53 protein-coding genes (2 of these 53 only partly in view) are annotated in these 57,465 nt (G+C 44.8%); 37 read left to right on the forward strand and 16 right to left on the reverse strand.

From position 1 onward, the window contains the following. The 4 genes in view from R7Q41_RS01570 to fliJ are tightly spaced (at most 24 nt apart) and all read left to right on the forward strand, a layout consistent with a single transcriptional unit that may run on beyond the window. Window positions 1–564: the 3' portion of a flagellar motor switch protein FliG gene (locus R7Q41_RS01570; protein ID WP_005375048.1), read on the forward strand. Its footprint begins 450 nt before the window's first position; only the last 564 of its 1,014 coding nucleotides appear in the window; the start codon falls outside the window, past its left edge; it ends in the stop codon at window positions 562–564. Window positions 565–568: 4 nt separating this feature from the next. Next, entirely contained in the window at window positions 569–1,324 is a 756-nt protein-coding gene (fliH, locus tag R7Q41_RS01575) for a flagellar assembly protein FliH (protein ID WP_017820534.1), read from the forward strand. Then, entirely contained in the window at window positions 1,317–2,663 is a 1,347-nt protein-coding gene (gene fliI, locus R7Q41_RS01580; protein WP_005375057.1) for a flagellar protein export ATPase FliI, read from the forward strand. The genes fliH and fliI overlap by 8 nt, the downstream gene beginning before the upstream one ends. A gap of 24 nt (window positions 2,664–2,687) precedes the next feature. After that, window positions 2,688–3,128, forward strand: coding sequence for a flagellar export protein FliJ (gene fliJ / locus R7Q41_RS01585; RefSeq protein ID WP_017820533.1), 441 nt, complete (start codon window positions 2,688–2,690; stop codon window positions 3,126–3,128). 16 nt (window positions 3,129–3,144) lie between these two features. Here fliJ and R7Q41_RS01590 read toward each other — a convergent pair whose 3' ends face one another. Further along, the gene (locus R7Q41_RS01590) at window positions 3,145–4,203 is read right to left on the reverse strand and encodes a S1 family peptidase (protein ID WP_222716823.1); all 1,059 of its coding nucleotides are present in this window, start codon (window positions 4,201–4,203) and stop codon (window positions 3,145–3,147) included. Window positions 4,204–4,276: 73 nt separating this feature from the next. Next, window positions 4,277–5,170, reverse strand: a complete 894-nt coding sequence (locus tag R7Q41_RS01595) for a LysR substrate-binding domain-containing protein (RefSeq protein WP_033906699.1) — start codon at window positions 5,168–5,170, stop codon at window positions 4,277–4,279. Window positions 5,171–5,298: 128 nt separating this feature from the next. Between R7Q41_RS01595 and R7Q41_RS01600 the strand changes: the two genes are divergently transcribed. The 6 genes from R7Q41_RS01600 to R7Q41_RS01625 all read left to right on the forward strand — a co-directional run bounded on the left by R7Q41_RS01600 (window position 5,299) and on the right by R7Q41_RS01625 (window position 10,583). Beyond that, on the forward strand, window positions 5,299–6,222 hold the full coding sequence (locus tag R7Q41_RS01600) for a DMT family transporter (RefSeq protein WP_053307934.1): 924 nt from the start codon (window positions 5,299–5,301) through the stop codon (window positions 6,220–6,222). A gap of 99 nt (window positions 6,223–6,321) precedes the next feature. After that, a complete protein-coding gene (locus tag R7Q41_RS01605) occupies window positions 6,322–6,768 on the forward strand; it encodes an SRPBCC domain-containing protein (protein ID WP_318144319.1) in 447 nt (148 codons plus the stop codon). An 83-nt stretch (window positions 6,769–6,851) separates the two neighbouring features. Further along, window positions 6,852–7,604 (forward strand): phosphatase, encoded by a 753-nt coding sequence (locus tag R7Q41_RS01610; RefSeq protein WP_005375066.1) that lies wholly within the window; start codon window positions 6,852–6,854, stop codon window positions 7,602–7,604. Window positions 7,605–7,760: 156 nt separating this feature from the next. After that, complete coding sequence (locus R7Q41_RS01615) at window positions 7,761–8,150, forward strand: cytochrome b562 (protein ID WP_318144320.1); 390 nt, start codon at window positions 7,761–7,763, stop codon at window positions 8,148–8,150. Between the two features lie 218 nt (window positions 8,151–8,368). Next, the gene (locus R7Q41_RS01620) at window positions 8,369–8,728 is read left to right on the forward strand and encodes a hypothetical protein (RefSeq protein ID WP_080276971.1); all 360 of its coding nucleotides are present in this window, start codon (window positions 8,369–8,371) and stop codon (window positions 8,726–8,728) included. Between the two features lie 415 nt (window positions 8,729–9,143). Next, window positions 9,144–10,583: a PepSY-associated TM helix domain-containing protein gene (locus R7Q41_RS01625; protein WP_169629142.1), complete on the forward strand. Its 1,440-nt coding sequence runs from the start codon at window positions 9,144–9,146 to the stop codon at window positions 10,581–10,583. Between the two features lie 50 nt (window positions 10,584–10,633). On the opposite strand, the gene R7Q41_RS01630 is transcribed toward R7Q41_RS01625, so the two are convergent. The 3 genes from R7Q41_RS01630 to R7Q41_RS01640 all read right to left on the reverse strand — a co-directional run bounded on the left by R7Q41_RS01630 (window position 10,634) and on the right by R7Q41_RS01640 (window position 12,509). Next, window positions 10,634–11,017, reverse strand: coding sequence for a VOC family protein (locus tag R7Q41_RS01630; protein WP_053303870.1), 384 nt, complete (start codon window positions 11,015–11,017; stop codon window positions 10,634–10,636). Window positions 11,018–11,028: 11 nt separating this feature from the next. Then, on the reverse strand, window positions 11,029–11,958 hold the full coding sequence (locus tag R7Q41_RS01635) for a LysR family transcriptional regulator (protein WP_042601221.1): 930 nt from the start codon (window positions 11,956–11,958) through the stop codon (window positions 11,029–11,031). A gap of 77 nt (window positions 11,959–12,035) precedes the next feature. After that, complete coding sequence (locus R7Q41_RS01640; RefSeq protein WP_033906704.1) at window positions 12,036–12,509, reverse strand: hypothetical protein; 474 nt, start codon at window positions 12,507–12,509, stop codon at window positions 12,036–12,038. Between the two features lie 288 nt (window positions 12,510–12,797). Between R7Q41_RS01640 and R7Q41_RS01645 the strand changes: the two genes are divergently transcribed. From R7Q41_RS01645 to R7Q41_RS01660, 4 genes are all read left to right on the forward strand, one after another. Next, on the forward strand, window positions 12,798–13,481 hold the full coding sequence (locus R7Q41_RS01645) for a spondin domain-containing protein (RefSeq protein ID WP_033906705.1): 684 nt from the start codon (window positions 12,798–12,800) through the stop codon (window positions 13,479–13,481). Between the two features lie 9 nt (window positions 13,482–13,490). Continuing rightward, entirely contained in the window at window positions 13,491–14,186 is a 696-nt protein-coding gene (locus tag R7Q41_RS01650) for a spondin domain-containing protein (protein ID WP_318108669.1), read from the forward strand. Between the two features lie 146 nt (window positions 14,187–14,332). Next, a complete protein-coding gene (locus R7Q41_RS01655; RefSeq protein ID WP_017635499.1) occupies window positions 14,333–15,064 on the forward strand; it encodes a response regulator transcription factor in 732 nt (243 codons plus the stop codon). Between the two features lie 116 nt (window positions 15,065–15,180). Next, window positions 15,181–16,554 (forward strand): HAMP domain-containing sensor histidine kinase, encoded by a 1,374-nt coding sequence (locus R7Q41_RS01660; RefSeq protein WP_318108670.1) that lies wholly within the window; start codon window positions 15,181–15,183, stop codon window positions 16,552–16,554. Between the two features lie 27 nt (window positions 16,555–16,581). Here R7Q41_RS01660 and R7Q41_RS01665 read toward each other — a convergent pair whose 3' ends face one another. Then, window positions 16,582–17,097, reverse strand: a complete 516-nt coding sequence (locus R7Q41_RS01665; RefSeq protein ID WP_005375091.1) for a superoxide dismutase family protein — start codon at window positions 17,095–17,097, stop codon at window positions 16,582–16,584. A 541-nt stretch (window positions 17,098–17,638) separates the two neighbouring features. On the opposite strand from R7Q41_RS01665, the gene R7Q41_RS01670 reads away from it, so the two are divergent. The 11 genes from R7Q41_RS01670 (at window position 17,639) to R7Q41_RS01720 (ending at window position 31,351) form a co-directional block, all read left to right on the forward strand. Then, window positions 17,639–19,048, forward strand: coding sequence for an aminotransferase class V-fold PLP-dependent enzyme (locus tag R7Q41_RS01670; RefSeq protein WP_025768582.1), 1,410 nt, complete (start codon window positions 17,639–17,641; stop codon window positions 19,046–19,048). Window positions 19,049–19,110: 62 nt separating this feature from the next. Next, window positions 19,111–20,043: a transporter substrate-binding domain-containing protein gene (locus R7Q41_RS01675; RefSeq protein ID WP_005375093.1), complete on the forward strand. Its 933-nt coding sequence runs from the start codon at window positions 19,111–19,113 to the stop codon at window positions 20,041–20,043. Continuing rightward, window positions 20,040–22,370 (forward strand): putative bifunctional diguanylate cyclase/phosphodiesterase, encoded by a 2,331-nt coding sequence (locus tag R7Q41_RS01680; RefSeq protein WP_318144321.1) that lies wholly within the window; start codon window positions 20,040–20,042, stop codon window positions 22,368–22,370. The genes R7Q41_RS01675 and R7Q41_RS01680 overlap by 4 nt, the downstream gene beginning before the upstream one ends. Before the next feature lie 212 nt (window positions 22,371–22,582). Further along, complete coding sequence (locus R7Q41_RS01685; protein ID WP_005375095.1) at window positions 22,583–23,776, forward strand: glycine C-acetyltransferase; 1,194 nt, start codon at window positions 22,583–22,585, stop codon at window positions 23,774–23,776. A 44-nt stretch (window positions 23,777–23,820) separates the two neighbouring features. Beyond that, complete coding sequence (gene tdh / locus R7Q41_RS01690) at window positions 23,821–24,852, forward strand: L-threonine 3-dehydrogenase (protein ID WP_005383983.1); 1,032 nt, start codon at window positions 23,821–23,823, stop codon at window positions 24,850–24,852. 388 nt (window positions 24,853–25,240) lie between these two features. Beyond that, entirely contained in the window at window positions 25,241–25,786 is a 546-nt protein-coding gene (locus R7Q41_RS01695) for a spore coat U domain-containing protein (RefSeq protein WP_005375099.1), read from the forward strand. Between the two features lie 39 nt (window positions 25,787–25,825). Beyond that, window positions 25,826–26,323: a spore coat U domain-containing protein gene (locus tag R7Q41_RS01700; RefSeq protein WP_017820521.1), complete on the forward strand. Its 498-nt coding sequence runs from the start codon at window positions 25,826–25,828 to the stop codon at window positions 26,321–26,323. Window positions 26,324–26,343: 20 nt separating this feature from the next. Continuing rightward, complete coding sequence (locus tag R7Q41_RS01705) at window positions 26,344–27,099, forward strand: molecular chaperone (protein WP_213966377.1); 756 nt, start codon at window positions 26,344–26,346, stop codon at window positions 27,097–27,099. Further along, window positions 27,099–29,525 (forward strand): fimbria/pilus outer membrane usher protein, encoded by a 2,427-nt coding sequence (locus tag R7Q41_RS01710; RefSeq protein ID WP_411978721.1) that lies wholly within the window; start codon window positions 27,099–27,101, stop codon window positions 29,523–29,525. The genes R7Q41_RS01705 and R7Q41_RS01710 overlap by 1 nt, the downstream gene beginning before the upstream one ends. After that, entirely contained in the window at window positions 29,522–30,490 is a 969-nt protein-coding gene (locus tag R7Q41_RS01715) for a spore coat protein U domain-containing protein (RefSeq protein ID WP_318108675.1), read from the forward strand. The genes R7Q41_RS01710 and R7Q41_RS01715 overlap by 4 nt, the downstream gene beginning before the upstream one ends. A gap of 141 nt (window positions 30,491–30,631) precedes the next feature. Beyond that, window positions 30,632–31,351 (forward strand): carbonic anhydrase, encoded by a 720-nt coding sequence (locus R7Q41_RS01720; protein ID WP_213968457.1) that lies wholly within the window; start codon window positions 30,632–30,634, stop codon window positions 31,349–31,351. Between the two features lie 72 nt (window positions 31,352–31,423). Here the strand turns inward: R7Q41_RS01720 and R7Q41_RS01725 are convergent, their stop codons facing one another. Then, the gene (locus R7Q41_RS01725) at window positions 31,424–32,527 is read right to left on the reverse strand and encodes a mechanosensitive ion channel family protein (RefSeq protein WP_005375107.1); all 1,104 of its coding nucleotides are present in this window, start codon (window positions 32,525–32,527) and stop codon (window positions 31,424–31,426) included. A 301-nt stretch (window positions 32,528–32,828) separates the two neighbouring features. Between R7Q41_RS01725 and R7Q41_RS01730 the strand changes: the two genes are divergently transcribed. Continuing rightward, window positions 32,829–33,176, forward strand: coding sequence for a helix-turn-helix domain-containing protein (locus R7Q41_RS01730; protein WP_005375109.1), 348 nt, complete (start codon window positions 32,829–32,831; stop codon window positions 33,174–33,176). A 90-nt stretch (window positions 33,177–33,266) separates the two neighbouring features. Here the strand turns inward: R7Q41_RS01730 and lldD are convergent, their stop codons facing one another. Together lldD and R7Q41_RS01740 are read right to left on the reverse strand one after the other, a co-directional pair. Further along, window positions 33,267–34,406 (reverse strand): FMN-dependent L-lactate dehydrogenase LldD, encoded by a 1,140-nt coding sequence (gene lldD, locus R7Q41_RS01735; protein ID WP_005383962.1) that lies wholly within the window; start codon window positions 34,404–34,406, stop codon window positions 33,267–33,269. A 315-nt stretch (window positions 34,407–34,721) separates the two neighbouring features. Continuing rightward, a complete protein-coding gene (locus R7Q41_RS01740; protein WP_005375111.1) occupies window positions 34,722–36,413 on the reverse strand; it encodes an L-lactate permease in 1,692 nt (563 codons plus the stop codon). Between the two features lie 162 nt (window positions 36,414–36,575). Between R7Q41_RS01740 and R7Q41_RS01745 the strand changes: the two genes are divergently transcribed. Further along, window positions 36,576–37,475, forward strand: coding sequence for a LysR family transcriptional regulator (locus tag R7Q41_RS01745; protein ID WP_005375112.1), 900 nt, complete (start codon window positions 36,576–36,578; stop codon window positions 37,473–37,475). 120 nt (window positions 37,476–37,595) lie between these two features. After that, the gene (locus tag R7Q41_RS01750; protein ID WP_064354920.1) at window positions 37,596–39,629 is read left to right on the forward strand and encodes a prolyl oligopeptidase family serine peptidase; all 2,034 of its coding nucleotides are present in this window, start codon (window positions 37,596–37,598) and stop codon (window positions 39,627–39,629) included. Window positions 39,630–39,871: 242 nt separating this feature from the next. Here R7Q41_RS01750 and R7Q41_RS01755 read toward each other — a convergent pair whose 3' ends face one another. Further along, window positions 39,872–41,503 (reverse strand): ABC transporter ATP-binding protein, encoded by a 1,632-nt coding sequence (locus tag R7Q41_RS01755; RefSeq protein WP_318144322.1) that lies wholly within the window; start codon window positions 41,501–41,503, stop codon window positions 39,872–39,874. Window positions 41,504–41,588: 85 nt separating this feature from the next. Then, on the reverse strand, window positions 41,589–42,086 hold the full coding sequence (locus R7Q41_RS01760; RefSeq protein WP_005375116.1) for a hypothetical protein: 498 nt from the start codon (window positions 42,084–42,086) through the stop codon (window positions 41,589–41,591). 187 nt (window positions 42,087–42,273) lie between these two features. Between R7Q41_RS01760 and R7Q41_RS01765 the strand changes: the two genes are divergently transcribed. From R7Q41_RS01765 to R7Q41_RS01775, 3 genes are all read left to right on the forward strand, one after another. After that, on the forward strand, window positions 42,274–44,634 hold the full coding sequence (locus R7Q41_RS01765; RefSeq protein WP_054574916.1) for a Lon protease family protein: 2,361 nt from the start codon (window positions 42,274–42,276) through the stop codon (window positions 44,632–44,634). 293 nt (window positions 44,635–44,927) lie between these two features. Further along, window positions 44,928–46,556, forward strand: coding sequence for a methyl-accepting chemotaxis protein (locus R7Q41_RS01770; protein WP_005375120.1), 1,629 nt, complete (start codon window positions 44,928–44,930; stop codon window positions 46,554–46,556). A gap of 398 nt (window positions 46,557–46,954) precedes the next feature. Continuing rightward, complete coding sequence (locus R7Q41_RS01775) at window positions 46,955–47,914, forward strand: porin (RefSeq protein WP_064354918.1); 960 nt, start codon at window positions 46,955–46,957, stop codon at window positions 47,912–47,914. A 123-nt stretch (window positions 47,915–48,037) separates the two neighbouring features. Here R7Q41_RS01775 and R7Q41_RS01780 read toward each other — a convergent pair whose 3' ends face one another. Further along, on the reverse strand, window positions 48,038–48,784 hold the full coding sequence (locus tag R7Q41_RS01780) for a flagellar brake protein (protein WP_042521645.1): 747 nt from the start codon (window positions 48,782–48,784) through the stop codon (window positions 48,038–48,040). A gap of 127 nt (window positions 48,785–48,911) precedes the next feature. On the opposite strand from R7Q41_RS01780, the gene R7Q41_RS01785 reads away from it, so the two are divergent. Both R7Q41_RS01785 and R7Q41_RS01790 read left to right on the forward strand, forming a co-directional pair. Next, on the forward strand, window positions 48,912–49,187 hold the full coding sequence (locus R7Q41_RS01785) for a GNAT family N-acetyltransferase (RefSeq protein ID WP_318144323.1): 276 nt from the start codon (window positions 48,912–48,914) through the stop codon (window positions 49,185–49,187). Beyond that, window positions 49,184–50,161, forward strand: coding sequence for an ecdysteroid 22-kinase family protein (locus R7Q41_RS01790; RefSeq protein ID WP_238966442.1), 978 nt, complete (start codon window positions 49,184–49,186; stop codon window positions 50,159–50,161). The genes R7Q41_RS01785 and R7Q41_RS01790 overlap by 4 nt, the downstream gene beginning before the upstream one ends. A gap of 46 nt (window positions 50,162–50,207) precedes the next feature. Here R7Q41_RS01790 and R7Q41_RS01795 read toward each other — a convergent pair whose 3' ends face one another. Beyond that, complete coding sequence (locus tag R7Q41_RS01795; protein WP_005375126.1) at window positions 50,208–50,708, reverse strand: GNAT family N-acetyltransferase; 501 nt, start codon at window positions 50,706–50,708, stop codon at window positions 50,208–50,210. Window positions 50,709–51,103: 395 nt separating this feature from the next. Here R7Q41_RS01795 and napG point away from each other — a divergent pair, with 395 nt between their 5' ends. The 4 genes from napG (at window position 51,104) to R7Q41_RS01815 (ending at window position 54,597) form a co-directional block, all read left to right on the forward strand. Then, complete coding sequence (gene napG / locus R7Q41_RS01800) at window positions 51,104–51,874, forward strand: ferredoxin-type protein NapG (RefSeq protein ID WP_005383947.1); 771 nt, start codon at window positions 51,104–51,106, stop codon at window positions 51,872–51,874. Further along, complete coding sequence (gene napH, locus R7Q41_RS01805; RefSeq protein ID WP_017635480.1) at window positions 51,874–52,728, forward strand: quinol dehydrogenase ferredoxin subunit NapH; 855 nt, start codon at window positions 51,874–51,876, stop codon at window positions 52,726–52,728. Before napG ends, napH begins: the two co-directional genes overlap by 1 nt. A gap of 199 nt (window positions 52,729–52,927) precedes the next feature. Further along, window positions 52,928–54,109 (forward strand): MFS transporter, encoded by a 1,182-nt coding sequence (locus tag R7Q41_RS01810; RefSeq protein WP_005375129.1) that lies wholly within the window; start codon window positions 52,928–52,930, stop codon window positions 54,107–54,109. A gap of 206 nt (window positions 54,110–54,315) precedes the next feature. Next, entirely contained in the window at window positions 54,316–54,597 is a 282-nt protein-coding gene (locus R7Q41_RS01815) for a YrhK family protein (RefSeq protein WP_025768568.1), read from the forward strand. A 122-nt stretch (window positions 54,598–54,719) separates the two neighbouring features. On the opposite strand, the gene R7Q41_RS01820 is transcribed toward R7Q41_RS01815, so the two are convergent. The 3 genes in view from R7Q41_RS01820 to R7Q41_RS01830 are tightly spaced (at most 6 nt apart) and all read right to left on the reverse strand, a layout consistent with a single transcriptional unit that may run on beyond the window. Beyond that, window positions 54,720–55,559 carry an energy-coupling factor transporter transmembrane component T family protein gene (locus tag R7Q41_RS01820; RefSeq protein ID WP_213970651.1) on the reverse strand — a complete coding sequence of 280 codons (840 nt, stop codon included), beginning with the start codon at window positions 55,557–55,559 and terminating at the stop codon, window positions 54,720–54,722. After that, window positions 55,556–57,295, reverse strand: coding sequence for an ABC transporter ATP-binding protein (locus tag R7Q41_RS01825; protein ID WP_047104520.1), 1,740 nt, complete (start codon window positions 57,293–57,295; stop codon window positions 55,556–55,558). The genes R7Q41_RS01820 and R7Q41_RS01825 overlap by 4 nt, the downstream gene beginning before the upstream one ends. Window positions 57,296–57,301: 6 nt before the next feature. Beyond that, window positions 57,302–57,465, reverse strand: partial view of an ECF-type riboflavin transporter substrate-binding protein gene (locus tag R7Q41_RS01830; RefSeq protein WP_005375133.1) — the 3' portion only. Its footprint extends 385 nt past the window's final position; only the last 164 of its 549 coding nucleotides appear in the window; its start codon lies off the right edge, out of view; its stop codon occupies window positions 57,302–57,304.

Here is a 57,465-nt window from a genome sequence, read left to right on the forward strand (position 1 = left end):
TTGAAGCACTTGCCACAAGATTACCATGACGAAATCTTGTTCCGTATTGCTCAATTGCAAGATATCGATCATCAAGTTGCTGTTGATTTGCATGAACTCGTTGAGCGTTGCATCGAAAAAGTATCCGCAAGTCAAAGCACGCCGTTATCAGGTGTTAAGCAAGCTGCAGATATCATTAACCGCTTTGAAGGTGACCGTGGTTCATTGATGGAAATGCTGAAGTTGCATGATGAAGATGTTGTTAATGCAATCGAAGAAAACATGTTCGACTTTATGGTTCTTGGCCGACAACGCGAAGAAACCATGGACATGTTGGTGCAGCAAATCCCGCTAGAGTTGTGGGCAGTCGCGCTAAAAGGTTCCGATATTACCTTACAGCAAGCTATTAAGCGTTCAATGCCGCAACGTATGGTGAAAGCGCTAGAAGATGACATGGACGCACGCGGCGCTGTTGCGTTAAGTCGAGTTCAAAAAGCACGTCAAGACATCATGCAAATGGTACGTGAGCTGGATGAATCTGGTGAAGTTCAGCTGCTTCTCTATGAAGAGCCAACGGTGGAGTAAGGTCATGCTAGAGACAAAATCAAGTACTATGCGATTGCCTCCGAACGGGTATCGTTTACACCGTTTTCCGCCTTTAGCGCAACCTAAGACTATCGAAGACGAATTCGGGCTAGATAACCAAGGCTGGCAAGAACCTCAAATTGATATCCAACAGCAACTTGAAGAAGGTTTTCAACAAGGTTTGCAACAAGGACATGAGGAAGGCTTACGCCAAGGTATCGAACAGGGCAAGCAACAAGGTCTGTTGGAAGGCCAAAAAGAAGGTTTCCAAAAAGGCTTTGTTTCCGGTGAGCAGTCTGGAAAGCAAGGCTTTTTGGAGGCGGCGAAGCCTGTCAATGAACTTTTTCACGCCCTTTCTCGTTGGCAAGATGAAAAAGAACAGCAACAACGCCATATGATTTGTGAACTGGTACAAAAGGTAGCTCAGCAAGTGATTCGTGCCGAGCTCACTTTAATGCCTCAGCAGATCCTAGCTTTGGTGGACGAGACATTGTCTGCCATGCCTGGTAAAGCGGAAACAGTAACTGTGCATTTAAATCCGCAAGATTTAGAGCGTATTACTCACATCAATGCTGATTTGCCGCAATCTTGGAAACTGGTCCCTAATACGGAGCTTCCTATTGGTGGCTGTCAGTTAGTGACTGATGACGCAGAAGCGGATGCGAGCTGCGACTCTCGTTTGGAAGCCTGTATGGACAATGTAAAGCAACACCTTTTGGATGAAGTCAGTATTCCACAGGTAGAGTCTGAGCATGAGTAATACCCTAAGCCATGAACTATTAAGTGAGCGTTTGAGCGAAGCCTTGGCTTCGCTTGATTCAATCCCTGTTGCTCGCGTAACAGGGCGATTGATAAAAGTAAACGGCTTAATGTTACAAGCCGTAGGGTGTCGGTTTAAGCTTGAGCAGCGTTGTCTCGTAGAAACCGCGGAAGGCGATATGATCGAAGCGCAAGTTGTGGGCTTTGAACACACTATTGCTTACCTCATGCCTATCCGCCGTTTAGGCGGTCTGTTTGCAGGTGCAAAAGTCATCCCTCTTGATGGTGACAGTACCGTGCAGCTAAGCTCTCAGTGGTTAGGACGCGTACTGAATGGTTTAGGTGAGCCGTTAGATGACGGGGCACCGCTTAAGGGGGGAGATCGAGTTTCACTTGAACCAAAACCGATTAACCCACTGAAGCGACGCCCAGTTGATACACCACTCAACGTGGGCGTGCGAGCGATTAATGGACTATTGACGGTAGGCAAAGGCCAACGTATTGGTTTGATGGCTGGCAGTGGCGTCGGTAAAAGTGTGTTAATGGGGATGATCACCAAAAACACGGAGGCCGATGTAATTGTGGTCGGGCTTATCGGTGAGCGAGGCAGAGAAGTACGTGAGTTCATCGAGAGAAACTTAACCCCAGAAGCGCGCAAGAAAGCGATCATTATCGCGGCTCCTGCTGATGAATCCCCGCTAATGAGGTTAAGAGCGACATTACTTTGTCATCGCGTTTCAGAGTATTTCCGAGACCAAGGCAAAGACGTTCTACTTCTGATGGACTCTCTAACCCGATACGCCATGGCACAGCGCGAAATCGCTCTTTCGCTCGGAGAGCCTCCAGCTTCTCGTGGTTATCCGCCCTCAGTCTTCAGCGTGTTACCTCAACTCTTAGAGCGAGCGGGTAACAGTGAAAATCAACATGGTAGCTTAACGGCAATTTACACCGTATTGGCAGAAGGGGACGACCAACAAGATCCTGTCGTGGATTCCGCGCGCGCCATCTTAGATGGGCATGTCGTTTTATCGCGTCAACTGGCTGAGCAAGGGCATTATCCCGCGATAGATATCAACGCGTCTATTAGCCGTTGTATGAATACTTGTACGCAGGACGCACACAGCACGATTGCGAATAACTTCCGTCAAATGTACTCCAACTACCTTCAGGTTAAAGAGTTACTGCCATTAGGGGGTTATCAACCAGGACAAGATCCTGAGTTAGATCAATCTGTTGCTATGTATCCAAATTTGCGTGCATATCTACAACAAGCTGCCAACGAGTCTGTAGATTACCCAACCAGTTTGACCGAGCTCGCGCAGCTTTTTCAAAGTGCTTAATCAAATGGGAGTGACAAGGCTGAAATGAAATCCAAGTTAAAAGCCGTAGGCAAGTTACAGCAAATGGAAGAAAAACAGCGTGACCGTGTGGGTCAACAACTTGATGCCATGCGTCAGCGTCACTCCCATCTTTCAATGCAATTGGAACAGTTGTCGGCGTTGAAAGGCCACGCTGGACAATCAACCCGAACCGGCCCGACGCTGACGAGCGCGGCTTTGATGAACTTTAATCGTGTTGACCAAATGCTACAAAGAATGCTTCGTCACCACGAGCAAGAGCAAGCCGTTATGCAAGCGGAATGTGCATCTGTACAGAAAACGCTAGAACACAAGCACGCACGCGTTCAAGGGTTAGAAAAAGTGCTTGATCGTTGGCGTACTAAGCAGAACTATGAAAAAGCGAAAAAAGAGCAAAAGATGATTGAAGACATCATTAACTCTCGCGTTAAGCGCAAGATATTATGATGTCTTGTTGACGCTACTAGGAGCGCGAATAATTTCTGCGGTGTCTTAGCCAACCAAACCAGCCTCCAAGCATGATCAACCCTGATCCGAGAGCACCGCCGCCACTGCTGCCGTTGTTACCAAAGCCAGATGTGTTGGTATCGACAGGCTCAAAGCCAGAGTCCCCTTCGCTATGATAATCTTCCGAACCTGCTAAGAGGGCGTTATAACTGGTTTTTACACCTGAGCTGGTTTGGGTCTCAATCCATGTTGCATAGTTCAAAATCTCGGTAAACACACTTGGAATCGCAGCGGATTCGCAAACTGAAGAACCGTAGCTCACAATGCCAATTTGCTGATACATGCCATTATTGTCTTGATAGGTGAGAGGACCGCCTGAGTCACCACGACAGATACCAGTGTAGCTTCGTTCAGGAAATCCATTCGCACATAAACTTTCCTGAGCGTTAAACCCTGTTACCAACGAAGCGCATTGGGTGTCGGTAAGGGGTTTTACTTCTGCCCAGCGTAAATAGTTAGGGGGGCTTTCATCATTGGTTGAGGTCTGACCTAAACCGAATATCTGATAAACTGACTTGCTGCTGTAGTCTCCAAAGTCTTGCGGTAAAGTGATGGATTGGACGTTATCGGTGATAGGTCTAGTCAATTCAAGGACAGCGATGTCATTAATCCATAAATCGCTAGGCACATAATCAGGATGAATCGTGATAGAGCGAACATCTTTGAATTCTTCAACAAACACGTCATTCATCGTAGGGTTTTTGACTAACACTCGTAGGTCGTTGATTGTCCAGCCGTCAGTAAAAACGCTTGGTTCTACGCAGTGAGCCGCAGTTAAAATGAAGCGGTCGTTTACAATGGTTCCCCCACAAATATTGGCAAACTGATTAGCGCCAGTTTTATGTAGAATAAGACGTGCAAAAAAAGGAAGTTGGTTTTGGGTAGCCTGCTGACCCCCAATAATTGCCGTGGAGATCCCTTGTTCTGAAAGGCGGTTATCATTTTCTACTTCAGCGGTCGTACTCAAAGATACTGCAAAACAGAGTGCGCTTAGCCATATTTGATACTGCTTCATAAACCATCCTTGGATGAAAAGTGCTCTTCTAACTTTATACTAGTTTTTCAGTGAATGTGCTTAACAAAAGTTTCTAATAGTTGAATGATTGTTGTAGCCAAGATCGCAACAGATGAAACGATTCAAGCTTTAGCTTGTGTGGCGGGCATACAAAGTAAAGCTGTTGATGAGGATTAATGACGGGTTCACCCAGCTCGATTAGCTGACCATATTTGATGTCATCCTTCACAAACAAGCGATGAGTGACCAATAACCCCAAACGACGAGTTGTGGCCTGGACGGCTTGTATCGACATGTTAAAAGTGATTGGTTTTTTATTTTTAGGTCGCTGGATACCCGTCGCGTCCAGCCACACGTTCCAGTCATTTTTTCTTCGTTCGTTAGTAACTTCAATGATGGGATACTGCTTTAAGAGTTGAGTGATGTTTGAGTCCTTGGTCTTCGCTATCAATTCAGGACTGCACACCAAAACCAGTTCATCTTCACTGAGCTTTTCGCAGTAGTAATCCTGCCATTCTTCGGGATTTCCATGCACCAAGGCCGCGTCGATACCTTCTTGTTCTAAATTGAATCTGCCAGACAGGTTTGATAAACGAACGTCTAATTGAGGAGCAAACCCTTGTAAATCTGACATTCGAGGAATCCACCAGTGAAGAGCCAATGAATTCACCATATTGAGCGTAACACGTTGCAAATTCTGATCTTGGATGAGTGCTTCCGTTGCATCGACAATTTGCTCTAAAGCGGGTGCCACCTTTCTGTAATACTTTTTACCGTCCGCATTGAGTTGAACTTGTCTGCCTATGCGATCAAACAGAGGCTTGTTGACTTGACTCTCCAGCGATTTAATTGCCTGACTTACGGCTGAGTGGCTCACACTTAATATCTGTGCTGCTTCTGTCATGCTGCCAGACTCAGCTACTGCAACAAATGCGTAGATGGACTTTAAGGGGACTAGTTTCCGCATAATTTAAAAACCGTAGCTGGTGATAGATAAGTTAAACTGTAAGTTTTTCTTACATCAATGGTTAATATTACTCGCTATTTACGATAAGTGATGTCTTTTAAAATGCTCCATATATTAAGGAGTATTGAATGAATGCTGTAAATAAATCTATCCTTTTCATGTTGATGTCTACGTTAAGCTTATCTGTTACTGGACTGTTAGCAAAGCAGTTGTCAGGCGAACTTTCCGTCACACTATTTAGCTTCTTACGTTTTTTGGTGCCTGCGCTTATCTTACTTATCTTACTTCGTGTGAAAAACCTTACCTTTCCTAAAGCGGGCACGCTAAAGCCTATTTTATTGCGTGCTCTTTGTATCGGTTTGTCACAACTTTGCTTTATCGCGTCATTACAAACGTTAACGCTCGTTGAAGGGGTTGTGTTGTTTGCTACTGGCCCATTATTTATTCCCTTGGTTGAAAAGCTGTTCATGAGGGGGCGCATTCGTGTTTCAACTTTGGCGGCTTTAGCAATGGCGTTCACTGGTGTGGTTATGTTGGCGGGCGGTGGAAGTGAGATTACATGGCGAGCGGATTTATTGCTCGGCTTGGCTGGTGGACTCTTCAATTCTGGTTCTCAGCTTACGTTATATAAAGTGAGTAAAACAAATATGTCGCCGCTAGAAATCAACTTTTGGGCGTTTGGTTTTGCTGCCGTATTTCTGTTGCCGCTAACTTTGTTTAATGACTTCGACGCGTTACTTAATATGAGTGTTATGGCGCCTGAGATTTCTTCAAATACGCTGTGGATCGGTATGATGTCTCTGATGATCATTAACACCCAAGTTTTTCGCTCCAAAGCATATAAACTGGCAAGCAGTGGCTCTCAACTTGCGCCACTCATTTTTACTAACTTATTGTTCACTGCGGTTTGGCAGAGCCTGTTTTTTGAAGACCGAATGAGTCAAAGTCAAATTGTTGGGATGAGTTTAATAGTGCTCGCAATCATACTGAACACATGTTGGGTTCGTTTTACGGCGCATCGCAGTGGCGGTTTACAAGCGAGAACTTCTTAGTCTGTCGGAAAATGAAGGGGGCAGGTAGATAGTTTGGTCGTGTGGTTTGATTTTTCCTGAGTATGGGCTAGCGTCAAGAAAGGTTCAGGGAGAGAAATCATGCTTACGCTAAATTATTACGTCGAAATTTCGGCGACACCGCAACGAGTGTGGGAAGTGCTAACCGATGTTGAGTTGTATAAACGTTGGGCACAAGCCTTTTCACCGCAGTCTCAATTTGAAGGAGCTTGGGAAGAAGGAGGTGGCATCACTTTTTTTGATCCAGATATGGGCGGGACAAGGGCGATCATAGATACGGTGCTACCGCTTGAAAAACTTGAATTTCATCATGTTGCCATTTTTAATCCGGATAATCGTCAACAACTCGATGCTGACCTAGCATCTAGGTGGATCGGATCGCGAGAGATCTACCAGATCGATACCAACAACGATCGTTTACTACTCAATGTTACCATTCATACTCACAACGACTTTGTTTCCATGTTTAATCACGGATGGGAAAAAGCTTTACCCTTGATAAAAGCCATTAGTGAAGAGCAAGCTTAGGGTTCTTGCTTACCTTGGGCTGACGATGCGTTGCCTGAAGGTATACAATAGCACGCAAGATAGCGCACCTAAGAGAGTGGATGATGGAATTTAAAGTTGATACCCATACACATACGTACGCAAGTGGTCACGCGTACAGTACCTTGATTGAAAATGCAAAGTTGGCAAAAGAGAACGGGCTGGATATGTTCTGCACGACCGATCACGCAGAATCAATGCCGGGTGCGCCTCATTACTGGTTCTTCTCGAACCAGAAAATTCTGCCTCGCTTTCTTGAAGGCGTTGCGATTATTCGTGGCGTTGAATCTAACATTATGAATACCGAAGGCGACATTGATATTCCACTGAGTGTGGACCGCAACTTAGATTGGGTGATCGCGAGTTTTCATGAACCCGTTTTTCGTCCTGCAAACAAGCAAACTCACACGGAAGCACTTGTTAATGTCATTCAGAGTGGTCGTATTGATGCGCTCGGTCATCTTGGTAATCCAAATTTCGACTTTGATTTTCAGACCGTTTTAGCGTGCGCGAAAGAGCACAATGTCGCGATTGAAATTAATAACACCACGCTGAAAGGCAACAGCCGAGTAGGCAGCGTAGACCGTTGCCACGAGATTGCACAAATCGGGAAAGATCTCGGTGTTTTCTTCACCACGGGCAGTGACGCGCATTTCTGTCACGATGTTGGTAATCTGGATTTGGTTGGAGAGTTAATGGACAAAGTGGGTATTGATAGCAAGAAAGTGATTACTCACACCGCTCAGCAGTTTTTGTCTTTCTTAGCTTTGAGAGGCCGTAAACCAATTGCAGAATATGACAGCATTCTCAACGCATAAACTTGATTACATTTAAGGTATGCACCTGACGCCAGATTGCTTTACACTGCGACCCGGAAATACTCAAATAAGCTAGTTTTTCGCCTTTTATGGCGTAGGTTATTTGGGTGAATAAAGCCGACACAGAATTTGGCACTATAAATGGAGAAGTGAAAAATGTTACGTCCTTTAGTCCTAGGGTATGCGATTGCGTTTGGCTCAACATACGCAATGGCAGAAGCGGTTGATTTAAAACAAAACATGCAACAGATGAAGATGGAATTCAAACAGGCGGCAGAAGCATCTGATGTCGAAACCATGAAATCTGCGATTGATAGCTTGCAAGCGATTGTTGAACAATCTAAGCGTGGTAATTACCCACCAGAGAAGTTTGATACTTACTTAGAAGGCTTTAACAAACTGACGGTAACGCTAGATAAGATTGAAGCGGATCTTGATGCGGGCAAGCTACAAGAAGCAAAAGCTCAACTGCGTGAAATCGATAGTCTTCGTGAAGAGTACCACGACAAGCGCAATCCAAGCATTTGGAGCAAGTTGTTCGGCTAATTATCTACTGAGCGGAGCATTTGCTCGTGGCAGTGGGTTACGCGTTATTTCTAAGTAATGAATGAACACATTATCAGCCTGCCATTTCGGCGGGCTTTTTTGCGCCTGTCAATCGATGCATTCAAGAAAACCTGTGAGGTAGCAAGCACTTATTGATCCTGTTTTTGAGCTACCACTCAGAATTGGTTACGCTGTGTGAAATTTGTTAAGTCACCGTTATGCGTAGATTAATTCCTTTTTACCGCTCAATGTTATTTGCTAGTGCTCTCAGTTGGGTGCTAGTGACGCTGATGCCTGTTATCAATGCTCATGGTAACAGCATGGGCGTGTGGGCGACGCTATGTACGCTTAACGGTTTTGAATTGGTTCAAATAGAAGAGGGCGACAATTCGGTTAGCCACAAAGGTAAGCCTTGTCCGTTTAGCCACTTCTCGACTTTTCATCACGATACACTTCCAACGACACCGATACTTTCAAGACAGAGCTTGGTGACTTCTGACAGCTACGCTTATTTGGCTCTAAGTGTGCGATTTGAAACACCAGTTCCTAGAGCGCCGCCGGTTTCCCTTTTCTCATAACGAAAACAATTACACGATACCCAAGTAACCTCGAGATGCTTGGTTCAGCGAGAATGACTTGGTTTGTAGACGCGGTGGCGATTTAAAGGTCTAGTGGTTCTAAATCAAGATATCGACAACAAAGTATACAAGCCAAGACAACTCGCCCTTCGGGAGCGTGTCATTGCTCCGATTGCTGCTTCAAACAACTTGGAAAGAGTGGTCTATTACACAGCGTTGTTTTCTTTGCACTCGAATCAATGACAACGCTCTGAATCCAGCATCTTGAAGTCACTTGGGTATATAGTCAGCAACACTGCCACTTCGAGCAGTAGTACTCCCGAATCTAAGTCAAATAGCGCCGCATACGAATGCGTATGTGTAGGATGCGTTTGGCTGAATTTGGGTGTTCAACAATGAAAAAAGGAAAATACACATGTTGAGAAACTCGGCAAAGCCTCAACTCAAGGAAGCCTCACGCGCAAAATCCATCTACTTTATGACGTGGCGATGGCACTTTTACGCAGGTTTGTTCGTCATTCCATTTATGCTGATGCTTTCCCTAACGGGGTTGGTGATGTTGTTTGATGATGAAATCGAACTGGCTCGATACGAAGCGACATTACAGGTTTCACCACAAGAGCAAATGGTTCCTGTCTCTGCACAATTAGAAACCGTAAAGCAGGCGTATCCCGATTTTAATGTCACCCAATTTGTACCTGCCAAAACGGCCGATATTGCCAACCGATTCTCGATTCAAAACCAAGAAGGCAGCTCTCTGATTGTTGCAGTAAATCCTTACACAGGAGACGTACAAGGCACCATTAACCGTGGTGATAGCATCTATGAACTGATGAACAGCATTCACGGCACCTTGCTCATCGGCGACCTAGGTGACCGCTTAATTGAAATCGCCGCAAGTTTGGGGATTTTGCTGTTGGTGTCTGGTTTGTACCTTTGGTTACCTAGAGACAACGCCAGCCGCGCCGGCTTTTTGAAAATCCGCTTTAACAATGGCCCTCGAATTTTGATTCGTGACCTGCATGCGAATTTAGGTGGTGTGCTGTCGATTGTGCTGTTGTTCTTTTTGATTTCAGGATTGTCGTGGGCAGGGATCTGGGGTGCGAAAATGGTACAAGCTTGGAATACCTTCCCAACCTATTACACATGGGGTGAGAAACCGGAATCCACACTGACACACAAAGATCTTAACCATGGTGCTTCAGAAGAGATGCCATGGAACTTAGAGCTTGCTGCTGTGCCTGAATCGAAAGATAAGCCCGCTCATGATCATGCCAACATGAAGGAAGAGATGGCATACGCAGGCAGCCATGATGCGCTCTCCATTGATGATATCATCCTCAAGGCTGAAATGTTGGGCTTCACTGGTTATAAGTTGTTTTTGCCGCGCTCTGAGACGGGCGTTTACACCGTTGCAGCTAACTCTATGGGCGGCGACATTTCCGACCCAAGACAAGATCGCACCAGCCACTTTGACCAATATTCCGGTCGCTTGTTGGTGGATGTAACGTGGCAAGATTACAGCCTATTTGCCAAGTTCATGGCGGCAGGTGTGTCATTGCATCAAGGTGATGTCAGTGTGCTTAACAAAGTGCTCAACGTGGTGTTCTGTTTGGCGTTCATCTTAATCTCAATTACAGGTGTGGTGATGTGGTGGATTCGTAGACCAAGTCGCAGTGCTGCATTGGGCGCGCCACCTAAGTTTCAGCAAGACGGTATTTGGAAGCTTGGCTTAGTAACGTTGGTGATATTGTGCTTGGCGTTCCCGATGGGTGGTTTGGCAATTGTTACGGTTCTCGCACTGGATTGGCTGTTGTTTAACCGCGTCGAGAAGCTGAAAACGGCGTTGAATTAGTAAAGACAAAGAATGGAATAGTAAAAGAGCCAGCGACGTGCTGGCTCTTTTTATTTCTGGTAAATCTCCAGTGGCAAGCCATCTGGATCTTGGAAGAAGGTAAAGGCTTTGCCTGTGAATTCGTCAATACGAATTGGCTCAACTTCAACGTCATTCGATTCTAGGTAGGCTTTCACCTGTTCAACATCATCTACCAAAAACGCGAGATGTCGTAGCCCTTGTGCTTCAGGAAAGCTCGGTCTCTCTGGTGCGCCCGGAAAGCTAAACAGTTCCACTTGGCTGCCGTCAGGTAAAGCGAGGTCAAGCTTGTAGGAGTCTCTGGCTTCACGATAGTTTTCAGCAATGACTTTTAATCCCAACACTTCAGTGTAAAAGCGTTTTGACTTTGGGTAATCGCTGCAAATGATCGCGACGTGATGAATGGCATTAAACATGGTTAGCCTCTTCAAGCATGGTTAGTATCCTCGGAGACTAAATGCTCCTTAACGAAGTCGATAAACACACGCAGACGAGCGGGCATGTATTTGGTTTGCGCATACTGCATCGCGATAGCGCCATGGTAGTTACTCTTGATCATCCAATCCGGCAGAACCTCTACCACTTCTCCTTGCTCTAACGCGTCTTTGATCACGAAGTCATGGAAGATCCCAATTCCCAAGCCAGACTTAACCCCGTTCAAGCGCATTTGAGAATGGTTGACGGCGTAGCGTCCACTCACGGCAATGGAGTGGAACGCTTCTTCTTTAAAGAATGACCATATGTTGTCTTTGTCGTTCTCGGCAAGATAAATGCAGTCGTGTTGCTCAAGCTCGGTTGGGTGCTCAGGCATACCGTGTTTGGTGAGGTAATCTGGAGAAGCACACAAAACAAGATTGGTCTTGCTGATCTCTTTGAGGACCAGATTCTCATCGGGTTTGTCGGTGAGCTTAAAGGCGACATCAATACCTTGGCGGAAAAGATCGATCTCACCATCTGCTGCACGCAGCTTAAGCTGTATGTTTGGATAACGTTCTAGGAATGGCAACACAAACGGTTGAAGCACCGAATTAAGAAATGCTTCAGGGGCTGCTACTGTGAGTGCGCCTGTTGGCTCAGCATGATCTTCCGCAGATAGCTCAACGGCTTGCTGCGCGGCATTTACCATTGCGATGCTTTGGTCGTAAACCTTTTGCCCAGCTTGAGTGATGATCAACTTACGAGTCGTGCGCTCAAACAGTTTGACCGAGAGGGCTTGTTCCAACCGTGTGATCAACTTACTTAAAGCCGATGGCGTTACGCCGAGTTGTTTAGCAGCAGCGGTAAAACTGCCTTCGTTTACCACCAAGATAAACGAAGCAAGATCAGGAAGTAGGGCAATGAGTTTTGGATTAACCATAATTGTTCAGTTCTGCGCAGCGGAATAACGATATTGTCTGGTACGGTTTCACGAGGTTCAAGTGTCACCGTCTCGCTTTAACGATATTTTGCCAAAAATGCATTGAGTGCAGGCAAGCCAGATTCACCAGTATGGTATTGCTGCCAACAGTGATAAATGGCCGTTTCGTGGTCTGCAATTAACTCGATAGCTTCTCGCTCAGCGATTGAATACTGCTGTGAAGCGTTCACTTCTTCATGCCACTCTCGATACTTGACCTCATAAGGTTCTACCCATTTCAGAAGAGTTGCCACCAACTCTTGCCATGGTAAACCAATCCACTTAGTTGCATCTGCCAAGCCTTTATCCAGCATCTCTTGGTGTCGACTTTCGATATCCATGCCATTTGTTAGCAGTACAGGTTTGAGCTTTTCTGCGGTTAGCTCTTCCACTTCAATCAAGGTTTGCCACAGTGTTTGTTGTTCACTTTGGGTGTAATGGCTCAAGTAGTGGTTGAAAAAAGCGATGCCGTAGATTTCGCCATAGTAGGCAGACAGAACGTTATGAATCATGGTGAGAATCGTGATTTAAACAGGGAATATCGCATTGTAGGAGGGGAAAGCGCGACGTGTAAACACCTGATTAAGAGTAAAAAAGTGCTGCTGACAGAATTCGAACAGAACTTGTGAGAATTTTATGAGAATTCGATGAAGTTGCTGATAGATTTGCTCGTCATTCTTAGAGGCAAGAACGCAAAACGTTCGAAACGTAATGCTTAACCTACTCAAGTCACGAACAAAGAAGTAAAGCCGTACACATGGGCTTGGGTAGTTCAACCCTCATTAAAGGATGGAATCACAATGAAAAAACGTACCCAACTCGGACTCGTCATGACTTCAGTCGCTATGGCACTAGGCTCTGCATCAGTGAATGCGGCGGAATTGGAAATCACCGTGACAAACGCAACCAAAGGCATCTACTTTACGCCTCTTATTGTTGCCGCACATGGTTCTGATCTTCAAATGTTCAGAACGGGTCAAGCAGCAACGCCAGAACTAGAAGCAATGGCAGAAGGCGGTGATATCTCTGGTCTTGCTAGTGTGATTGGTAACGCTGGTGGTGCGGTGGTTGAGAATCCTGCTGGTGGCATTTTGAATCCGGGTGTTGCAACCACCTTCACCTTGGACAGTGGCGACCACGGTTATCTTTCTCTGAGCGCGATGTTGTTGCCAACCAATGATGGTTTCGTCGGTCTGGATAGTTGGAAGATTCCAACGGAAGCGGGTACATACCGAGCAACGCTAAGAAGTTACGATGCCGGTACAGAAGCGAACGATGAACTTGCGTCTAGCATGCCAAACCCACCTTTCATTACCTTTGGTACTGGCGGCACAGGCGTTGAAGCAACGGTAACTAACGACAAAGTTCACGTGCATCCGGGTAACCTTGGTGATAGCGATCCAGCCGGCGGCATCAGTGACCTAGACAGCAGCAGCCATCGTTGGTTAAACCCAGTTGCAACCATCACAATCGTTGTGAAGTAAGGGGGATGTATGAAATACAGAATCTTACTAGTTGCAGCTTCAGTCGGCTTGCTCGCCGGTTGTCCAAGCGATGATGATAACGATGTAGTGAAATCGTACCGCTACACCGTCAACGTGGCGAACTTGACTGCGAATCAACCTATGTCTCCGCTCGCGGTACTCACTCACAATGGTGACTACCAACTGTTTGAAATTGGACAAGTCGCATCTGTTGAACTTGAGCATCTTGCCGAAGGCGGGAGTAACGCTGAGCTGATTGAGTTGATGAACAGCAATGACAGTGTTTACCAAGGTATTTCGGGTAATGGATTGGTGTTGCCTGGCGCATCGGACGAAGTCACCATCACGGTTGACCCTAGTCGTTACGGTTACTTGTCTGTGGCGTCTATGTTTGTAAATACCAACGATGCCTTTGTTGGGGAAACGGGGTTATCGCTCAAATCGCTCGCAGTAGGTGAAAGCTATGAAATGAGCATGAACGTTTGGGATTCCGGCACAGAACTGAACGATGAACTTGCCGCAACCATTCCTGGCCCAGCTGGTGGCGGTGAGGGCTTCAATGCCGCCCGTAATGACAGCAATGACGTTGTTGCTTTTCATGCGGGGGTAGTTAGCCAAGATGATGGATTAGCAAACTCAGCACTTTCGGCGAACCATCGTTTCTTGAACCCAGGTGCAAAAGTCACCATCACTCGAGTAGAGTAACACAGGCTCCGATGACGTCTCCTTTCCAAAGCGCTTGTAGCCGAGCGCTTTATCCCTCATGGCGTCATCGGAACCTTTTTTGAAAGAATTTCTAATTTGTTCCGGTCATGTGCAAAGTGAGGATACTCGAAGGCAAGGAAAGGACCATGGAACAACAGGCAATCAATTTAGTCGCGAACATCTTGTTGGTGGAAGATGACGATGATTTGGCAGAACTGGTTCAGATGCATCTCAAGTTTCAAGGACACCAAGTGTCGCGAGCCACAAATGTCGCCGATGCTAAAACGCAATACCAGCAACAACCCTTTGATTTATTGATCCTTGACCGAGGTTTACCAGATGGTGATGGCCTAGACATCTGCCATTATTTGCGTCAGCAACAAGATTGGAGCCCAGTGCTCATGCTGACAGCCAGAGACGGTGAAATGGACAAGGTAGACGGCTTAGAAGCGGGCGTTGATGACTATATCACCAAGCCATTTAGCGTATTAGAATTCCAAGCACGAGTGCGAAACGTGCTACGCAGAGTCAGCCAAACCGCAGAAGTCAAAGTAGCAAATGAAGTCCTCGATGATGCGATGGATTTTGGTCCGCTGAGAATCATTCCGGAGTTGCACCAAGTATCCCTAAACGACAAAGATGTCACTCTTACCGCGACAGAGTTTACTTTGCTGCAGTTTCTCGCGACTCGTCCGGGCAGAGTCTACAGTAAAGATGAATTGCTCGATCACGTTTGGAACACCAGTCATTCTGGTTATCACCATACGGTGTGTAGCACCATTAACCGTTTACGCAGCAAGCTGTCGTTGTCTGACTCTGATCATCACTTCATTCAAACCGTGTGGGGTGTTGGATATAAGTTTCAGCCAAGACACTAATGCAAGAAAGTAAGTCAAAACATCAAGCCAAGACAGTAAGTCGGCAGTTGTTTTCACCGTCATTTTTCAATCATCACGGGTGTTGTAAAAACACCGCTGTTTAAGGAGGCGATAGGATGAGCTTCAAATCTCGCTTGGTAGTATTTACTAGCTTGTGGTTCTGCCTCGCGGCGGTGGTGATTGCACTGACTTACAATTGGCAAAAAGAAACCATCGAGTTACGCACTAAGCAAAGCCTACATAAAGAGCTAGCCAGCCACATGCGTGATGATAATCCGCTGATGATCGGGACGGATTACAACCCTAAAGCGCTCAAGTCGATTTTTCACACGCTCATGCTGATCGGTCCTGACTTTGAAATCTACTTCCTCGATAGCCAAGGCAATATCACCACTCATGCAGCACCGGAAGGGGCGGAGATCATGGGTAAGGTGGCTCTCAATCCCATTAAGCAATTCTTAAATGACCAGCCTTTTCCTATTTTGGGTGAAGACCCACGTAATCGTGGTGAACACAAAGTCTTTTCTGTCGCAGCGATAGAGGAATTAGGCTCTACGGTCGGTTATCTCTACGTGGTGATTGGCAGTACCCGACATGACGCCATTGCCAATGCTCAAGTCGATACTCCTTATATCGCGCTGGCAGGATTGGTCTTAGTCTCCATCTTAGGCTTTGCTCTTGGGGCTTATGTGCTGGTGAAACGTAGCCTATTGAACCCGATTGAGCGTGTGACCAAGCAACTTCAGCAGCAAGCCGAACATGATTTCCGCCTGCAACCTGATTTTACTCACCAAGTGCCGGAGCTCGTGCCGATTGCGCACTCTTATCAGATGATGGCGAAACACATTCAGCAACAGTTTTTACAGTTGGAGTATCAATCGTCTCATCGTCGTCAAAGCTTGTTGCAGCTTAGTCATGATTTAAAAACGCCGTTATCGAGCGTGCTGGGCTATTTGGAAACGTGGCGTTTGCAACATCCGGAATCTGATCCTTTGATTGACGTCGCTTTCCGAAATTGTGAGAAGCTCTCAACGCAATTGCATTCTTTGTTAGATGCCGCGCGCAAAGAAGCTCCAATGCCAAACTACGAGTACCGCCCCGTAGATCTTGGCGCGTTGATGGCAGAATGTGCCGAAACGATGCAGAGCCAGTTTTCTCGTAAAGAAGTGGTGTTGAAAGTGGATATCGATAACGAAATCCAAACCGTGGGTGATAAAGGACTCTTAGAGCGGTTGGTGTTGAACCTGCTTGAAAATGCATTGCGCCACAGCCCAATCGGCTCGGAAGTGCATTGCCAAGCGCATTTGAGTGAGGATAAGTCGCGCATCCACTTTACCTTCGTCAATCACATCGAGGAAGAAGCGGAGGGCGGTTCTTTGGGGATCGGGACGAAGATTGTCCAATCGATCTTAATGCTTCACCACAGCTACCTTGAGACCAATGCAACATCCTCTCAATATCAACAGAAGTTCACACTTCTCGCAATCTAAAGAGAAGTGTGAGACATAAGTTAATGTTTATTCAATAACACCACATACGACGCGAGCGCCGCCACCACCTAGCTTACTTGGGTGATCGGAGTGATTGTCACCACCTGCATGGATCATTAACGCTCGACCTTTTAAATCCGATAATTTTAGGCGAGGCGCGACAACTGGCTGATTGGCATTGCCGTCCATGTCCACATAGAGTGGAGGCAAGTCGCCTAAATGATTGTCATCGGTCCAAGGATAGCCATGCTTCCCTGTGTTGTTAGGATCATAATGGCCACCTGCTGCGCCGCCTAATACGGTTTTGTCATCCTTTTCTATGCTATCGCAAGATGGATTAGTGTGAACATGGAAACCGTGCACACCTGCTGACAAACCTGATAATTGAGGCGTAAAAACAACGCCATAATCACTTTGTGAAATCTCAATGGTACCAGCGCTCTCATTGGTGTTGAGAGCAGTCATTTCTACCGTTTTTGCTAGCGCGTTAGGGGCGGCGACAAGAGCGGATGCAACTGAAATGCATAGCAATCCTTTTAACATGGGACCTCCTTCTTTTAGGGTGTACGCTCAAGCACATATTAGTGAAAACCTGTTTTACTTATGTCTGTTGAGCGGTGAGTTTATGTCATAGAGTGATGTGTATCACTTTATGGTCTTAAACTGATATCTCGATCCGAAATCAGCTTTCTTTTATTTAGTCTTAACATGTTGAGATCGTTAAGATATAAAAAGAATAGACGCCAATCTTAAAATAGCCTGAATATTTTTAAATTAACGCAAAGTTAAATTTTTAATGACTTTATAACAAAGCTCATAATTGTTTTATAAAGAATTTGGTGGAATTGTCCGCAATAAAGAATAATCAAATTAACGAATATATTAATGTGAACATTGTTGTTTATAGATTTGTGGTCAAACTGTTGCTTATATCATCAAATAAGATAAAAAATTGGAACTAAAGTCACTTAATGGCAGAGGAAAAAATTAAACTCTGATTGTAATGGGTAATAATGTTTTAGTAACAGATAGTTACGCACTTAAAATTAATAATATGGCTAATTTCCGACAAGGATTGAAAAAGATGAAAGACAAGGAATCTATTCAGACTAATAGCAGCCGCCGTAATTTTCTGAAAGGCGCAACAGGAGCTGTTGTTGCTGGTGTGAGTGCTTCCGCTTTCTCAGGCGTAGCTCAAGCACGAGAACAGAAAATTGATTGGAGCAGCCGCGGGCTAGGTAGAAAACACGATAAGCGCTTCTGGCGTAAAGTGCGAAGACAGTTCGTTTTGGACAAACGAACCACTTACATGAACATTGGTACAACAGGTTCAATGCCAAAACATGTTCTTGAAGATTACGAGTATAACAACAAGCTGGTGGCTAAATATCCTTGGGACATGAAAGGCAAATTTGGCTCTTGGCCTTATGTTTCAGAGATGGTTAAAGACGTCGCACCAGGTTTTGGTGCTAACCCAGAAGAGATCATTCTCAGCCGCAACACTACTGATGGCTTATGCTCGATCATTAATGGCTTACACTTTGAACCAGGTGATGTGATTCTAACGACACACCATGAACATATTGCTGCAACATCACCTATGAACGTAGCGAAACATCGTTTTGGTGTGGATGTGGTAGAAATTCAACTACCAGTATTTACTGGTACCGAAAACGTTTCTGAGCAAGATTACATTCAAGCGTTCCGAGACGCGCTTGATGCGAATCAAAACGTTCGCCTAATTGTTTTCTCTCATATCACATACAAAACAGGAACCGCGCTACCAGCAAAAGCCATTTGTGCTTTAGCAAAAGAGTATGGTGTACCTACTCTTGTTGATGGCGCGCATACGGTCGGTATGTTTGACCTTGATTTCCACGATATGGATTGTGATTTCTATGCAGGATCTGGTCATAAGTGGCAGTGTGGTCCGGGCGCGACAGGTATTCTGTATGTTCGTGATAACGGTAACCGTTTGAATGAGTATTGGAGTGACCGAGAGAACCCGTTATGGTTGATCAACTCCTCACTTTCTCATGCTGATTACCTGGGTAAACAGCTGCAAATGCAATACATTGGTAACGATAACTATCCTGCGAAACAAGCACTAGTTGATAGTTGCAAAATGTGGGATGAGATTGGTCGAGACCGTATCGAAGAGCGAGTTGTAAGCCTTGGTAGTTTATGTAAAACCTTGCTTCAAGAGTACTTACCACAAGCCAAAATGTATTCACCAAACGTGGAAGGCTTAACCAGTGGCTTAACGACGGTTAACCCGTTCTCCGATGTAACTAATGAAGAGATACTGACGGAATTCCGAGATCGTTTACGTGAAGAGTATGGTTACATCATCCGTACGACTAGCTTTAAGCTGCATAAGGATGATGACTTTGATACTTACGCGCTGCGTATCTCTACGCATTTGTTCCATGACGAACAAGATGTGGAAGGGCTCGTAGTGGCGATGACGAATTTGTATTACTCGTCGTTCTAACATCGTTGTTTATCACTCAAGCGCCCATTATTGGGCGCTTTGTGAAAGGTAAGGATATTATTATGTCAGTCATAACATTCAAAAGAACTTTAGCGACGGTGGCGCTCATGGTTACCTCTGTTGCGTCGTCTGCCGCTTGGTCAGACGATTTACAACAAATCCGTGAACGCGGTGTACTGCGTCACATTGGTGTCCCGTACGCTAACTTTGTCTCCTATATTGAACAAGGTGAAGTGGAAACTTTGACTGGCTTGGATGTAGAGATAATAAAAGGTTTTGCCAAGTCGTTAGGTGTTCAGTACCAGTATGTTCCAGCACAGTGGAGCGACGTGGTTGGTAAGTTGACAGGGCAAAATGTGCAATATCACAACAAGCAGGCTGTTGTCGGAGAAAGTGTTCCGATTGAAGGCGATTTGATCGCAAATGGCGTTACTATTCTTGATTGGCGCTCTGAGGTTGTCGATTTTTCACAAGATTATTTTCCTTCAGGTGTATGGTTGGTTTCCAGATCCGACTCTAGTCTGAGCCCGATTAAACCAAGTGGGTCGGTCGATGAAGATGTTAAAAACGTCAAGCAGCTGATCGATGGTCGCGAAGTGTTAGCTTTAGAACATTCTTGCTTGGATCCTAACCTTTATGACTTATATGACACAGGTGCAAAAGTTATATTGCCTGATGGGGCGCGTCTCCTTAATGAGATGGTTCCAGCGATAATGAAAAATGATGCGGAAAGCACATTATTAGATGTTGCGGATACGCTAATTGCCCTCGAAAAATGGCCGGGTGAAATAAAAGTCATTGGCCCTATATCTGAAAATCAAAAAATGGCTGTTGCATTCCGTAAAAACTCCCCTGAATTACGCAAAGCATTTGATCGTTATTTAGACTCGATAAAAAAAGACGGTTCATACGAAAAACTAGTAAAAAAATACTATCCATCTATTTACTACTTTTATAACGATTACTTTATAGAAGATAAAAAGAAAGTCCGATGAATAAGGCCGTTAAAAAATTTTCCAGTAAAAGATTTATTACAATAAGCGCAATATTAGTTTCAATTTACTTAGCTATGCTTATTACTGTGACTAGCGTAGGTCAAAATAAATTAAAAGAATCTCAATACAGAGAACTAGATTTAAAAGTAAAAAGTTATGCAAGCACACTCGATAATTTATTTACCATAGCGAGTGAAGATGTTGATAATCTAGCTACAGATAAAACAATACAAACATTCTTTGGTAATTTAGCTTCTGGCATGTCAATGGAGTATGGGTTAGGTGCAAGTTTAATTAATTTAAAGCGTCGCTTCGATGAGAAGATAGACAGTAAGCTAATTAATAGCAGCCAAATCTATAAGAAGCTCACGCTGGTAGGCAGTGATGGAGTCACCATTGTCACCACTGGATCTGAAAACCTTGCCGAGCACAAAATGGACATACAAACCTTAATGACTCAACACGGGCATCCCGAAGAGGTTTGTGCGACGCGATACAATGATGACGTTCGCATTCAAGTCATTAAGCAAGTTAAGTTCTCCGGAAAGCCTGTTGCCTTTTTAATTGCCGATCTTAATAAGAATATTGTTATTGACCAACTTACTAACCAAGAACACGAAGATAGTTATAGCCGAATGGTGCTAAAAATAAAAGACGTGGAAATGGTTGTATGGGATACCATAAATAAAACACCTTCTCACAATAAGGATGAGAACTATTTCGTTTCTGAGGCTATAGACGGAAAAATTTACTTTGAAGTGCCTGTGGATAAACATCACTTCAAATTGATGGCGTGGTTCGAGCCTTTGAGTGAACGAGATATATTTACATCACGGCTCTTTATTATTGGTTTGAGTATTCTCGCCGTTATGATCGTCATTGCTTTATGTTATGCATTCATCACGAACAATAATAGGATTGAATTGAAAATTAAGCTTGAGGAAGAAAAAAAGCGTAAAGATATTCTTTCTAAACAGAATAAAAAATTAACGAACGAAATTGAACGTCGAAAAGCGTCTGAAAAAGAACTCGCCTTCCAAGCTAAATATGACACATTAACCAATTTACCTAATCGTAGTTATGGTTCCGAGCGATTGGCTTTGGAGTTAATTAGGGCATCGCGTAGTGGGTCTAAAGTTTTGGTGATGTTCATCGACTTAGACCACTTTAAGCAGATTAACGATTCAATGGGACACTTTGTTGGGGATGAAATCCTTAAACTCAGTGCTCAGCGACTGTATCAAGTCGCAAGAAAAACAGACTTATTGGCGAGAATTGGTGGGGATGAGTTTTTACTCGTCATCCCAGACTTGCCTGATAATGATACTGCAAAGCGAGTTGCTTCAAGTGTGCTTTCGGCGTTTAACGATCCGTTTGTTTGGAACAACCATGAATTCTTCTTGAGTAGCAGCGTTGGAATGTCTGTGTTCCCGGATGACGGAGACAACGCTGAGCAGCTCCTTGCATGTGCTGATATGGCAATGTATCGGGCGAAACAAGATGGGCGTGATGGCTTTTGTTTTTATAACCATAATATGAACCAAGATTTGCAACGCTATTTGGATCTGGAAAATCGTCTGAGAAGTGCGATCTCCAATCAGTTATTAGAGCTGTATTATCAGCCAATTATTGAGCTGAGTAGTGGTAAAATCGTAGGGGCAGAAGCGCTAATGCGTTGGAATGATAACAAGTACGGATTCGTAAACCCTGAAGAGTTTATCTCTATTGCAGAGAAAAATGGTTTAATTCATCAAATTGGTGAGTTTGCTATTCAACAAGCGTGTCGACAAGCGGCACAATGGCAGAGTCTGACTCCGTTGTTTGTTTCTGTAAACTTTTCTAGTGTTCAATTTAGGTACTGCGAGCGCTTACTTACGTTTATTAAACACAGCCTTGAGGAGTCTGGTCTTCCGTCAGATAAGTTCGATATTGAAGTGACAGAAAGTCTCCTCTTCAATCACGATTCTGAGCTATTAGACATGCTTAATAACTTACGAGCGTTAGGCACCAAACTTACTATTGATGATTTTGGTACTGGTTATTCTGCGCTGAGTTACTTGCAGAAGTTTCCGTTCGACCGCTTAAAGATTGATCGTAGCTTTATGCAAAATATGTTCGAGAACGACTCAGACCGCGAGCTTGTCAACGTAATCATAGCAATGGCGAAAGCGCTGGATCTTAAGATCGTCGCAGAAGGCATCGAAGAACAGCGTCATGTGGATTACCTGAAAAACCTAAACTGTGAGTTCGGACAAGGTTTCCACTATAGCCGACCATTACCTGCTAAGGACTTTGAAGCACTTTTGGCTAAGCCTACCTGGCTATAATTCCTTTTATAACAACCTCATAGAAAAGCATTAATTTAATTTGTGCCTAGGATTCATTAATGCTTTTCCACCTTAAGGTATAATCCTTCCTCCTTCCTTGAATTACACTACAATTAATTGATGAGTGATAGCCCGTGACGCCCGTCACATAAAGGCTAAGCCTAATTCTAAACGAGTAAATACTCGCCAAAATAACTAGGAAGGAATTTCAAATGTCTTCTGCATTCTACCAACAGATTCAGCAGCAAATCGAAGAAGTAAAGGCGGAAGGCCTTTACAAATCAGAGCGTGTCATCACGTCTCAACAGCAAGCGGCTGTTAAAATCTCTACTGGTGAAGAAGTACTAAACTTCTGTGCGAACAACTACCTTGGCCTTGCCAATCACCCGGCACTTATCGAAGCGGGTAAAGCAGGCATGGACGAGCACGGCTTTGGTATGGCTTCAGTACGTTTTATCTGTGGTACGCAAGACATCCACAAAGAGCTTGAGCAGAAGCTTTCTAAGTTCCTAGGTAAAGAAGACACGATTCTTTACACATCATGTTTCGACGCAAACGCGGGCCTATTTGAAACGATTCTAGGTAAAGAAGACGCAATCATCTCTGACGCACTAAACCACGCGTCAATCATCGACGGTGTTCGTCTATGTAAAGCGATGCGTTTCCGTTACTCAAACAACAACATGGAAGAGCTAGAGCAACAACTGATCGCTGCGAAAGAAGCAGGTGCTCGCCACATTCTTATCGTAACGGACGGCGTGTTCTCAATGGACGGCGTAGTAGCAAACCTTCCTGCTATCTGTGACCTTGCAGAGAAGTACGGCGCATTGACGATGGTTGATGACTCTCACGCTGTTGGCTTCATGGGCAAAACAGGTGCAGGTACGCACGAGCACCACAACGTGGTTGACCGTATCGACATCATCACTGGTACGCTAGGCAAAGCAATGGGCGGCGCTTCAGGCGGTTACACATCTGGTAAAGCGGAAGTGATTGACTGGCTACGTCAGCGTTCTCGTCCATACCTATTCTCTAACTCTGTTGCACCAGCAATCGTAAGCGCTTCTATCCGCGTTCTAGATCTACTAGAAGAGAGCGGTGACCTACGTGATCGTCTATGGGAAAACGCAGCACACTTCCGTACTCGTATGGAAGACGCGGGTTTCACAATGGGTGGTGCTGACCACGCAATCATCCCAATCATGCTTGGCGACGCAAAAGTAGCAGCAGAATTTGCAGAGCGTGCGCTGGAGAAAGGCATCTACGTAATCGGCTTCTCATTCCCTGTAGTACCAAAAGGTCAAGCACGTATCCGTACTCAAATGTCTGCGGCGCACTCTCGCGAGCAACTAGACCGTGCAATCGACGCGTTCATCCAAGTTGGTAAGGACATGGGTCTTATTTAAGATTCTAGGCCTTAGACAATAGGGCCTTTAATTAAGGTTACATTATGAAAATTAAAGCATTATCAAAGCTAAAGCCTGAAGAAGGCATCTGGATGACTGAGGTTGATAAACCTGAAGTTGGCCATAACGACATTCTGATCAAAATTAAGAAAACCGCTATCTGTGGTACAGACGTACACATCTACAATTGGGACGAATGGTCACAAAAGACAATTCCAGTGCCTATGGTTGTCGGTCACGAATACGTGGGTGAAGTGGTTGCGATTGGTCAGGAAGTTCGTGGCTTTGAAATCGGTGACCGCGTATCTGGCGAAGGTCACATCACGTGTGGTCATTGTCGTAACTGTCGTGGCGGCCGTACTCACCTATGTCGTAACACGATTGGTGTGGGCGTTAACCGCGAAGGTGCATTCGCAGAATACCTAGTGATCCCAGCGTTCAACGCGTTCAAGATCCCTGAAGGCATCTCTGACGATCTAGCGTCTATCTTTGACCCGTTTGGTAACGCAGTACACACAGCACTTTCTTTCGACCTAGTAGGCGAAGACGTGCTTATCACAGGTGCTGGCCCAATCGGTATCATGGCAGCAGCGGTTGCTAAACACGTTGGTGCTCGCCACGTAGTGATCACAGACGTGAACGAATACCGTCTAGAACTTGCTCGTAAGATGGGTGTAACACGCGCAGTAAACGTGGCTGAAGAGAAGCTAGAAGACGTAATGGCTGAGCTAGGCATGACAGAAGGCTTCGACGTTGGTCTAGAAATGTCTGGTAACCCAGCAGCATTCAACTCAATGCTAACCACAATGAACCACGGTGGTCGCATTGCACTACTAGGTATTCCACCGTCAGACATGGGTATCGACTGGAACCAAGTTATCTTCAAAGGCTTGGTGATCAAAGGTATCTACGGTCGCGAAATGTTCGAAACGTGGTACAAGATGGCTTCACTGATCCAATCTGGTCTGGATCTATCGCCAATCATCACGCACCACTACAAGATTGATGACTTCCAAGAAGGCTTCGATGTAATGCGCAGCGGTATGTCAGGCAAAGTTATTCTTGATTGGGAATAACTTATTCAAGTAAGAAATGCGCTCCTTTTTGGGGCGCATTTTTGTTTCATGAAGATTCTTGTTTCGGGAAGAAATGGTCGCCAATCTTTTCTAAACTTCTCGTGTCGTTCTGCTACTTTTTTAGATTTTTTCCACTCAACTTCACCCTACCTTCTAACTCATTGTCGATTCTGTATTTGGAACAAGATAATAACCATTTGTTTTTAGTGGTTATTTTTCAGCATCATATGCTTAAAAAGCGTAATTTTTAAGTTTAATGTTTTTATTTGCTGTTCGTCTTTATCCTTATCCTGCTTCTTTTTATTGTTTTACATTTTATATGCATTTGGTTTTTCATAATTGAGCTATAACTAATAAAAAGGTTACCGATATACAGTGGAATGTAAAAATGGAGCTTTATATGAAAAGATTTTATCTGATGATGCCTCTGCTCTTAACCTCATTTAGTTGGCAAGCGAGTGGAGCGTCAGTGAGCGGTACGATTGATGTTTCAATTAACCTTGTACAAGGTTGTGTGATTAATGGAAATAATGCGGTAGATGCAGCTTCTGGCGTTGGCTTTGGCTCACTCGCCTTTGGAGACGTGCCTGCAATCTTCAGTGAACAAGATGGTGTGGTAAATGGTGGTAGTGCGACGGGTATTGAAGTGCTTTGTAGTAACGGTGTGACACCGACGTTTACATTGGGCACCGGATTGTATGATGCAAGTGCGACCGTTGGTACCTACGCGATGTCAAATGGCGCGCAATTTATTGATTATACGTTGTTTACCGACTCAGACCGAAGCACACAAATTATACAAGGCGGGACGGTAGCTCTGTCTGAATTTACTAGTGCAACATCGCAAACTATTGAGCTTTTTGCGAAAGCTTACGGTACGAGCAGCATTGCCGGTACATACTCCGATACCATCAGTGTGACGCTAAGCTGGTAAAACGTGACGCTGGTTGTTAGGGGCTTTTCACTTGTTGCGATGAGTTTGTGCTCTTTAACTGTGCTGGCTGATGCGACACAAACTTTTCAGGTGTCTGCCACCGTAGATACAGGTTGTTTGATTAACGGCGCAGTACAAGAAGAAAGCGCAACCCAAGCCGGGCAAATAGGCACGTTAGATTTTGGTGAGCATTCTTCAGTTTACGCGACGGAAGTACAAGGCAGCATCACTTACAGTTCATCACTCACATTAAGTTGTACTCCGGGTATTACGATGAATGTTTCCGTAAATGGCGGGATGAATGCATCGGATGGTGTACGTAAGCTAAAGCACAGTGAAGAAGCGACAACGGTAGATTACTTTTTGTTTCAGGATCTAAATTATACGCAGGTGCTTGATATTGACACGCAATATTCCGTCGATACTGACCAAGACCCAGATAATATTCAGTTTCCTATCTGGGCAAAGGCGACAATAAATGGGAATGAAATGGCTGGAATTTATATGGATACGCTTACGCTGACATTAGAGTGGTAAGTGAACTTTGGAGGGGTGAAATGGAATTCATACTCAAAAAACTATTATTAATAACCTTCCTTTTTGTTTTTTTCTCAAATGCCAACGCTAACTCATTATTAATTTGGCCGATTTACCCCAAAATATCAGAGGAGAGTAATGCAACATCACTTTGGATGGTAAATAAAGGCAGTGTTGATTCTTATTTACAGGTGAGAATTTTTAAGTGGGAACAAAACGAAGGAGAAGATAGTTATTCAAGTCAAAGCCAGTTAATTGCAACCCCTCCGTTTGTCAAAATTGAACCAGGTGAAAAGCAGTTAATCCGCATCATCAACCAAGATGAGGCCTCTGCGGGTAAGGAGTATGCATACCGAGTGATCATAGATGAATTACCGCCAACTCAAAACCCTCAAACAGAATTGACGGAAAATGAACTCGCTGTAAAAGTCCGAATGCGTTACTCGATACCTTTGTTTATTTACGGGAAAGGGCTGACTGATACTCAAAAATCAAACCGTGACAGTGAATTATGGGATGATTTACAGGCACAGTTTATTAAGAAAAATAATCAGCGTTTTGTTCACATTAAAAATTCAGGAAAACACCATGTTCGCTTAGTGAATTTACAATTGAACCTACCAAATAAAGATCCTGTCGTTATTTCCGATGGACTAGCTGGCTATATTCTTCCTGAACAGTATAAGGTTTGGTCTATTCCCCATAGTAATGTCAGACCTATGAGTTTGAGCGCGAATATTGGAGGTAAACGTTACCAAATACCATTGAAGCAATAATGAATAGATTTAATACAATGAATGCTTTCTTTTGGTTGGTATTACTTAGCGTAACGTGGAGCAGTATTGGTCTTTGTGCAAATTCAGCAAACCACTTCTCTGAGCTACCGAGTCCTGAAAATTTCTCTTTAGAAAAGTTTGAGAATATCAGCCTCAATCTGGAGTTGGTGATCAATCAAAGAGCAACAGGGCTTGTTGCGAAAGTTGAGCGAGTTGGCGATCAGTTCTTTTTGCTCCGGGAGGACCTCATTTCAGTTGGGGTTACCGCCAAGTCGTTGCCTGGAACCGAAGAGAGACTTGAGGTTACGTCTATCCCAGGTGTTAACGTGCGTTACTTGCAATCGTCATTGCAACTTGCAATTGACGTACCGCCTAATTGGTTACCGATGCAGAGCTTATCAGCGCAGGATATGGGGCGATTTTCCCCGGCTCAGTTTGGGCGTGGTGGCCTGCTTAACTACAACGTATTTGGTGTGTACGAGAACGAAAGCCGACAAAAGGAGGTTTCTATAAATCATGAAGTCAGAGCCTTTTCTGAGTTTGGCGTTTTTTCTACTACTGGGATATTTAAATCTAACTTTCATCGCGATGTTCAGTCCCAGCAAAGCAGCCAGTACACTCGTTTTGATACGAGTTACGAGTACGTCAATCAAGAGAAGCGAATTCGTATGGAGGTAGGGGACTATATTGTTCGCCCTTTATCTTGGAGCCAACCAGTAAGACTGGCGGGTATTCAGTTGTCACATGATTTCTCTATGCGTCCGGATGTCGTGACGACGCCGTTACCTGCATTTTACGGTGAGGTCACAGCGCCCACTACGTTAGATTTGTTTATCAATGGCTTTAAAACTGACTCAATGAATGTTGGGCCCGGTCCTTTCATTATTAACGATATTCCAATGCTCTCTGGTGCTGGGGAAGCAACGGTAATTGCAACGGATGCTCAAGGTAAGCAAACGGTCATGACCAGCCCATTTTTTCTCTCTTCCGATCTACTGAAGACCGGATTTACCTCTTACAGTGCGAGTATTGGTGCGATCAGAGAAAATTTCGGTAATGCATCTAACGACTATGGAGACGGTGGCGTGGTTACCGCTCTGCGTCATGGCATGACTGATTGGTTAACATTAGAAGCTCAAGCTGAAGCAAAAGATGACCTGATCGTTGCGGGGCTGGGCTTTGTCACCAATGCTTTCAATTTAGGTACGGTGGATGCCTCGTTTCGTGTGAGTAATTTTCAGGATCAATCTACCTCATATGCGCTAGGTTATAGTTATCAGTCTCGGTTGTTTAGCTTTGCTGCTCGAACTCAAGTAGAACAAGCCGACTTTTATACCTTATCTCATTTACCAAATTACGAAATGCTCGATGAAGGCAAGGACGCTTCACTCGCGTCGCGCCATCTATCACAAATCAATATGGGAGTCCGTTTGGGAGATTGGGGCTCACTTTCTGGTGGGTACTTTGATATTCAACAATCCGACTCAGATTCACGTACCCTAAATCTTACTTATAGCTACGCTCTGCCTTTTAATATCAATATGTCCCTTTCTTACAACCATAGTATTGGTGGTCAGAGTGTTACGTTGGCTCAATTCTCTCTACCTTTCAGTTCTTTGGGGGGAAGTTCGGGGCTAACGCTGAAAAGAGAGGACGATGGCGATGTGCGAGGGCGAGTGGGTTACAGCCGCCTTGCGCCAATACGAGGTGGATGGGGCGTCAATTTAGCGCATGATATTAACGAACACCCAGAAAACCGTAAACAGGCCGATTTGACCTACCGTGCGTCATGGGCGCAGTTCAGAGCGGGGTTAAATGGCACCAGTGGCGACTATGATTATTTTGCGGAAATGGCAGGTTCGGTCTCTACATTGGATGGAGAAATATTCCCGGCGAATGAAGTGTATGACAGCTTCGCTGTGGTGAGCACCAGTGGTTTTGAAGGTATTCCGGTTAAATATGAAAATCAAATTGTCGGAGTGACAGACGATGAAGGTTACTTACTTGTTCCTTGGGCTACGGCGTATTACACCGCCAAATATGAAATCGATCCACTTAATTTACCTGCCAATGCTGCGTTTTCTGCGACAGAGCAGTTTGCTTCGATACATTCGGGCTACGGCTACCTGTTAGAGTTCCCAATAGAGCTACAAATTGCACTGAGCATGACGGTGGTAGACGAAAATCATTTGTTCCTTCCGATTGGTACATATGGCCGCTCAGAAACGGGCTTAACAAGCCAAATTGGTTGGGATGGTTTTACCTACTTTGAAGGCGTTGACCCAGGCCGCTACATTCAGTTTTATCCTCAAGGACAGCCGCCATGTAAAGTGTTTATTGAGGGGTTGTATCAGCGTGAGAGTCAAAAAATACAAACATTGCCTGAGCAGGTTTGTATCAAAGCCGAAGAAGAGACCGCACTATGATTTTGCGCCGCTGGCTTGCTAGCCTACTTCTCTTTTTCTCGTTCTCGACAATGGCTTGTCAGCTCACGGCGGCAACACCTTTAATCTTGTTTGGCAATGTTTCTTCGTTTACTGTTTCAAGCTCTCAGCAGCAAAGCTCAGCTCAGCCTCATGCGGGGATTACGTGTGACTTTTCTACACTTGTGTCTTTGTTAAGTGGCGACTACGTATCAGCAACGTTTAACAGTATAAATAATGGTTTGCTATTAAATGAGGATGATCCGAGTTCGGAGCTCAGCTATCAGATTTTTGGTGATCCAGGTCTTTCACAAGAGTATGTATTCGGCCAAACTTACAATTTTTTTGAAATTGGGTTACTCGATTTACTCGGGTTGTTTGGCACTCAAGCTGAGTTTCCGCTTTATGCTCGGACGGGAGTGGGCAGTAATCTTTCCGCTGGGACTTATAAAGACCAAATCACCGTATCCTGGATTTGGGATTACTGTAAGGGTATCGGGGTTCTAGGGGTATGCATTGGCCGCGCCAATGGCAGCGCTCAAAGCGTGATTACGGTTGAGTTGGAAGTGACCCCTGATTGTATGATCACGGCGCCAGATATTGATTTTGGTTCGTCCCCATTAGTGGCCGGTTTTGAGCCAGTCAGTCAGGTTATATCGTTAACTTGTACCAAGAATAGTTCCTTCTCCATTGGCTTGAATGACGGCCTAAATGCGTCCGGCGGTCAGCGGCGAATGATTTCTAGTGGTCACTATTTGGATTATGAAATCTATAAGTCATCAACGATGGAGCGCTGGGGAGGAACCAGTTCTGAACGTCGTGAACACAGTGACGTCGATACTGGCGGCTCCATTCCGGATGGTATCACGCCACAGAATTATAATTATCGCGCGCAGATACTAACCAGCCAAACGACCCCTCCTGCAGGTACTTACACCGACTCAATAATCGTTGACGTTCAATTTTGAGCATCATGTCAATTACATCATTAGAGGCTTCTATTCCAAAAATCTTTTGTAATCATAGTTTTCACTCTGTCACTGCTTAATTTTGTGAGATTAGTATGGCTTTATTCTCACGGAATTTAACTTTCAGAAATAAGGAAAATGATGAAGAAGTCACTAACAACATTAGGTTTGGCACTGGTATTTACAGGAACAGCTTATGCAGCAAGCTGGGGCTACGAGGGAAACCATGGGCCAGCTCATTGGGGTGAGTTTGCATCTGAGTGCGCAAAAGGTCAAAACCAGAGCCCAATTAACATTGAATCGGCGACCGAAGTGAAGCTAGAAAAATTGGATTTCGACTACGAAGGTAAGGCAATTTCACTGCTGAACAACGGTCACACTTTACAGACTGGTTTAGAAGGCAAAAACACACTCACCATTGATGGTAAAGAGTTTACGTTGAAACAGTTCCACTTCCATACGCCATCTGAAAACCATGTGGATGGTAAAGAATACCCTCTAGAAGCACACTTTGTGCATACTGACAAAGTAGGTCATCTAGCTGTTGTCGCAGTGTTCTTTAGACCGGGTGACGCGAACCCAGATTTAGCTAAGATGCTAGCTAACATTCCAACTAAAGATCAAGATGTTACCATCAAGGTTCCATTTGATGCTGATGCCCTTATCCCAAGTGATAAAGACTACTACCGCTTTAACGGCTCACTAACGACACCACCATGCTCTGAAGGTGTACGTTGGTTCGTGATGAAAGAAGCACAAACTATTTCTCCTGAGCAGATAAAATCTTTTTCGGAAGTAATGGGGAAAAACAATCGCCCAATCCAACCGCTGAATGCACGTATGGTGTTAACGCAACAATAACCACTTCATGCGAAGAAAAATAAAAAGCCCGCTTAAACATAGCGGGCTTGGTTATTTGGGTATTGGTGAAAACTAGAAGCCGTGATCTTCTTGCTCTTCCGCTTTTACCATTTGTATAGGATCAAGCTTAAGCGTCTGAGTAGGGAACGCGATATCTGCATCGTGTTCTTTAATGATGTTGATTACCTTAAGCAGTATGTCCTGCTTAACCTCATGGTATCTCACCCAATTCACGGTTTTAGTAAAGGTATAGATAAAGAAGTGCAATGATGATGGACCGAATGTATCGAAATTAACGATAAGTGTTTGGCGTGCATCAATGTCTTTGTGATTTTTCAGCATTTCTTTTACCGCGGTGATAATTTGCGGCATTTTTTCAGCATCGTCGTAACGAAGTCCAATTTTTTCGTAGATGCGTCGGTTCAGCATGCGAGATGGGTTTTCTACGACAATGCTGCTAAACACAGAGTTTGGTACATACAGTGGACGCTTATCGAAAGTTCGGATAATGGTCATGCGCCAGCCAATGCGTTCTACTGTCCCCTCTATTTGTCGGTCTGGAGAACGGATCCAATCGCCAACTTTAAATGGACGATCGAAGTAGATCATAAGACCTCCAAAAAAGTTAGACAGCAAATCCTTCGCCGCTAAACCGACGATCAAACCACCAACACCACCGAAGGTAAGTAGGCCCGATAGTGACAGACCAAATGCCTGCATTACGGTTAGAATTCCGACGGTAATAAAGAACAGGCGCGCGACCTTAGCTATCGCTTGTACTGTTGTTTCATCTCGGTTCTTTTGTTCGAGAACATGTTCTTCAACATTGGTAATGAGCCGCATAACGGTCCATACGAAGATGCTGATGATTAAAATCAGTTTCAGCGTACTCAACCAGTTTATTTTATCGTTGAGCTCGCTCTCTAATATGATGCCGATAGAGACGGTTGCTGGCCAACACCAAATGAGTGTACTGACTGGTGCTTTTAGCGCATCAAGCAACATGTCATCCCAGTGGAAGGGCGTTTTCTCTACGAGCGCAGCGAGGCGAGAGCGGATCAGCCGCCACGCTATCCAAGCTATAAAGCTAGCGAGCGTAATGAAAAGGACGCTTCCACTCCAATTTTGATGAGACGTTTCAATGTAGCTTTGTAATTCGGTAAACCACTGTGGCATATGTAACTTATTTCTAGTGAACCATGGAAGGAAAGGTAGCAGATATTACTCCTTCACCCCAGTGATTTCCTTTAAATCATTTACTTATGTCTAAACCGTCCGAGATGGACTTTTCCTTCCGATGACAAGAGAGTCACCTCAATGTTCTGTTGAGCGACCGCCTCATGCATGTTCAGAGGTACGCTACCAATGATTGAGGGTTGATATTTGGACGATCAATTATAACTTCTCTGACTTATCGCTAACATTTATCTTAAGTAAGTGTGAGAGTGTATTGGCTCTTGAATTAGCGGAGGCAGATATGGAATTTACAGAGCTGGATCGAAACGCGCTCTACGACATCTGGATGTCACAAAAAGCCAAAATGCACATCACTCAAATGGAAATGGCGAAGCGCCTTGGTTTGAGTCTACACGAGTTTTCTGGCTTGTTACGTGGTAATTCTCCACTGACGCTAGGTTTTGTAAAACAGCTATGCGAGCAGCTACATGTACGTCCTGGTCAGGTGATTCCGTCTTTGACGGAGCGTGACCTATCTGCATCTGGTACCGTTTATTTACAAAATCGCGTGACGGTGGATGGCGATATCAGTAACGTGTTTATCGACGGAAACCAAGTCGTGATCGAGTACGTCCACCAAGTTAGCTAGCTTGCTCGTCAAATTATCGGGTTGAAGAGCAATAAAAAACGAGCCACTGTTGGCTCGTTTTTTCGTTTCTGTTTTGCTCGCTTGCAAAGATTATGGGATTTTCACTAGCGAATCGCGTGAAAGATCCGCGATAGACTTAGCGCCAGTCAGCGTCATTGCTACACGCATTTCTTTATCGTACAGATCCAGTAGGTTTTCAACGCCTGCTCCGCCTTGTGCTGCCAATGCGTACACAAATGAACGGCCAAGAAGCGTACAGTCTGCACCAAGTGCGAGCATACGAACGACATCAAGACCAGTACGAATACCAGAGTCTACGAAGATCTTAAGATCACCTTTTACCGCATCCGCAATGCTTGGTAGTGCTTTAGCACTTGAAAGTACGCCATCTAACTGACGGCCACCATGGTTAGATACCACAATGCCATCTGCGCCGAAACGTACCGCATCTTTCGCGTCTTCTTCATCTAGAATGCCTTTGATAACCATTGGGCCATCCCAAAAATCACGAATCCACTCAAGATCTTTCCAGGAGATAGAAGGGTCGAAGTTTGCGCCTAACCAGCCGATGTAATCTTCTAGCTTTGTTGGTTCGCCACGATAAGTTGAGATGTTACCTAAGTCGTGCGGTTTACCAAGTAGACCCACATCCAGCGCCCAGCTTGGGTGGCGCATCGCCTGGAATACACGACGCATGGCCGCGTTAGGGCCACTCATACCTGAGTGCATGTCACGGTAACGTGCGCCAGGAACTGGCATATCAACGGTAAACACCAGCGTTGTTACGCCTGCTGCTTTTGCACGCTCAAGTACGTTTTTCATAAAGCCACGATCTTTAAGCACGTAAAGCTGGAACCACATTGGACGTTCAATTGCAGGTGCGACTTCTTCAATCGGACAAACCGAAACAGTCGACATAGTAAATGGGATGCCTTTTTTCTCGGCTGCTTTTGCTGCTTGCACCTCGCCTCGGCGCGCGTACATACCAGTTAGACCAACAGGAGCTAGCGCGATTGGCATTGCCAGTTTCTCACCGAAGATCTCGGTTTCGAGGCTCAAATCTGTCATATCGCGTAGGACGCGTTGGCGAAGAGCGACATCACCTAAATCGTCAGTATTACGCTTCAGCGTGCGTTCGTCGTAAGAGCCGCCATCAATATAATGGAATAGAAACGGGGGAAGCTTGGCTTTCGCGGCAGCGCGGTAGTCAGTAGAAGCTGAGATAATCATAATGGTGTCCTAGCGGTTATTCTAAGCAAAGTTGTGGAGCAATTTGCTCTTTCGTTGAGTCTTCATCGCAAAGCAGTGAAGACATCAAAATGAGTATAGTTACCTATGGTTCACTTACGTTTGAATCGGTGATGTTGGTAACCCATTTACATAATTGGTTGAAAAATTTTATTAAATCACTCAATCAGTTATGCAAACTGGAAAGGGTGACACAGCTGTCGGGGGAATTGATGTAGCAAGCTAAATCAACATGTCGGGGTAGTAGTGCAGACAGCTGTGTCAAATTAGGCAGGGCTGTAAACCCTGCATTTCGCGTTACTTCATTAAGACATCTGTCATTTGGAAGCCATAAATCAGCACCAATCCAATAATGCCTGTCATTACAATGTAGTAGAACGTAGGGATAATCGTTTTACGCAATGTTGCGCCTTCTCGACCAAGCAAACCTACCGTGGCTGATGCGGCAACAACGTTGTGAATCGCAATCATGTTACCTGCGGCAGCACCGACGGCCTGGAGTGATACAACAATCACACTCGAAATAGACAACGTTTGTGCCACTTCGAATTGGAACTGGCTGAACATCATATTTGATACCGTGTTTGAGCCAGCGATGAACGCACCCAGTGCACCAACGGTGGCACTCAGCGCTGGGAACGCAGAACCAACAAGGTCAGAGGCGAAGTTTGCGGTTGTGACGGGCATACTTGCTAGGTCAGCACCGTTGATGCCTGAGTTGATAAAGATACGAACCATCGGAATGGTAAATACCAAGACAAAACCCGCCCCAATCAGTGTTTTGCTTGACTCGCCAAACGCTTCACGCAATGGCTTTACACTACCGCTTTGTAACATTGCAGCAAGTAGTGCGACAAACACCAGAATGCCTCCAGGAAGGTATAACGGCTGAATCGCAGCGCTAACGCCAGTCTCACCAAGAATGTTGCTGAACGACAAACTTACGCTTTGTACAAAGCCTTTCAGCTCAGGGCTTACGCGGCTTGCGACGAGAATAACTGCCAGCATTACATATGGAACCCAAGCTTTTACGATGCTCATTGGCTTGCCCGGATTGTCGTTTAGATCGACTTTTAGCGAGCCTAACCACTCTGCAGGCCACTTGTCTTCGCTTTCGAAATCCCACTTAGTCTTTGGTACTAAGAAGCCTTTTTTCGCTGCGGTAACAACGATAGACAGACCAACCAAACCACCGATAAGTGAAGGGAACTCTGCACCTAAGAAAACACCGGTTAACGCGTATGGAACGGTGAAAGAGACACCAGCGAATAGTGCAAATGGTAGAATATCCAGACCTTCACTCCAGCTTCTGTTCTTGCCGAAGAAACGTGTTAACATCATCGCCATTAATACTGGGATCATCGTACCTACGACTGCGTGAATGACAGCAACGTGCGCTGTGATATCTTGCAGGTACATTTCCCACGTTGCACCTTGTGCGGCCAACGACTCACTGATGTTATGGGTGTCTAAACCTTTGTTTACACCTACGATGATAGGCGTGCCTACCGCGCCGAATGAAACAGGCGTTGACTGAATCATCATGCCCATAAGGACAGCGGCTAGCGCAGGAAAGCCGATTGCAACCAGTAGTGGTGCAGCGATTGCTGCCGGGGTACCGAACCCAGATGCGCCTTCAATGAACGAGCCAAAGCACCAAGCAATGATGATGGCTTGTACACGGCGGTCAGCCGAAATATCGGTAAATCCATTACGGATTGTGGTGATCGCTCCAGTGTGTTTTAAAGTGTTGAGCAAGAAGATGGCACCAAACACGATCCATAGAACAGAGACAGTAATGCCCAGTCCTTGGAATACGGAGGCCAGTACGCGATTGGCTGACATATCCCAAAACATTAGTGCGATAGCGACGGTTAGACCGAACGCAACAGGCATGGCTTTTTTAGCAGGCCAGTTGAGACCAACCAATAAGATGGCGGCAACAACAATTGGCGAAAATGCCACTAGGGCAAGTAGGGTTTCACTCATTTGTACATCCTTCGTACGCTGACTTCTCGAACGGTGTCAATCCGCTGTAGAGGTGACTTTTTGTTGTAATGGTTTTGTTAATTTGGCGTGAATTTACTCCTTTATTTTTTGTTGATATAGGGAAATAATGAAAATAATTAATTCCAAAAGTGACATAATGGTATGAGAGCAGACGACTTAATCCTATTTTCTCAAGTAATCGAACTTGGCAGCTTTAGTAAGGTTGCAGAGGCAAATAACCTTACAAATTCGGTAGTTAGCAAAAGAATGGCGAGGTTGGAGGAAGAAATAGGGGCTCAGCTATTATATCGAACAACGCGCAAATTAACCTTGACCGAGGCAGGTAAGGTGTTACTCCACAGTGCTAAAAATGTGAAGCAGGCCACTCAGGAGGCTATGGACGCTGTTGCAGGCTTTGGAGAGAATGTGAGCGGTCATATAAAAATGTCCGTGCCGTGTATCTCTGGAGATTTGATACTTGCTGATGCTGTTGCCGAATTTTGTAACCTTCATCCGGGTCTGACCGTGGATATGTCATTGGATAATCGCTTTGTCGATTTAGTGGCTGATGGTTACGATTTAGTCATTCGAACTGGCTACCTAGCCGACTCCAGTTTGATCGCACGACATATTCTCGATTCCCAATGGGTGGTATGCGCGTCACCTTCTTATATTGCGAAAAATGGGAAACCGATCGAGCCGATTGATCTCACCACGCACAATTGTCTGCAATACGCTTACCAAACCACAGGTGCAACGGATTGGGAGTTTAAAGGAGAAGATGGCAATTACATCGTCAAAGTATCGGGCTGCTTTTCTACTGATAACGCGACCGCATTACGTAAAGCCGCTCTGGGCGGCCATGGTATTGCTTACGTCCCGCGCTGCTTGGTGTATCACGATATTCGTAATGGTCAACTGGTGGATATTTTTCCTGAATTAGTAGGTAAAAAGTTGGGTATCTACGCGGTGTATCCGTTTACTCGTCAACCACCGAACAAAGTGAAGCTGCTTATTGAGCACATTCGTGACCGGTACTTAACGATATCTCATTATTTCTAGGTTCTTCATAGATTTAAAACAATGTCGTTGAAATCAAAATTGGGTGCTCTAAGGTAATCACCGCAATAAAACGATTGAAGATAAACAACTTAATAAAAACAACGGAGTAACACGGACGTTATGCATTACCCAAAAACACGTAAAGATTCTGTCGTGGATACTTATTTTGGTCACGACATTGCCGACCCTTATCGCTGGTTAGAAGATGATCGCAGTGAAGAAACCGCACAATGGGTTTCGGGTCAAAATTCGGTCACCTTCGATTTCCTTGGTCAGATACCGTACCGCCAACAAATCCGTGACTTAGTGGCGAACAGTCAAAACTACGAAAAATATTCCCAGCCATTTGTACGTGGTGACTACACCTACTTCTACAAAAACAACGGTTTGCAAAACCAAAGCGTATTGTATCGACGTAAAGGCGAGGGAGAAGCCGAGGTTTTCCTTGATCCAAATACTTTCTCCGAAGAGGGCACGACCTCTCTTGGCGAAGTCAGCTTCTCTAAAGACTACCGTTTGGTCGCGTATTCCATCTCGGAAGGGGGTAGTGATTGGCGTAAGATATTTGTCATTGATACGGAAACCAAAGAACAGTTAGAGCCTGAGATTGTTGATGCGAAGTTTACGTCGATTTCTTGGCTGGGCAGCAAAGGCTTCTATTACTCAAGCTACGATAAGCCGCAAGGCAGCGAGTTGTCTGCTCGAACTGAGCATCACAAGCTTTATTATCATGAACTTGGTACCCCTCAATCTGAAGATAAAGTGATTTTTGGTGAGTTGGATACGCAAGTTCATCGTTATGTGTCTGGTACGACGACGACAGATGATCGCTTCCTCATTATCTCTGGCGCAGAATCTACATCGGGTAATCGTCTGTTTTATATCGATTTACAGTCTGACTCCCAAGCAATTGTGACGCTGCGCGATACAACGCAAGGCGACACCTACTTAATTGATAGCCAAGACGCAACCTTGCTGCTTTACACCAACCTAGACGCGCCGAACGGCAAAGTTGTCAGCTACAACACTCAGACAGAACAATGGGCTGACGTGATTGTTGAACAAGAACAGCCGCTAGAAATCAGCAAAGGTGGCGGTTATCTGTTTGCGACTTATATGGTGGATGTGCTTTCTAAAGTGCAGCAGTTTAACTACCAAGGTGAGTGGATTCGAGATGTAGAACTGCCGGGAGAGGGCACGGCTTACGGTCTAGCGGGTAAAAAAGAAGAAACCACGCTGTATTACACCTTTACTAACTACGTGACACCACCGACGATCTTCTCATTTGATGTCGAATCTGGTGCATCGACGCTTTACCAAGAATCAAAAGCGCCGTTCGATCGCAATGAGTATGAGTCAAAACAGGTGTTTTACACCTCAAAAGACGGCACGCAAGTTCCGATGATCATTTCATACAAGAAGGGCATTGCACTTGATGGTAGAGCACCAACCATGTTGTATGGTTACGGCGGTTTTAACATCAGCCTCACTCCAATGTTTTCTGGCAATGTAGCCAACTGGCTAGAGTTGGGTGGTATTTACGCTGTCGCCAACATGCGAGGCGGCGGTGAATACGGTAAAGCCTGGCACAACGCAGGCACTCAGCAGCAAAAGCAAAACGTGTTTGATGACTTTATTGCGGCGGCGGAATACCTGATTGAAAACGACTACACGAGCTCGGATCGCCTAGCGATTCGCGGTGGTTCTAATGGTGGTTTGTTAGTTGGAGCGTGTATGACGCAACGCCCTGAACTATTCAAAGTCGCGCTGCCTGCGGTTGGCGTGCTTGATATGTTGCGTTACCACACGTTTACGTCTGGAGAAGGCTGGAAGTATGACTATGGCACGTCGGAGCAAAGTGAAGCGATGTTCCAATACTTGCTTGGTTACTCTCCTGTTCACAATGTAAAAGAAGGCGTGCAATATCCTGCTACCTTGGTGACAACTGCTGATCACGACGACCGAGTTGTGCCAGCACATTCGTACAAATTTATTGCGAAGCTGCAAGACAAACAGCAAGGCGCTAATCCAGTATTGATACGCATTGATGTCAATGCAGGTCATGGTGCAGGAATGCCGCTGAGTAAGCAAATTGACCTCACCACAGACGTGTATGCATTTACGTTACATAATATGGGTATTGAGTCGATTTAATGCCCTAGTTGTTCGAAGCTTCTGAGAATAAAAAAATGCCGCGACAGTGTCGCGGCATTTTTCATGGTTGGGGGAACTCAATTCATACTGTATGCCAGTATTTGAGCCAGGTTGACTAAGTCTGACTCTTGAACCAACCAGTCTCGGCGGCCAAACCGAAAGGCAGCTACGCCATTCTTAAGACAAGATGAATTTATCACCTTTTCTTAATCCTAGTTTATGAATATGAAACTGTGATGAACCTAAGCCGCATTGTGCTGATTTTCACTGTTTTCAAGATCAAATGAGGCATCTATCAGTTTTTTCGTGTAGTCATTTTTAGGGTTTTGGAAAATCTTTTCGGCCGCACCTTGCTCCATGACCTCGCCCTTTTGCATGACTAGAACACGATCAGAGAGTGCTTTAACTACTGATAGATCGTGGCTAATAAACAAGTAGCCAATATTGTGTTTTTTCTGCAAATCTTTCAGAAGGTCAATCACTGTCAGTTGCACCGAGCGGTCTAATGCAGAGGTTGGCTCATCAAGCAGAATAAACGAAGGTTCAAGGATCAGTGCTCGCGCGATAGCAATACGCTGACGCTGGCCTCCTGAAAACTCGTGCGGATAACGGTTGATGGACGCGGGATCTAAGCGGACCTCACGGAGCACGTCGCGCGCTTTCTGCATACGTTCTTTTTTACTCAACATTGGTTGGTGGACAGTTAATCCTTCTGTGATGATCTCGCCGATAGTCATACGAGGAGAAAGCGAACCATAAGGGTCTTGGAATACCATCTGAACGTCTTTTTTCAGCTCAAAACGTTCTTTGTTTGTCAGCAAGGCCATATCTTGGCCTTTATATTCTATTTTGCCAGTTGAGGGCAGTAGACCTATCAAAGCTCGGCCGAGTGTAGACTTACCTGAACCGGACTCCCCAACGATCCCGAGGGTCTCTCCTTGTTTAAGCTCAAGAGAAATGCCTTTTACCGCTTCGAAGTACTCATTCTTGCTCGCAATAAAATGCGACTTTACCAAGAATTTGACTCGTATATCGTCGGCCTTTAAAAGCTGTGTAGCACTTTCGCTAATAGGCTCCTTACTGCCTTTAGGAATCGAGTTGATTAGCATACGTGTATATTCGTGCTTTGGGTCCTCGAAGAGTATTTGCGTTTCGCCTTCTTCGACGACTTCTCCTTTACACATCACAATGACATGGTCTGCAAAGTGTTTTACGACGCCTAAGTCATGAGTAATAAATAGGATTGCCATGCCCATCTGAGCCTGAATTTCTTTAATCAGGTGCAACACTTCTGCTTGAACCGTGACATCCAACGCCGTTGTTGGTTCGTCGGCGATCAAAATATCGGGCTCGTTAATCAGTGCCATCGCAATCATGATACGTTGCAATTGACCACCAGAGAATTCGTGTGGGTACTTGTTGTACGCTTTTTCTGGGTTTGGCATATGAACCAATTCAAACAGCTCTAACACCTTTGCTTTTGCTGTTCGTCTGTCGACCGGGCGGTGACACATGATGGCCTCAGCGACTTGGATACCCACCCGCATGTACGGGTTTAGTGAGGTCATCGGCTCTTGAAAAATCATGCCAATGCGATCACCGCGAATACTTTGCATTTCACGCTCTGTTTTATCCAAGATGGAGCTACCCTCAAACATGATGGATGAGCTTTCATGCAAAATAGCGTTGTCTGGCAGTAGTTTCATCAGTGCATTGGTTGATACTGACTTGCCAGAGCCAGATTCGCCAACGATGGACAGCGTCTCGCCTGCTTTTAAATCGAAGCTAACATTCTTTACTGCATCGACGATCCCATCGTTTGTCGTAAAGCTGACTGATAGGTTGTTCACCGAAAGAATGGTTTTAGAAGACATCACAGATCCTTGTGGTTGATAAAGCAAATGATACTCAAGCAATGGACAGCACAAACCTAGTTGGCCTCAATACTTGAGCTTTAGATTAATTATACAGGTGAGAAGGCGAAGATTTTGCCGAACTCATTGCTTGCAAATGTAAGAACTGCTCATGCGCGCGCGTTACGTGCTCGAGTTCTATCATCCATTGAGCATTACGTTGGGCAGAGCAAAATGCCGCCATGTGAGCTAACAAGTCTTCGCTCTGTTGACCAAGTAGGTGACCTACGCGCTCAATCAGTTCATGGCTCTCTAGCTGCAAAAATTGAAATAGCGCGTAAGTTTGATTGAGTATTGAGAACGCATCATGTTGTAAGCCGAGTTTGTTGAGAATCTCTGATTGCGTCACGCTGGCATCTCTAAGCCCCGTAATGAGACATACAAACTGGCAAGGTTTAGTTTGTGCATTTTCTAGCGCTAAATGAATGTGGTTGGGTAGATTGTTGAGCACGTCGTCATATAAACGATGAGCTTCTGGCCAATGGCCTTGTTCCATCAGTTGCTCTGCTTTTAAGTAGCGCATCCAGCATTGCTCAATATTCATATCCATCTCCACAACATTTGATTTGTTTAGATATTAAATGAAATTGATTATCAATTGCAAGTGCGTGTTAATATCACTTATGTGTTCATAAAATGTCCAATCAATCTAGGGTGGAAGGTAAATCACTTAAAATTAAGCAAATAATCTCTACACTCAAATAACGAAAATAAGAAAAAAGGAAGTGGATATGGCAATACTAAGATTGGAAGCTAAGCAGCTATATTCTGTAGCAGATCTAGAGAATATGCCATGTAAGTCGACCAAGGAGTTACCTCCAATTGATGAAATCGTGGGCCAAGAGCGCGCGCAAAAAGCGGTCGAGTTTGCGATGTCCATCAAAGAGAAAGGGTATAACATCTACGCCATTGGTCAGAATGGGCTAGGTAAACGCACCATGATCTTGCGCTATCTGAATCGTCACCAACACGATGCAGCAGCCCTGTTTGATTGGTGTTACGTTGCGAACTTTGAGGATACCCGTACACCAAAGGTATTAAAGCTGCCTTGTGGTATCGGAAATAAGCTACGTGTTGATATTGAAGCTTTAATGGGCAAATTATTGAATGCTTTACCCCTAGCATTCGACAATGAAATGTACTTTAGCCGCGCTGAGCGATTAAAAAATCAATTGGCAGCTAAGCAACAAAACGAGCTGGATCGTATTAGTCGAGAGGCAAAAGAAAAAGGCATCAGCCTAACACTGACTACACAGGGGGATTATCAGTTTGTCGCCATGAACGGTGATGAGCTTCATACGGAAGAGTCTTTTGATGTACTAAGCAAAAAAGAACAAGAGCAATTCAGCGATGCTATTGATGAACTCGAAGTGCGATTGCGCTCGATGGTTCGTGAGCTTACGGAGTGGGAAGAGACATACAGCGATAAAATCAAAAAGCTCAATGATGAAGTGACGCTTGATGTGATTACTCACTTCATCAAAAAACTCAAAGTGGATTACGCGCAATATTCCGAAATCAAAACCTACTTAACTGAGCTGCAAAAAGATATTGTTGAAAACGCAGATATCTTCCTTGACCAAAGTGGCGAGCAAGGCGAAATTGCGACGGCATCCTTGGATAAAAAATTGCCACGTCGTTATAAAGTGAACGTCTTGGTAAGCCGTAAAAGCAGCGAATTTCCTATCGTTGTTGAAGAAAATCCCAACTATCATTCACTCTTCGGGTCGATTGAGACTGCCACTTTCAAGGGAACGGTGTTTACCGACTTCTCGCTGATTCGCGCAGGGAGCTTGCATAAGGCGAATGGCGGCGTTCTATTAATGGATGCTCAGAAAGTACTTGAACAGCCTTACGTTTGGGATGGTTTGAAGCGCGCATTGCGTGCTCGTCAATTGAGTTTTACGTCTCTAGAAAAAGAAGTCACATTGACGGGGGCGGTATCACTCGATCCTGAACCGATTCCGCTTGATATCAAAATTATCTTATTTGGTGATTATCGAACTTACCAATTGCTCCAACATTACGATCCAGAGTTCAGCGAGTTGTTCCGTGTGACGGCAGATTTCGAAGACGAAATGAAACGTACGCCGGAGTCTGAGCTGCATTACGCGCGCTTTATCTCTAGCGTGGTGCATGACAACAATATGCTGCATTGCGATCGCAAAGCCATTGCTCGGATCATCGAATACAGCTCACGTTTGTCTGGCGACCAATCCAAGCTATCTCTACATTCGGCTAATATCGCCAACTTGCTTCGAGAGTCGAATTACGTGGCTCGTCAAGCCAACTCCAACATGATCCGTATTGGTCATGTTGAAGAGGCGCTCAATAACCAAGAAATGCGAGTAAGCCGATTACGCGATAACGTAATGGAAACCTTTATTAACGGCACAACGCTGATTCGCACCGAAGGAGAAGCCGTAGGCCAAGTGAACGCACTTTCGGTATTGAGCACTAGTGACTACATGTTTGGTGCACCGAATCGCATCACAGCGACGACGTGTTACGGTGATGGGGAGGTTATCGATATCGAGCGCAGCGTGGATTTGGGGGGCAGTATTCACTCTAAGGGTGTGATGATTTTGTCTGCCTACTTATCTTCCGTATTTGGTAAAACGGCACGAGTGCCATTAACGACAACCATTACCTTTGAGCAATCTTATGGTGGTGTTGATGGTGATAGTGCCAGCATGGCTGAGTTATGTGCGGTTGTGTCTGCTTTTTCAAAGCAACCAAATCGACAAGACATTGCGATAACAGGGTCGATGAATCAATTTGGTCAAGCTCAGCCTATTGGTGGCGTAAACGAAAAGATCGAAGGCTTTTATGATGTGTGTGTAATTAAAGGTCGTCATGACGGGCAGGGGGTCATTATTCCGCGCTCTAATGTTCACAATCTAATGCTTCGTTCCGACATCGTGAAAGCAGTCGAAAAAGGCGAGTTTAATATTTGGGCGATTGACCATGTTACTGAAGCTATCGAATTGTTTACGGGGAAAGTTGCTGGTGAGCCAACTGATGAAGGTTCTTATCCAATCGATACCATTTTTGGCCTTGCTCAAGCTAAGCTCAATTCGTTGAGAAAATAGGCTGAAACCGTCCTAAATGTGAATGTATCTCATCATAAGTGATCATAATTTATCATAACGACAATATCCCGACGCTACTGTCGGGATATTGTCAATAACAGATTGAAAATGGAGAGTTTTTGTACTAGACAAAAGTGTGATCGACCTCTAATATTCGCCACTTGTTTATTCGTCTGGGAGTTATCCCGTCGCAAGGAAGCATAGATATTCAAACTGCCGAAAAGTAACGTTGTTATAAGCACTGCTCGAGTTTGTTTGGATATAGACATCACGCATACAACTGAGGCCCTGTCATGCAGTTATCACTGAAAAATTTGTCAGTACGAACGCAAATTTTGGTTCCGGTATTATTTACCGCGATTGTTTTGTTTATTGCTCTTTGGATTACTAAAAACAATCTTCAAGCAGAGCAAGATGTTATTGCTTCCAACCAAGAATCTTTGGTTTTTCACAAAGACACATTGGCGAGTATTGACGACCAAATTTACCCTCTGCGCATAAGCGCGGTTTACGCTATTTACGATGCTTCTCGTCGTGAGAATTTTCTAACCGAATTGAAAGAAGGCTTAAAGCAAGTTGATGCCGATTTAAGCGCAATTGAAGCCCGAAACCTATTCCGTGACGATGCCGTTAAAGTTCGCCAAGCAATTGAATCCTATGTGCGATATTCAGAGCGCTCAGTTGCTTTCTTCAACCAATACGATCAAGGTTTGAAATCGGATAGCGAGTACCGTGCATTTGTCAAAGAGTATCGCAATGTTGGCCGAGAAATGGTCCAACAAATTAACACGCTATCAAAGCATGTAAACGAGCAAGCTGAACAATCTACTATCAGAAGCCATCAGCAAAATGAACGTGTGCAAAATAACGCTATGTTGACGGTTTTAGCGGTATTTGCTTTCTCATTGATAGGCGCTTGGTTCCTATCTGGCATGATTGTTACACCAATCCAAAAGCTGCAAGAAGTGATGCGTCAGTTAGCAATGGGTAATCTATCAGTACGTGCAGATGTCGATGGGGACAATGAGATCTCTAAGCTGAGCAAAGATGTAAACCAAACCGCAGAGCAGTTATACAACACTGTGGACCAGTTAACCCGTATTAGTGAGGAAGTTGCATCTGCATCGACCGAATTAGCTGCGGTAATGACGCAAGCGGAAGCGAACGCTCAACAAGAGTTGGCGGAGATCGAGCAAGTTGCATCTGCGGTTAACGAGCTTGCAAGCACTGCGAATAATGTGAGTGATAACGCGACCTCTGCTGACGCAACCGCGCGTGAAGCTGATGGACTTGCTCAATCAGGTTTGGCTATCTTCCAAGAAAGTGCGGAAGCAAGTGCGCAAATGTCTCAAGCATTGAACGATGCAGCGCAAGTTGTTTTGCGTCTAAAAGAGCAATCTGTACAGATCAACGATGTTATTGAAGTGATTCGCGGCGTATCTGAGCAGACCAACTTGCTAGCATTGAATGCTGCGATTGAAGCGGCGCGAGCTGGTGAGTCTGGTCGTGGTTTTGCGGTAGTAGCTGATGAAGTACGCATGCTAGCAGCGCGTACTCAAGACTCGACACAAGAGATCCAAACGATCATTGAAGAGCTTCAAGCGCAGTCTGGGCTTGCGAATGACAGTATGCAAGTCAGCCTTGATATGCTTAGCCGCAACAACGAGCTGACGCAACAAGCGAATGAAGCGTTGGTTGGAATTACCGAGTCAGTCGCCAACATCAACGATTCAAACACGCAAGTAGCAACCGCAGCCGAAGAGCAGTCTCAAGTTACTCAAGATATCAATCGCAACGTGGTTAACATGTCGGAGCTTGTAAACCAAAACGTAGCGGGCATCAGCCAGAGTGCAAGTGCGAGTACTGAGCTTTCATTACTTGCAGAGAAGCAGAAAGAGCAATTAAGTTTCTTTAAGCTTTAATTCATCATCTACTTATCAAATCTCTAAATCCCTGAGTGAATGCTCAGGGATTTTTTTGTTTGTAATAATCGGATTTATTATCAATAAGTCTATCTAAAACAGTCAGTTAACAAGATTTTTTTTGCGGACAATATCACGTTTTGTGATATTGTTTTTACATTTTTTTCGTCAATTTTTTTTTGACGCGAACATTTTTTTTAACTCAACCGATAACTTGATGGTTGAGAGGTATTCATATCGTCATTTTAAGTGGTGTTTTCTTCTATAAGCGCTGTTTATTCAACACGTTGCGTGAAAAATAACAGCTGCTACTATGCCGCCAGTTTTCTCGTTGGTACAGAAAAGTCCTGTTTTTCTGGTGAGAAAACACATATAAAACAATGATATGGAAAATAACAATGAAATTAAAAACTTTAGCTGTAGCAGTGGCGCTAATGGCATCAGGATCTCAAGTTGTCGCTTCAGAACTATACAACCAAGATGGCACTTCTCTTGAGATGGGCGGTCGCGCTGAAGCGCGTCTTTCTATGATGGATGGTAAGGCAGAAGACCGTACTCGCATCCGTCTTAACTTCCTAGGCAAACAGGAAATCAATGAAAACCTATACGGCGTTGGTTTTTGGGAAGGTGAGTTCAAAACAAAAGAAGAAGGTGCCGTAGATAACAATAGTGATCTTGAAACTCGTTACGCTTATGCGGGTCTGGGTGGCAAATACGGTGAAGTAACTTACGGTAAAAACGACGGCGCACTAGTAGTTCTTACTGACTTTACTGACATTATGGCTTACCACGGTAACACAGCAGCACTTAAACTGCCTGTTTCTGACCGTACAGATAACATGCTGTCTTACAAAGGCCAATTCGAGCAACTAGCTGTACGCGCTAGCTACCGTTTTGCTGATCGCACAACAGATGCACAAGGCTTTACAGACAACGAGGAAGATGGCTTCTCTCTATCTGGTGTTTACGCGTTTGCTAACACTGGTTTTGAACTAGGTGCTGGTTACGCAGATCAAAACGACAGCGATGAGTTCATGCTGGTAGCTGCATACTCTGTAGGTGACTTCTACTTCGCTGGTAACTACACTGGCGCGGATATGGATGTTGCAGGTAAGACTTTTGATTACAAAGGCTACGAACTAGCCGCTGCTTACACTATGGGTCAAACTGTATTCACTTCTACGTTCAACAAAGGTGAACTAGAAGACGCAGATACTGTAGAAAACCTAGCTGTTGATGTAACTTACTACTTCAAGCCTAACTTCCGTGGCTACGCATCATACAACTTCGATCTAATGGATAACGAAGGCGCGGCTGAAAAAGATGAGCTAGCGCTAGGTCTACGTTACGACTTCTAAGTCATGACTCTTATCTAAGATACTGCCTTATTCTTAGTAAATAAAACCCCTTACTGAAAAGTAAGGGGTTTCTTGTTTTCTAGCACTTCAAAGCTTCTTGATAAGCGATAGGGGTTATCAAATCTATCTTTTTAGTGTGAGCTTAGTACCATCAAATTTGAGGTGACTGAGGAGGTTTTTAGCGTTGTTTTTACCAACCTCATCAAACTCCATTCCGTAGCGAGCATAGTGCGTTGATTTTTGTAAATTACAAATACGACCTCGTAACGGCGCTAGCATACGACTTTCTCCGGGCATCGTTAGATCCAATGAAACGTGGTCACCAACCTGAAGTGGTCGGCTCATTGGTGATGTTACAAAACGACAGCCACTACGAGATAAATCTCTTATTTCGCATTCAGTTCGATAGGCTTCTAAACAAACACGCGCTCTCAAATTTACTTCGTAACGCACTTCTTTGCGAAGCTGAAAGACCTGCATAGTGTTGGGTAGGTCTAGCACCAAAATTGGGTACGGATCGCCTAGTCGATGCTGTAATTGGGCCCGAAATGGGATAACGGCCCCTTCACCTCGATGAGAGTAGGCTTTTACATTGATCCAAAAGCCTTCTTGAAAATAGAACTTCAAGTCTTCATCGGAGATGTTCGGAACCTCTATCAATGCAGTATTATTTGAGTGACAGCCAACAAATGTGCTGGTTGTAATAAACTTTGTACCAACGGGGGTGGTGACGTTTAAGCTCACTTCACTGCCATGTTCGACCATTGCCATTGCATCGGTGCTATTTAATGTACTTGCCTGACGTTCTGGTGCCTTCTTGCTTTGCAGAGGTAGCTTGCCGTCTCTGGCAATTGGGCTCATATTTCTCATTATAATTGTCGTACCTGATGTAAGAAGGTAATCGCGTGAGGCGAAGCAGCACTCTCGCATGGTATCGATTTTATTCAGTGATATAGTTTGATTCAATCAATCTGTAACAAAAATTAGAGAGCAAGATATGCATAAAGTAACTCATGAGACCACGAATAGTACATTCTGGGTTGATTTAGAGCAGGGTTATAAAGCCAAGGTGATTTATCAGCTTAAGGGTAATGTCATGCACATTACATCAACGGTTGTTCCTGAAGCACTGCGAGGTAAGGGGTACGGAAAAGTGATGATGGAAGCGGTGTTGCCAGAAATTGAGTCACTCGGTTATCAAATCAAACCAGTTTGCCCATATGTTATTCACTATATTGAGAAGAACCAAACGTGGTTACATCTGCTCGCATGATGAGTAACAACCACCAATGCTACCAAAATATTGGCCAGGAACTCAATCTCGGTAATTACCGCTCTGTAGAAGTCATACAATCGCTATGGGGAGGCTATGGGGAGTTAGTCCGAGTTACTTATTCAACTCGTTCGGTGATCATTAAGCATGTAAAACTCCCTAAGCCTTCAGAGCATCCTAGAGGCTGGAATACGGACCGTTCTCATCAAAGAAAGTTGCACTCTTATCAGGTGGAAGTGAATTGGTATGAGTATTTTTCCGGAGGGGTGGATACTCGCTGCCGAGTACCACAAGGTCTAAAAACGTTCCAATCGGAGAATGAATGGCTCATTGTGATGGAAGATCTCGCCGAGGTGGGCTTTCCAAAAGTCATCACAGATGCACAGCTAGAGCATATACAAGCCTGCCTCACTTGGTTGGCGAACTTTCATGCGCGATACATCGATGTTCGTTCGGATAAGTTGTGGCATACCGGAACATACTGGCACTTAGCAACCAGACCCGACGAGCTTAAAGCATTGCAAGACACTGAGCTACAAAATGCGGCTCAATTGATTGATCAAACGCTTTCGCAAGCTAAGTTTAAAACACTAATACACGGTGATGCCAAATTGGCGAACTTCTGTTTTGATGAAGAAGAATCAAGCGTTGCTGCGGTTGACTTTCAATACATTGGATGCGGGTGTGCCATGAAAGATGTGGCACTGTTTATGAGTAGCGCCGTTAAGCCAGAACGTTGTGCAGAGATGGAAGTTTGGGTTTTGGATACGTATTTTGCTCAGTTGCAACACGCGCTAATGGTCTATCAACCGAATCTTGACCCTAATGAAGTCGAGCGTGAATGGCGTCCTTTGTTTGCTGTGGCTTGGGCAGACTTTCAGCGATTTGTGAAAGGTTGGAGTCCCGACCACTGGAAGATCAATCCCTACACAGAAGCATTGACTCGCAGAGCGTTGGCTTACTTACGAAAGTGAGTCGAAGTTTAAAAAGAAAAGCCTCCAATTAGTAGGAGGCTTTGTCTTATCTTTGGCCTGGTCTGATGCGCGCCATGTAATAGGTATTGATGAATTCACCATCACGGAAGGAACCGTCAATCGCTTCACCTTCAATTTGAAATCCATGCTTTTTATAAAGCCCAATGGCGGCGTCGTTATCGGCATTGACCTCTATCTGAATTCTTCTCACATTTAACCAGTTATCTGCTAGTTCAGTGACTGTTTCTATCAATTTGCTACCAATACCGAGTCCGTGGAAACTATCATGTACTCCAATGCCAAACGATGCCGTGTGCATCGTTCTTGGACGTAGAGAGTGGTGAAAGCCAATATTACCGACGACTTTACCATCAATTTCAGCGACATAGCTATAAACACCATCAGGTATGTTTGACAATCTTTCCACCCACATCGTGAGCGAAGGCTTTGGGAGTTGCAGGGTTTCACGTTGTGCTTTTGGTTGTGAATAGATTTCTACGAGTGCCGCTGCGTCTTCGACGGTCGTTGGACGTACGATAATTTCCATGCCTCTCTCCTTCGCTTTTTAGTTTTAATTTTTAATCTAACCACAGTTTTCTTATTTGGATAGTGTTTTTTTATGTTTAATGGATAAATACCTTTTAAATTAGCTTGTTATGATGTCATTTTTTGAATTTTTAGTAGTGATTTATCATCGAATTGAGCGAATAGATTGCAAAGGTGTTGAATTATTGTACTGAGAATGGCGCGTACTGCAGAGTATCGTGGTGAATTTCATGTCGCAGTAAATAAACGCATTTAGTCAAACTGTGACGACGGCACTGTGCGTCAGTTGACTTGAATCAATAGAGGATGGGGTTACCTCCTATGAGGTATAGGGAAACGACACGTTTAGGGCTATTTATGCTTAACTTGATAAGGGAGTTTTGTTGAGGAAATAGCATGAAATCCTCTCAGTCTAAAATATCGCAAAGTCGGCGCCGATTTTTGCGTGATACAGCTCGGACTGCGGCTGGTGTTGGCGCAGCTGCGTGTGTATTGGGCTTACAATCGCTACAAAGCCAAGCTCGAGAAACCAAAGGTGTGCCTATTCGTCCGCCAGGTGCATTGCCGGAAGGCGATTTCGAATCAGCTTGTATTCGATGTGGCTTGTGTGTTCAGGCATGCCCTTACGACACATTGAAACTCGCGACACTACTTTCTCCCGTCGCGACTGGCTCTCCTTACTTTACTGCGCGCGATATTCCCTGCGAAATGTGCGAAGACATTCCTTGTGTGGTGGCTTGCCCGAGTGGGGCGCTGGATCCGAAACTAACCGATATTGATGATGCTCGAATGGGTACAGCGGTTCTTATTGACCATGAAACTTGCCTTAACTGGCAAGGGTTACGATGCGATGTTTGTTATCGCGTTTGTCCGCTGATTGATGAAGCCATCACGTTAGAGATGGTTCACAACGACCGAACCGGCTATCACGCCAAACTTATCCCTACAGTGAATTCCGAAGTGTGTACCGGATGTGGTAAGTGTGAACAAGCGTGCGTGTTGGATGTCGCTGCTATTAAAGTTGTCCCGACGGATTTGGCGAAAGGCAAAGTGGGCAGCCACTACAATTTTGGTTGGAAAGAGATCGACAAACCACTCGAAAATATCCTCCCTAGTGAGACGCCTGTGCCGGAAGGTGCGCTTGAATCGCTAAAAGGAGGTAAGTAATGGCAAAGAATTTAGCTCAAAATGCTGGCAAAGAAGCGCTTGAAAAGCTTGGTTGGTGGCGCGCGCATCGGTTTTTGATTTTACGTCGGCTATGTCAGTTCACCATCATTGCGCTATTTATGGCTGGGCCGACGCTGGGAATTCTAACTGGTAATCTGTCATCAAGTATGTTGCTCGATACCGTGCCGTTAAGTGACCCGTTAATTGTGCTTCAAGCTTTGGCGACAGGGCATGTTCCGGAGTTTAATGCGTTGTTAGGCGTAGTGATTGTCGTGGTGTTTTACGCGATTTTGGCGCCGCGCGCATTTTGTGCTTGGGTGTGCCCGTTGAACATCGTGACAGACTTGGCGGCGTGGTTGCGTCGAAAGCTCAACATTAAAGCGAGCTATCGTTGGTCTCCCGTGATTCGTTATTGGCTGATCCCTGTTTTGATGTTGGGCAGTGCGCTGTCTGGCGCAATTCTTTGGACATGGTTAGATCCAGTGGCGGCACTGCATCGCGGGTTGGTGTTTGGTATGGGCGCAGGTTGGGTGTTGATCGCCCTAGTGTTTGTGTTGGATTTACTCTTGGTTGAGCATGGGTGGTGTGGGCACTTATGTCCACTGGGGGCTACCTATGGCGTGATAGGCCGAAAAAGCCTGTTGCGCGTTACTGCTGTTCGGCGCGAAGATTGCACCAAATGCATGGATTGCTTTTACGTTTGCCCAGAACCAGAAGTGCTTCGGCAGCCTTTGAAAGAGGGAGATCGTCGAGTTATGGATCAAAACTGCATTAGCTGTGGTCGTTGTTTGGATGTATGTCCAGAACATGTGTTTGAATTTAAAAATCGCCTATCAGTAAAAGTCATTGATTAAGCCACTGAGCACATTTACTCATGCTTTATTTCTCTTGATACTTGAACATCGCGCTTAGCCAAGGAGTTAAGCGCGATGTTTATCTTCATAACAATATTCCTCAGCCATATCTGCTTGCTCTGGGCTTAAAATAATAATGATATTGCGAATTTGTTACATTTAAAGCTATGATGATGCCTTCATATTTAAAGGAAACATCATGACTACCTCATCGCACGGCTGGAGAACGCCGCAAAATTTCCTCCTGTTAATTTCCATTATCGTGCCCATTGCTTTTTCTACCTGGATGGCGTTGTTGAACAACTTTGTTATCGAGAAAGCAAACTTTGATGGTGCAGACATAGGCTTATTGCAAAGTGTGCGCGAAATTCCGGGTTTTTTGGCCTTTACCGCCGTGTTTGTATTGCTGTTTATCCGAGAGCAACGCTTTATGCTCGTCTCTTTGGCGATGCTTACGCTTGGTACGGCATTAACAGGTTATTTTCCCACTTTGTACGGTCTACTTTTTACAACCTTGTTAATGTCCACCGGCTTCCATTACTTTGAAACACTCAAGCAGTCTTTGTCTTTACAATGGCTATCTAAAGAAGAAGCGCCAGAAATGCTGGGTAAGTTTATTTCTGTTGGAGCTTTGGCTTCTCTGTTTACCTACGGCGCCATTTGGGTTTCGCTCGAACAGCTCAAACTTGATTTTAAAACGGTCTATTTAATGGCTGGTGGTTTAGGTTTTGTGCTCATTTTGGTGATGGCATTTGCCTTCCCACAATTTAAGACAAAAGTGCCTCAGAACAAGAAGCTCATCCTGCGTAAACGTTACTGGTTATACTATGCGCTTACGTTTATGAGTGGAGCACGCCGTCAAATTTTTACGGTGTTCGCTGGTTTCTTGATGGTAGAAAAGTTTGGTTACTCCGCCGCAGATATTACGTTGCTGTTCCTGATTAACTATGTCTTTAACTTCTTGTTTGCGAAGCGAATAGGCCGTTTTATCGGCGTTGTTGGTGAGCGCAAAGCGTTGATGTTTGAATACGTCGGTTTGATCTTCGTGTTCGTCGGGTACGGTTTGGTGCAAACGGCAGAGTGGGCGGCAGCATTGTATGTTGTCGATCATTTATTTTTCGCGTTAGCGCTTGCGATTAAAACCTACTTCCAGAAAATTGCCGATCCTGCCGATATGGCGTCGACCGCAGGCGTTGCGTTTACGATTAACCATATTGCTGCAGTTGTAATACCTGTTACGTTTGGTGTCATTTGGCTTGTTTCACCTGCGAGCGTATTTTACATCGGCGCTGGTATGGCAGCAGTGAGCTTGCTGTTGTCACTCAATATTCCAGCCAAGCCGGAAGAAGGCAATGAAACTCGCTTGTTGAAGTGGAGTTAAGTTGGCACTCACTATCTAGCCATTGAAGTGAATACCTGTAATTAGACTCGCTGAAAAGGGTGCTTATGCGCCCTTTTCTTTTGATTGCAAATAGATAATCCCCCCAATGGTTGTCAATGCATGCCACGTCCGTTAGGGTTTAGAACTAAGTATTTCGAAATAACTTGGGCATAACTGACGCGAAACAATAAGAGGGGATCTATACAGTGCAGATACATGGCAGAGAGTTGGATTTAGATCTAGGAAGCCGTCACATCGTTATTCAGCGCCGCTATGAGGCGTTAGGAGCTGCAAACGACCTACTCATTGCTATTTGGTTTTTAATTGGTAGCTTTTTCTTTTTGAATGATTCGTTGATTGAAAGTGGTACTTGGCTTTTCATTGTAGGCAGTGCGCAGTTGATCATTAAGCCCCTGATAAAACTGATGAGTTTAGTTCATGTTGGTCGTTTGAATAAGCAACTTTCTGGCACATCAGCGAGCCGCTGAAATTACCGCTTCTTTTGAATACTTGCAAGCAAGAAGCCAACAGGCGAGTTATCGAGGGGAAAGACGGAAGATAACGTGGTCACAACACTAACCACGTTATGTTCAGTTTGAAGCTTCAGAATTTAAAACGGATACCAGAACAGTTGTGTGTCCATCACACGCTTGCTGATCGCAGCAATCACTATCACCGCAATTACCGCCATGCAGATCATATCGGCTTTGGTCAGTGGTTTTAAGCTGTACCAAGTGCGAGAGGAGTGGCGGCCAAAACCACGTAGCGTCATCGCGTTTGAGATTTGATCGGCTCTGTCCAAACTAGAGAAAATCAGAGGACCAAGAATCTTCGCGACGTTCTTCATACGAGTGAACAACGGAGCCTTCTTGCTCAGTTCTACTCCGCGTGCTTGTTGCGCGTGCATGATGTTAACAAAGTCCTTTTTCACTTCCGGCAAGTAGCGCAGCGTTAAGCTTACGGCATAGGCGATTTTGTAAGGTACACCCAAGCGGTTCAAGCTGGCTGAAAACTCCGTCGGGTGAGTGGTAAATACAAACACCAACGCGATTGGAAACATGCTGAAGTATTTCAACGTCACTGTTACTAGGTAAAACAACGTCTCTTGAGTGAGCGAGTAATTACCGGGTAACGAGAGTAAAACCGTTGATGAGCCCATGAATTCAGTACCTTGTTGCGGTGCTAACGCGAACATAAACAGGGCATTGATCAGTAATACCGTGCCTGTACCGAATAACAGCGGTTTGTAGACATGAAAGGGCACTTTGGTCATTTTCAGTAAGCCTAAACCAAGCACGATCAACAGTGCGATGATTCGCAAGTCAAATGTGGTCAACACCACCGTTACCCAAGCAATGAAAAGCAAGAACTTAGTAATGCCATTCAACTTATGAAGTGGTGATTGGGTATCGATGTAGTTGATACCAAACTTCATCTTATTGTCTTTCATGCCACCGCTTTCTCTAGTTGGTTTACGTCGTCGCTTTTTTGTTGGCGGTGCGCTTTTTCTACATTGATAAAGTGCTGCATAAAGCCATTGGTGTCTTCGATGCCAACTTTCGTAGCCAACTCAAACAGACTTGTTGTGGTGAGGTTTGCTTGGTCTAGTAGCTCTGGACTGCTGAATACCTGCGTCATTGGTGCATCCGCGACTAATTTACTGTCTGCAATCACGATAGAGCGCGTGGTGTATTCCAGCACTAAATGCATGTCATGAGAGATGATCATCACGGTTACGCCCAACTCGCGATTGAGCTTTTCGATGAAACTCAGCATAGACGTGTAGTTTCGATAGTCCTGACCTGCCGTCGGTTCATCAAGGATCAGAAGCTCTGGTTCCAATACCAAAATTGACGCAATGGTTACGCGCTTTTTCTGGCCGTAGCTCAATGCTTCGATTGGCCAGTGGCGGTATTTGCTCAAACCGCACAGCTCAAGGACTTCAAGTACTTTAGCTTCGATTTGTTTCTCTTCAACGCCACGATTACGGAGGCCGAAGGCCACTTCGTCGAAAATCATGTGATGGGAAATCATGTGATTCGGGTTTTGCATCACCACGCCCACTTTCTGGCTGCGCTCGAAGATGGTCAGTTCGTTAAGATCTTGACCATTCATACTCATTGAGCCGCTATCCGCTTCAATAACGCCCATAATCAGTTTGGTGATGGTCGATTTACCCGAGCCATTTTTGCCAAGTACAGAGACAAACTCGCCACGCTTGATGTCAAAACTCACGTCTTCTAACGCGTTTTTCTCACCGTCGTAAGAATAGGTGAGGCCACGGACTTCAAGCAAAGTCTCGGCTGGCGTTTTGGGCGGTTGTGCTGTTGAACCATCAAACCATGCTTGTACTGCCGGTTTATATTGCTCCAACGGTAAGGTAGTTAAGCTAGAAGGTTTTGCATCGCCCTCAATCGCGCAGCCTGCTTCTTTCAGTGCTGAAATATAAAGCGGTTCGCGGATGCCGTAATCTTCTAGCAAAGGCGACGCTAAAATTTCATCTGGCGTTGTATCGGCAATGATTTTGCCGCTTTCCATCAAGATAATACGGTCAACTGAGCAATGCAGAACGTCTTCAAGACGATGCTCAATGATTACGATGGTTTTGCCCGTTTCGCGGTGTAGATCATCGATGATCTCGATGGTTTTTTTACCCGTTTTAGGGTCAAGCGCAGCTAGTGGTTCATCAAACAAAAGGATATCGACATCATCGACGAGAATGCCCGCCAAAGAAACACGCTGTTTCTGCCCGCCAGATAAATCGTGGGGTGAGCGTTCGAGCATCTGTTCCAAGTCGACCATTTTGGCCGTGGCTTTGACCAATGGGTACATGTCGATATTTGAAGTTAGCTGGTTCTCCAGCGCAAATGCAATGTCTTCGCCAATGCTCAAACCGACAAATTGGCTGTCCGTATCTTGCAGTACGGTGCCAACTTGCTCAGTGTATTGGTGCATGTCGAAAGGGGCGGTGTCTTGACCATTGATGGTCAATGTTCCACTGGTTTCCCCTTTGATTGCGTGTGGGATCAGTCCGTTAAGACATTGCCCAAGGGTAGATTTACCACTACCACTTGGACCGATAATGACGATTTTCTCTCCTTTCTCTATCCTTAGATTGATATTTTTTAGCGTCGGTTTGTCCAGCGACTCATATCTAAAAGAGAAGTTAGAAAATTCGATTGTCATTCGACATTAAGCCTCTGTTAAGTTACGGCTTTGCTTGTTACGTTTAGCGACAGACTTAAGAATGAAGAAGCCAACAATAGCAATAAGAATGGTGTTACCGATCGCGATAATAGAAAGCTGGGTAAACACTTTAGTGAACGGTTCTGCGTATAAAATCGTGTCGAGGAATG

The sequence above is a fragment of the Vibrio sp. 2096 genome (genome assembly GCF_033339595.1).
Taxonomy (GTDB): Bacteria; Pseudomonadota; Gammaproteobacteria; order Enterobacterales; family Vibrionaceae; genus Vibrio; species Vibrio alginolyticus.

What these genes read in the sequence shown, in the direction of transcription:
- R7Q41_RS01795 (WP_005375126.1), bottom strand. Translation starts at nt 50,708, where the DNA reads ATGGAAATTATCGTACGTCCAACGACCGTCGAAGACGCAGCGGCACTC.
- napG (WP_005383947.1), top strand. Translation starts at nt 51,104, where the DNA reads ATGAAATCCTCTCAGTCTAAAATATCGCAAAGTCGGCGCCGATTTTTG.
- R7Q41_RS01785 (WP_318144323.1), top strand. Translation starts at nt 48,912, where the DNA reads ATGCATAAAGTAACTCATGAGACCACGAATAGTACATTCTGGGTTGAT.
- R7Q41_RS01685 (WP_005375095.1), top strand. Translation starts at nt 22,583, where the DNA reads ATGTCTTCTGCATTCTACCAACAGATTCAGCAGCAAATCGAAGAAGTA.
- napH (WP_017635480.1), top strand. Translation starts at nt 51,874, where the DNA reads ATGGCAAAGAATTTAGCTCAAAATGCTGGCAAAGAAGCGCTTGAAAAG.
- R7Q41_RS01725 (WP_005375107.1), bottom strand. Translation starts at nt 32,527, where the DNA reads ATGCCACAGTGGTTTACCGAATTACAAAGCTACATTGAAACGTCTCAT.
- R7Q41_RS01790 (WP_238966442.1), top strand. Translation starts at nt 49,184, where the DNA reads ATGATGAGTAACAACCACCAATGCTACCAAAATATTGGCCAGGAACTC.
- R7Q41_RS01590 (WP_222716823.1), bottom strand. Translation starts at nt 4,203, where the DNA reads ATGAAGCAGTATCAAATATGGCTAAGCGCACTCTGTTTTGCAGTATCT.
- R7Q41_RS01720 (WP_213968457.1), top strand. Translation starts at nt 30,632, where the DNA reads ATGAAGAAGTCACTAACAACATTAGGTTTGGCACTGGTATTTACAGGA.
- R7Q41_RS01615 (WP_318144320.1), top strand. Translation starts at nt 7,761, where the DNA reads ATGTTACGTCCTTTAGTCCTAGGGTATGCGATTGCGTTTGGCTCAACA.
- R7Q41_RS01755 (WP_318144322.1), bottom strand. Translation starts at nt 41,503, where the DNA reads ATGTCTTCTAAAACCATTCTTTCGGTGAACAACCTATCAGTCAGCTTT.
- R7Q41_RS01665 (WP_005375091.1), bottom strand. Translation starts at nt 17,097, where the DNA reads ATGTTAAAAGGATTGCTATGCATTTCAGTTGCATCCGCTCTTGTCGCC.
- R7Q41_RS01760 (WP_005375116.1), bottom strand. Translation starts at nt 42,086, where the DNA reads ATGAATATTGAGCAATGCTGGATGCGCTACTTAAAAGCAGAGCAACTG.
- R7Q41_RS01810 (WP_005375129.1), top strand. Translation starts at nt 52,928, where the DNA reads ATGACTACCTCATCGCACGGCTGGAGAACGCCGCAAAATTTCCTCCTG.
- R7Q41_RS01765 (WP_054574916.1), top strand. Translation starts at nt 42,274, where the DNA reads ATGGCAATACTAAGATTGGAAGCTAAGCAGCTATATTCTGTAGCAGAT.
- fliI (WP_005375057.1), top strand. Translation starts at nt 1,317, where the DNA reads ATGAGTAATACCCTAAGCCATGAACTATTAAGTGAGCGTTTGAGCGAA.
- lldD (WP_005383962.1), bottom strand. Translation starts at nt 34,406, where the DNA reads ATGATTATCTCAGCTTCTACTGACTACCGCGCTGCCGCGAAAGCCAAG.
- tdh (WP_005383983.1), top strand. Translation starts at nt 23,821, where the DNA reads ATGAAAATTAAAGCATTATCAAAGCTAAAGCCTGAAGAAGGCATCTGG.
- R7Q41_RS01595 (WP_033906699.1), bottom strand. Translation starts at nt 5,170, where the DNA reads ATGCGGAAACTAGTCCCCTTAAAGTCCATCTACGCATTTGTTGCAGTA.
- R7Q41_RS01745 (WP_005375112.1), top strand. Translation starts at nt 36,576, where the DNA reads ATGAGAGCAGACGACTTAATCCTATTTTCTCAAGTAATCGAACTTGGC.
- R7Q41_RS01775 (WP_064354918.1), top strand. Translation starts at nt 46,955, where the DNA reads ATGAAATTAAAAACTTTAGCTGTAGCAGTGGCGCTAATGGCATCAGGA.
- R7Q41_RS01695 (WP_005375099.1), top strand. Translation starts at nt 25,241, where the DNA reads ATGGAGCTTTATATGAAAAGATTTTATCTGATGATGCCTCTGCTCTTA.
- R7Q41_RS01635 (WP_042601221.1), bottom strand. Translation starts at nt 11,958, where the DNA reads ATGGTTAATCCAAAACTCATTGCCCTACTTCCTGATCTTGCTTCGTTT.
- R7Q41_RS01660 (WP_318108670.1), top strand. Translation starts at nt 15,181, where the DNA reads ATGAGCTTCAAATCTCGCTTGGTAGTATTTACTAGCTTGTGGTTCTGC.
- R7Q41_RS01605 (WP_318144319.1), top strand. Translation starts at nt 6,322, where the DNA reads ATGCTTACGCTAAATTATTACGTCGAAATTTCGGCGACACCGCAACGA.
- R7Q41_RS01820 (WP_213970651.1), bottom strand. Translation starts at nt 55,559, where the DNA reads ATGAAAGACAATAAGATGAAGTTTGGTATCAACTACATCGATACCCAA.
- R7Q41_RS01610 (WP_005375066.1), top strand. Translation starts at nt 6,852, where the DNA reads ATGGAATTTAAAGTTGATACCCATACACATACGTACGCAAGTGGTCAC.
- R7Q41_RS01640 (WP_033906704.1), bottom strand. Translation starts at nt 12,509, where the DNA reads ATGATTCATAACGTTCTGTCTGCCTACTATGGCGAAATCTACGGCATC.
- fliH (WP_017820534.1), top strand. Translation starts at nt 569, where the DNA reads ATGCTAGAGACAAAATCAAGTACTATGCGATTGCCTCCGAACGGGTAT.
- R7Q41_RS01770 (WP_005375120.1), top strand. Translation starts at nt 44,928, where the DNA reads ATGCAGTTATCACTGAAAAATTTGTCAGTACGAACGCAAATTTTGGTT.
- fliJ (WP_017820533.1), top strand. Translation starts at nt 2,688, where the DNA reads ATGAAATCCAAGTTAAAAGCCGTAGGCAAGTTACAGCAAATGGAAGAA.
- R7Q41_RS01670 (WP_025768582.1), top strand. Translation starts at nt 17,639, where the DNA reads ATGAAAGACAAGGAATCTATTCAGACTAATAGCAGCCGCCGTAATTTT.
- R7Q41_RS01680 (WP_318144321.1), top strand. Translation starts at nt 20,040, where the DNA reads ATGAATAAGGCCGTTAAAAAATTTTCCAGTAAAAGATTTATTACAATA.
- R7Q41_RS01715 (WP_318108675.1), top strand. Translation starts at nt 29,522, where the DNA reads ATGATTTTGCGCCGCTGGCTTGCTAGCCTACTTCTCTTTTTCTCGTTC.
- R7Q41_RS01600 (WP_053307934.1), top strand. Translation starts at nt 5,299, where the DNA reads ATGAATGCTGTAAATAAATCTATCCTTTTCATGTTGATGTCTACGTTA.
- R7Q41_RS01620 (WP_080276971.1), top strand. Translation starts at nt 8,369, where the DNA reads ATGCGTAGATTAATTCCTTTTTACCGCTCAATGTTATTTGCTAGTGCT.
- R7Q41_RS01710 (WP_411978721.1), top strand. Translation starts at nt 27,099, where the DNA reads ATGAATAGATTTAATACAATGAATGCTTTCTTTTGGTTGGTATTACTT.
- R7Q41_RS01705 (WP_213966377.1), top strand. Translation starts at nt 26,344, where the DNA reads ATGGAATTCATACTCAAAAAACTATTATTAATAACCTTCCTTTTTGTT.
- R7Q41_RS01645 (WP_033906705.1), top strand. Translation starts at nt 12,798, where the DNA reads ATGAAAAAACGTACCCAACTCGGACTCGTCATGACTTCAGTCGCTATG.
- R7Q41_RS01740 (WP_005375111.1), bottom strand. Translation starts at nt 36,413, where the DNA reads ATGAGTGAAACCCTACTTGCCCTAGTGGCATTTTCGCCAATTGTTGTT.
- R7Q41_RS01625 (WP_169629142.1), top strand. Translation starts at nt 9,144, where the DNA reads ATGTTGAGAAACTCGGCAAAGCCTCAACTCAAGGAAGCCTCACGCGCA.
- R7Q41_RS01700 (WP_017820521.1), top strand. Translation starts at nt 25,826, where the DNA reads ATGAGTTTGTGCTCTTTAACTGTGCTGGCTGATGCGACACAAACTTTT.
- R7Q41_RS01650 (WP_318108669.1), top strand. Translation starts at nt 13,491, where the DNA reads ATGAAATACAGAATCTTACTAGTTGCAGCTTCAGTCGGCTTGCTCGCC.
- R7Q41_RS01675 (WP_005375093.1), top strand. Translation starts at nt 19,111, where the DNA reads ATGTCAGTCATAACATTCAAAAGAACTTTAGCGACGGTGGCGCTCATG.
- R7Q41_RS01825 (WP_047104520.1), bottom strand. Translation starts at nt 57,295, where the DNA reads ATGACAATCGAATTTTCTAACTTCTCTTTTAGATATGAGTCGCTGGAC.
- R7Q41_RS01780 (WP_042521645.1), bottom strand. Translation starts at nt 48,784, where the DNA reads ATGAGAAATATGAGCCCAATTGCCAGAGACGGCAAGCTACCTCTGCAA.
- R7Q41_RS01750 (WP_064354920.1), top strand. Translation starts at nt 37,596, where the DNA reads ATGCATTACCCAAAAACACGTAAAGATTCTGTCGTGGATACTTATTTT.
- R7Q41_RS01655 (WP_017635499.1), top strand. Translation starts at nt 14,333, where the DNA reads ATGGAACAACAGGCAATCAATTTAGTCGCGAACATCTTGTTGGTGGAA.
- R7Q41_RS01730 (WP_005375109.1), top strand. Translation starts at nt 32,829, where the DNA reads ATGGAATTTACAGAGCTGGATCGAAACGCGCTCTACGACATCTGGATG.
- R7Q41_RS01630 (WP_053303870.1), bottom strand. Translation starts at nt 11,017, where the DNA reads ATGTTTAATGCCATTCATCACGTCGCGATCATTTGCAGCGATTACCCA.